Here is a 42,025-nt window from a genome sequence, read left to right as displayed (position 1 = left end):
GGGATCAGGAACTGTTGGTCGCGATCGACGGGTCGATATCCTTTGGCCACCAACAGATTCTACACAAAGCCGCAGGTCGGCCCCGCCGCGTCACGGCGAGACCGACCCGCGATTCTGCAACAGCCCGTCAGATCGACTGAATGTACCGTTCGCTCGGAAAAAAGAGGGGGTCGAAAGAGACCGGCCCGGCTCAGTGGCCGCCGTTCTCCTTCAGCCGCGCGATCGACGCCTCGACCTCGGCCTCGGCCTCGGCCCGACCGACCCAGTCGGCGGCCTCGACGTGCTTGCCCGGCTCGAGATCCTTGTAGTGCACGAAGAAGTGCTTGATCGCATCGAGCTCGAACTGCGCGACGTCGGAGATGTCCTGGATGTGATCCCAGCGCGGATCGCCGGCCGGCACGGCCAGGATCTTGTCGTCGCCACCGGCCTCGTCGACCATCTTGAACATGCCGACGGGGCGGGCCTCGACGATGACACCCGGGAAGACCGACTCGGGGAGCAGCACCATGCAGTCCAGCGGGTCACCGTCCTCGCCGAGGGTGTTCTCGATGTAGCCGTAGTCGGCCGGGTAACCGAACGACGTGTAGAGGTAGCGATCCAGCTTCACGCGGCCGGTCTCGTGATCGACCTCGTACTTGTTGCGCTGTCCCTTGGGGATCTCGATGGTGACGTCGAACTCCACGCCGGTGTCCTCACTTCGTCGGTGATTGGCTGTCGCTCCAACTGCCGCGATCGCGGCGATGGTCCGCAGAGAGGATAACGGGAGCGGGGCTACCCTGGTGGACGCAGGTGCCGGACCCACCCGGGCGGCCACCAGGGCGCGGGAGTCTCGAACGCAGCGGAGGCGTGTTGGCGGGTCAGGATAAGAACAAGAAGCTCGGCGGGCTCGAAGCGCGCCGCCGGCGAAGCCTCCGCATCCTGATCGGCATCTGGGGCACCGGATTCCTCGCGCTCGTCGTCGGCGGCACATTCGCGCTGTCGGAGATCGTGGGCAGCGACGCCGAGGCCGCGATCACTCCGGCGCCCGGCCCGGTCACCGCGACCCCTCAGGTCGCTCCCGTGCCCGCCGACGCTCCGGCGCCCGTCGCCGCCGCGCTCGGCGCGATTCTGGCGCCCACCGTGGCCGATCCCGCGCTCGGCACCCTCACCGGGTCCGTCACCGACACCGCCACCGGCACGGTCCTGTGGGCGCAGGATCCCGACCGCCCGATGATTCCGGCGTCGACCACGAAGGTCCTCACCGCCGCGGCGGCGCTGCTGTCGCTGCCACCCGACCACCGGGTGTCCACGCGGGTCGTCGAGGGCAGCCGTCCCGGCGAGATCGTGCTCGTCGCCGGCGGCGATCCCACGCTCACCGCTCTTCCGGTCGGGCAGGACGGCTTCTACCCGGGCGCGCCGCGCGTCGCGGATCTCGTTCAGCAGATCCAGCGTTCGGGTGCCGTCGTCGACACGGTGCTCGTCGACGTCGGCAGCTACATGGGCGATCCGATGGCCACGGGGTGGATGCCGTCGGACGTCGGGGGCGGCTACATCGCACCGATCGAACCGGTGATGCTCGACGGCGGCCGGTCGATTCCGAACGCGGACGAATCTCCGCGCAGCCCGACGCCCGCGCTCGACGCCGGCCGCGCCCTCGCCGCGGCGCTCGGCGCCGACCCCGCGACCGTCGCGGTCGGGACCGCATCCCCGGGGGCCGCGCCCCTGGCGTCGGTGCAGTCGGCACCTCTGCGCGACCGGCTCCGCCAGATGATGGACCACTCCGACAACGTCCTCGCCGAGACGATCGGCCGCGAGATCGCGATCGCGTCGGGCTCGCCGGCGTCGTTCTCCGGGGCCGTGGACTCCGTGCTCCGCACCCTCACGGCCGCCGGATTCGACGTCGGCGGCGTCACCATGCACGACGTGAGCGGCCTGTCCGTGGACAATCGCATTCCCACGCGGCTGCTCGACGCGGTGATGGCATCCGCCGCCGGCACCGACCAGGACGCGCTGCGCCCGATGCTCGACTACCTGCCGGTCGCGGGGGCCACCGGAACCCTCAGCGCCCGCTACGCATCCGCCAACCGCGACGGCGCCGGCTGGGTGCGCGCGAAGACCGGCACCCTCTCGGAGGCGAGCGGGCTGGTCGGAACCGTCGTCGACGTCGACGGGCGGGTCCTGTCGTTCGCACTGATCGCCAACGGCCGACCGCCCGGCGAGAGCCGGTCTGCACTCGACGCGGTCGCTGCGACTCTCCGGGGGTGCGGATGCCGATGACCGGCCGCGACCACACCATCGGCGACGCGATCGACTGGTCGTTCGCGGCCGGGGTGGGTGCGCGACTGGCCCGGCCGGGTCCGGCGATGTCCCGGTACACCGCCGATGCCGTCGTGGCCGAACTCGCCGACGCCGCCGACCGGGCCGAGCAGCCGGTGCGGGAACTCACCGGTCTCGGTGACGGCCACGACGCTCCGGCGCCCGCCCGGGTCGTGGACCGCAGCGGCTGGGTGCAGGCCGCGGCGGGGTCGATGGCCGACCTCACCGGCGGCGGACAGAACGGCACGTCCTGGATGGGCAAGCCCGCCGGCATGCAGGCCGGCGCGATGCTCGCGTACCTGTCGTCGGCGGTACTCGGCCAGTACGACCCGTTCTCGCGGACCCTGCTCCTCGTCGCACCGAACGTCGTCGCGGTCGAACGCGCGTTGAAGGTCCCGACCGCGGACTTCCGCTTGTGGGTGTGCCTGCACGAGGTCACCCATCGGGTGCAGTTCGCCGAGGCGCCGTGGATGGTCGAGCTGATGCGCACCGCCACCGCCGAACTCGGGGCCGCCGCCGACGAGCCCGTCTCCGAGCTGGTGGGCCGGGTCGTCGCCGTCGTCCGCGACCGCCGCAGCAACGACGAGAAGCAGATGTCCGAGCGCGGTGTCCTCGGTCTGCTGCGGGCCACCCAGTCGGAATCCCAGCAACTCGCCCTCGACCGCATGCTCGCGCTCGGCACCCTCCTCGAAGGCCACGCCGACCACGTCATGGATGCCGTCGGCCCCGGGGTGGTTCCCGCGGTCGGCCGCATCCGCCGGGCGTTCGACAACCGGCGGCGCCGCAGCTCGAACCCCGTTCATCGGGTGATCCGCGCGCTGCTGGGCGTGGACGCGAAGATGGCGCAGTACGTGCACGGCAAGAAGTTCGTCGACGCCGTCGTCGCCCGCGTCGGGATGGCGGAGTTCAACGCCGTGTGGTCCGGCCCGGACGCGATGCCCACGCTCGCCGAGATCGACGACCCGGACGCCTGGATCGCCCGGGTCCTGGGCTGAGCGGCGTGGAACAGGACACGACCGTGGACCGGGACACGGCTGTCGGGAGCCGTCCGTTGCTGCCCGAGACCCCGGCGATCCACGAGGTCCGGCTGGCCGTGCGGGCATGGCTCGGCCGCCACGAGGTGCGGGCGGTGGCGGTGGGTCTTTCCGGCGGCGCGGACTCGGCCGCCCTGACCGCCGCGGCGGTCGCCGAGGCGGATTCGGTGCGGGCGGTCGTCGTCGATCACCGGCTGCAGGCCGGCTCCGATGTCGTCGCGGCGCGGGCCGCGGATTTCGCCCGTGCGCGGGGGTGCACGTCGGTGCAGGTCGTCCCGGTGGAGGTGACCGGGCCCGGTGGGCTCGAGGCTGCGGCTCGGGCCGTGCGGTACCGGGCACTCGACGACAACCGCGCCGACCTGCCGGTGCTGCTCGGGCACACCCTCGACGACCAGGCCGAAACCGTGCTGCTCGGCCTGGGCCGCGGCTCCGGCCTCCGTTCGATCCGCGGCATGGCCGATTTCGACGAACCCTGGGGCCGGCCGCTGCTCGGAGTGCGGCGCTCGGTCACGCGAGCGGCGTGCCGCGAGTTCGGGTACGAGCCCTACGAGGACGCGCACAACAGCGATCCGCGGTTCACCCGCGTGCGGTTGCGCACCGAAGTGCTGCCGCTGCTCGAAGAGGTGCTCGGCGGCGGTGTCGCGCCGGCGCTGGCCCGGACGGCGGCGCAACTACGCGAGGACGGGGAAGTGCTCGACGCGGCCGCGGACGAGGCGCTGGTCTCCGCGGGTGGAGACGGCGCCGGACTCGACGTGGAATCGCTCGAGCCGGTGCACCCCGCGGTGCGGCGGCGCGCGCTGCGGCGCTGGCTCGCCGAAGCCGGTGCGTCGGCGCCCACGGACCGGACGTTGCGGGCCGTCGACGACCTGATCGGCCGCTGGCACGGGCAGGGTCCCGTGGCGGTCGGGCGTGGGCCGCGACCGGGGACCAGGTTGGTCGTGTCGCGTCGGCGTGGCAGGCTGGTCATGGTGTTCGTCGACCAGCAGCGGTGTGCGGACGACTGACGGAAGGGCAGGAACGAACCGGTGTACGAGAGCGACATTGCGTCGGTATTGATCTCCGAAGAGCAGATCAAGGAGCGCACGGCCGAGCTGGCCGAGTCCATTGCCAAGCGTTACCCGGTGGGTGCGCCCGAGGGCGACCTTCTGCTCATCGGCGTGCTCAAGGGTGCGATCTTCTTCATGACCGACTTCGCCCGTGCCATGCCCATCCCCACCCAGATGGAGTTCATGGCGGTCAGCTCGTACGGGTCGTCGACGTCGTCGTCGGGTGTGGTGCGCATTCTCAAGGACCTCGACAAGGACATCGCGGGCCGCAACGTGCTCATCGTCGAGGACATCATCGACTCCGGCCTCACGCTGTCGTGGCTGATCCGCAACCTGTCCTCGCGCAATCCCGCGTCGCTCGAGGTGGTGACGCTGCTGCGCAAGCCCGAAGCCGTCAAGATCGACGTGCACGTCGCCGATGTCGGCTTCGACATCCCGGACGAGTTCGTCGTCGGCTACGGCCTCGACTACGACGAGCGGTATCGCGACCTTCCGTACATCGGCACCCTCGACCCCAAGGTCTACTCGAGCTGACGTCGGCGCCCGGCATGTTTCAGTGCCCCGGTATGTTTCAGTGACGCAGCATGTTTCAGTGACGCAGCATGTTTCAGTGACGCAGCGCGACGGTGCGTCGCAGTGCCTCGAGGTCCTGTTCCATGAGCCGGAACAGCCAGTACACCAGCACGAACGCGGCGATGCTGCCGACGGACAGCACCCGCACCGCGAACAGCACCTGCGGGATCTCGTAGGAGTTCAGGAACGTCACCCCGGCGACCCCGACGAGCGGGACCGCCGCAGCCAGGGCCAGGTAGCGGATGCTGCGGCGGTGCAGACCGTCGAGTTCCCGGGCGTCGGTGGCGTCGGTGGATCCGTGCGGCAGGAACGCCGGATACAGCGACCGCACGACATAGAAGGCGACGAAGAAGAACGGGTAGGCCACGGCGATCGCGCCGCACACCGCCATCGAACTGACGAAGTGCGTGGCGGCGCGCGTGTCGATCTCCCCGGTGATCACGCTCAGTGCCACGGGGAAGATGATGCCGGCCAGGATCCACAGGCTCATCACGACCGCCGCGACCCTGTCGCTGAACAGCAGCGCGTCGTGTCTGGTGCGGGCCAGCGTGACGGCGTCGTAGGTGCGTCCGCGTTGCAATCCGCGCGGCACGGTGATCAGGCGACGGCCCAGGTACACGATCACCAGGGCACCGAGGGGGAACAGGGTCGCGTTCACGATCAGCGACACGACCTCGAAGTTGTGCCTCGCGTCCGGCGGTAGCTTCTCGATGATCAGCGACGAGTTGTGCTGGTAGTTGTAGAGCGCTGCGAGGGCGTTGGGAATCCCGATCGCGGCGACGAGGACCGGCACGACGGGTTTGCGCAACCGGGCTCGCCAGCTGTCCGGTGGGGGATCGACGAGGTCACGGGCGCGGTGGTCGAGGCACAGGTCGAGTTGCTGGGCCAGTTCCGTGCCCGACGACCAGCGGTCCGCCGGATCCGGTTCGAGACACTTCGCGAGTACCCGCCGCAGCGTCTGCGGGCAGTCCGCGGGCAGCTTCGCCATCATTTCGGGGGTCAGGCCGCCGCGCCGGCGCCGCACCATCGTCTCGAGAGCCGGGAGAGTGTTCGTGTCGAGTGCCTCGCCCGGCTCCGGATCCCCCGGGCGGACGCCCGCCAGCAGCTCCCACAGCATCACTCCGAGGGCGTAGATGTCGCTGCGGGTGTCGAGGTCCGCGGCGGATCCCGGCAATCCCGGATGGCACGCCTCGAGCTGTTCCGGCGACATGTAGGCGAGGGAGCCGCCGAGATAGGCGACGGGGGAGCTGCCCCCGACGGACTCGGCGTAGCTGATGTTGAAATCGGCCAGCTTCGGCACACCCTCCGCGGTGAGCAGCACGTTCGCGGGTTTGACGTCGCGGTGCAGCACACCGCGACCGTCGGCGTAGGCGAGCGACTCCGCGAGCCGCCGTCCCAGCCACGCCACGGTTTCCGGCCAGGTCAGCGATTCGAGTTCGCCGCGCACGGTCGATTCCGCCGGGCGGATCTCGCCCTTCTCCGCGAGGGTCGCGTCGATGACGTCGAGCAGCATCGAGCCGGCGCGCTGGTCCGGCGGGGTGCGCCGCACCCGGTGCAGCACGTGCAGCAGTGTCCCGCCCGGGACGTACTGCATGTACAGCAACCGCAGACCCTGATCCGGGAGGATCCGCTGGTCGAACACGCGGACGATGTAGTCGTGGTCGAGCTGCGCGAGGGTCTGCGCTTCGCTGCCCTGGTCGGGAGAGATCTTCACCGCCACGAGTCGCTGCATCGAGAGCTGGCGGGCCAGGAACACCCGGCCGAAGGCGCCGCGGCCGAGGCTGGTGAGCAGGTCGAAGTCGTCGATCCGCCGTCCGGCGCGCAGTTCGTCGACGGTGACGGGGACGCCGGGGGTCATCGGATCGGTCACGGCGTCGGCGGCCCGGGTGACCTCCGCGGTGCGGGTGGCATCGAACCGGCTCGTCTCGGCGCCCGCGACCTCGGTGGTCTCGGCGCTCGGTATCCGAGTCGGTTCGGTACCGGACAAGGCGTGCGGATCCCGCTCGGCCATGCGAAATGATACCCACGCCCACGGCCCCTCCCGCAGGTGAAGTTGCTCCGCCGAACCGGCCGCGGTACGGGAACGCTGCGTCGGTCCGGGTCGTTGAAGCTCGCGAGGGGCGGAATACGCACCGGCGACGACATCTGCACACGCGGTAATCTGGCTGTGGCCGGATCGTCACCGGTCGACGCACGCTCATCGACGATGACCGCACTGATGACCGCACTATCGAAAGGACCGGCCGGCCGGGCCGAACCTGTATGAATCGCAAGACAGTGTTCCGTAATCTGGCGATAGTCGCCGGCATTCTGTTGGTCATCTACGCCTTCAGTTACTTCGGGAACGACACGCGTGGATTCACCAAGGTCGACACCTCGGTGGCACTCGCGCAGCTCGACTCGAAGAACGTCTCCAAGGCCCAGATCGACGACCGCGAACAGCAGGTCCGTTTGTGGCTGAACAACGGAAACGACGCCACCGAGAACCAGACGCAGATCATCGCGAAGTACCCGGCCTCGGCGTCGGAACAGATCTTCGACAAGGTCGCCGCGTCGGGCGCCGGCGAGTTCGACACCGCCGTCACCCAGGAGAGCTGGCTGACGTCGATCCTGCTGTTCGTCGTTCCGATGATCATCCTGCTCGGCGTGTTCTTCTTCATGATGACGCGCATGCAGGGCGGCGGCCGCGGCGGCATGATGGGCTTCGGCAAGTCCCGCGCCAAGCAGCTCTCGAAGGACATGCCGAAGACGACGTTCGCCGACGTCGCCGGCGCCAACGAGGCTGTCGAAGAGCTGTACGAGATCAAGGACTTCCTGCAGAACCCGGCCCGTTACCAGGCGCTCGGCGCGAAGATCCCGAAGGGCGTGCTGCTGTACGGCCCGCCCGGCACCGGCAAGACGCTGCTCGCACGCGCGGTCGCGGGTGAGGCCGGGGTTCCGTTCTTCACCATCTCCGGTTCCGACTTCGTCGAGATGTTCGTCGGTGTCGGCGCATCCCGGGTGCGCGACCTGTTCGAGCAGGCCAAGCAGAACAGCCCCTGCATCATCTTCGTCGACGAGATCGACGCGGTCGGCCGCCAGCGCGGTGCCGGCCTCGGCGGCGGTCACGACGAGCGCGAGCAGACCCTCAACCAGCTGCTCGTCGAGATGGACGGGTTCGGCGACCGGCAGGGCATCATCCTCATCGCCGCGACGAACCGCCCCGACATCCTCGACCCCGCGCTGCTGCGTCCCGGCCGCTTCGACCGCCAGATCCCGGTGACCAACCCGGACCTCGCCGGCCGCCGCGCGATCCTCCAGGTGCATTCCAAGGGCAAGCCGATCGACCAGAACGCCGACCTCGAAGGTCTGGCGAAGCGCACGGTCGGCATGTCCGGCGCCGACCTGGCGAACGTCGTCAACGAGGCCGCGCTGCTCACCGCCCGCGAGAACGGCACGGTGATCACCGAGGCGATCCTCGAGGAATCCGTCGACCGCGTGATCGGCGGTCCGCGCCGCAAGAGCCGCATCATCAGCGAGCACGAGAAGAAGATCACCGCCTACCACGAGGGTGGACACACCCTCGCCGCGTGGGCGATGCCCGACATCGAGCCCGTGTACAAGGTGACGATCCTCGCGCGCGGCCGCACCGGCGGTCACGCCATGACCGTTCCCGAGGACGACAAGGGCCTGATGACCCGATCCGAGATGATCGCGCGTCTCGTCATGGCGATGGGTGGCCGTGCCGCCGAGGAACTCGTGTTCCACGAGCCCACCACCGGCGCGTCGTCCGACATCGACCAGGCCACCAAGATCGCCCGGGCGATGGTCACCGAGTACGGCATGAGCGCCAAGCTCGGCGCGGTGCGCTACGGGCAGGAACAGGGCGACCCGTTCCTCGGCCGGTCCATGGGACAGGCATCGGACTACTCGCACGAGGTGGCCCGCGAGATCGACGAGGAGGTCCGCAACCTCATCGAGGCGGCCCACACCGAAGCGTGGGCGATCCTCAACGAGTACCGCGACGCGCTCGACGCGCTCGCCGGGGAACTGCTCGAACACGAGACGCTCACCCGCAAGGACCTCGAGCGGATCCTCGCGTCCGTGGAGAAGCGTCCACGCATCACCGCGTTCAACGACTTCGGCGAACGCATCCCGTCGGATCGCCCGCCGATCAAGACCCCCGCGGAGCTCGCCGCCGAACGCGGTGAGCCGTGGCCGCCGCAGCCCGCGGTCCCGAACCTCGCGAAGCCGCAGCCGCTGCCCTCACAGCCGGTGACGCAGCAGCAGGCGCCCCAGCAGCCGGTGATGCCGCATCCGGAACCGGCCCAGCAGCCGGAGCCCTCCCGGTCGGCCACCTCGCAGCAGTACCCGCAGGCCGGCGGTCCCGGTGGGTACGGGACTCCGCCGCAGGGCCCGGGCAACGGCTATCCCGCGCCGCAGCCCGTCCCTGCTTCCGAGCCGATGCCCGGTTTCCCGCAGCCCGGCCAGTACTCCGGCGGGCCGCGGCACGCGACCCGGCCCGACTACGGCGCTCCCGCAGGATGGTCGGCGCCTGGGTGGCCGCCGCAGGAGCCCGAACAGCCACGCAGCACGTATCCCGGCTACCCTCAGTGGACTCAGCCTGCGCGTCCCGCCGACGCCGGCGATCGGCAGGACGAGAATCAGCAGGCACCGGAGCCGCCGCCCACGCAGCCCTGGGAGGGGCCGACCGGCCCGCGCTGAGCCGATTTCAACGAGAGTGGAGGACGGTCGGGTGTCGGTGAACCACCTGGATAGCACTGGGACTGCCGTGACGGCGCCGGGCGACGAGGAGCAGCTGAGTCTGGCGACCGGCCGGGCCTTCGATCAGGCCCGGGCCGAAGCCGCGGTCCGCGAACTGCTCATCGCGGTCGGTGAGGACCCCGACCGGGAAGGGCTGCTGGACACCCCGCGCCGCGTCGCGCGCGCATACCGCGAAGTGTTCGCCGGGCTGTACACGGATCCGGACGAGGTGCTCAACACGACGTTCGACGAAGGTCACCAGGAACTCGTCCTCGTCCGCGACATTCCGCTGTACTCCACCTGCGAACACCACCTGGTGTCCTTCCACGGCGTCGCGCACGTCGGCTACATCCCCGGCCCCACCGGGCGGGTCACGGGACTGTCCAAGCTGGCGCGGCTCGTCGATCTCTATGCGAAGCGCCCGCAGGTGCAGGAACGGCTCACCAGCCAGGTCGCCGACGCGATCGTCCGCAAGCTCGATCCGCGCGGCGCGATCGTCGTCGTCGAGGCCGAACACCTGTGCATGGCGATGCGCGGCATCCGGAAGCCCGGCGCCAGCACCACGACGTCGGCGGTGCGCGGGTTGTTCCAGACCAGCTCGGCGTCCCGCGCCGAAGCCCTGGATCTGATCCTGCGCCGGTGAGCGCGCTGCAGAACCTGAGACGCCCGGTCGTCATGGGTGTTCTCAACGTGACCAGCGATTCGTTCTCGGACGGTGGTCGCTACCTGGATCGCGACGCGGCGATCGCACACGGACTGGAACTGCGGGCGCTCGGCGTCGACATCGTCGACGTCGGTGGTGAATCGACCAGGCCGGGCGCGCAGCGCGTCGACGCCGAGGTCGAGGCGGGCCGCGTCGTCCCGGTGATCGAGGCGCTCGCCGCCGAAGGTGTCGTGACCAGCGTCGACACGATGCGCGCGTCGGTCGCCGAAGCGGCGATCGCGGCGGGCGTGACGCTGGTCAACGACGTGTCGGGTGGTCGCGCCGACGCGGACATGGCCTCGGTCGTCGCGTCCGCGGGCGTGCCGTGGATTCTCATGCACTGGCGGCCGGCGGACGGATTCGTTCATGCCGGCGGTTCCACGCACTACGACGACGTCGTGCGCGAGGTGCGCGACGAGCTGCTCACCCAGGTGGATGTGGCGGTCGCTGCCGGGGTGGACCCGCAGGATCTGATCCTCGATCCCGGCCTCGGATTCGTGAAGCAGCCGGACCACAACTGGGAACTGCTGCGGCGGTTGCCGGAGCTGACCGAGCTCGGATTCCCGGTGCTCATCGGCGCATCCCGCAAGCGATTCCTCGGTTCGCTGCTCGCCGACGCCGACGGCAATCCCCGCCCGCCCGCAGGACGCGAGGTCGCGACCGCGGTGGTGTCGGCGCTCGCGGTCACCCACGGCGCGTGGGGGGTGCGCGTGCACGACGTGCGGTCGTCGCTCGACGCGCTCGCGGTCGCAGGGGCCTGGCAGCGGGGTAGTGCGGCAGGAGAGGCGGAATGAGCGATCGGATCGAACTGCGCGGCCTGCGGGTGCGCGGCAACCACGGAGTGTTCGAGCACGAGAAGCGCGACGGTCAGGACTTCCTGATCGACATCGTCGTCTGGACCGACCTCGCGCCGGCCGCGGCGAGCGACGCCCTCGAGGACACGCTCCACTACGGGATCCTCGCCGAACGCGCCGCCGCGATCGTCGCCGGCCCGTCCCGGGACCTGATCGAGACGGTGGCGGGGGAGATCGCCGACGACGTGCTCACCGACCCGCGGGTCGAGCGGGTCGAGGTCACCGTGCACAAGCCGTCCGCCCCCATCCCGCTGACGTTCGGGGACGTCGCGGTCGTTGTCGATCGGACGCGGCAGCCATGAGCCGGGCGGTGCTGTCCATCGGGTCGAACCTGGGGGATCGGCTCGCGCATCTGCGCTCGGTCACCGAGGCGCTGGGCGATCGGATCGTCGCGGTCTCACCCGTGTACACGACGGCACCGTGGGGTGGAGTCGACCAGCAGGATTTTCTCAACGCCGTCGTGGTCGCCGACGACCCGGAGCTCGACAGTCGGGGCTGGTTGCGTCTCGGACAGCAGCTCGAAGCCGCCGCCGACCGGGTGCGGGTGCAGCGGTGGGGGCCGCGCAGTCTCGACGTCGACGTGGTGACGTGCGACGAGATCGTCAGCGACGACCCGGAACTGACGTTGCCGCATCCGCGGGCGCATCAGCGCGCGTTCGTACTGGTGCCGTGGCTCGACGTCGCACCGGACGGCACGCTCACCGTCGACGGTGAACGCAGGCTGCTGACGGACTGGCTCGCCGACCTCGACGACGCCGAACGCGCCGGGGTGCACCGCACGGATCTCCGGCTCGGCTTTCACCCCGAAGACCGGGAACCCGACGAGGGGGAGCGCCGGTGCTGAAAGCGACACGTATCCGCGACCTGCTGGCCTTGGCGCTGCTCGCCGCGGTCGTGTCGTGGTTGCTGGTCCGCGTCCTGTACGGATCGCTGCCGCCGATTCCCGTCTACGCGGGTGCCTCGCTGTACCCGGTGGCAGTGCTCGAAGTGGTGCTGGCCTTCATGATCCGCTCGCGCGTCGGCAAGCGGGAGATCGGCGACGGGCCGCGCCAGCTGCATCCGATCACGGCGGCCCGCGCGGTCGCGCTCGCGAAGGCGTCCGCGCTCGTCGGTTCCGCGGCCTTCGGGGTCTGGGTGGGTTTCCTGCTGTACCTGCTGCCGCAGCGGTCGTTCCTCCAGGCCGCCTCCGAGGACACCGCCGGCGTGGTGGTCGGAGCGATCGGCGCCATCCTGCTCGTCGCGGCGGCCCTGTGGCTCGAGCACTGCTGCAAGACGCCCGAGGACCCCGGCGAGCCCGCGACCTGAGATCCCCGCCATCGAGTCTCGGGGATCGCGCCCGGGACCAGTACCCTTGTCCGCATGGGCAGCTCGGGCCGGGACAGGAACGAACGTCGGCAATGGCGCAGCGCGAGTTCGATGATCGTCGCGGCGCTCCTCGCCCTCGCCATGGTGGCGTCGCTGTTCCTGGTCTTCAGTCAGAGCGTTCAGCTGCTGCGCGTCGGCATCGTCGTCGCACTGTGGGCCGCGACGATCGGGGCGATCGCGATGACGAAATACCGTCGCGAATCCGCCCTCGAGAAGGCCAAGGTCGAGGATCTCAAGACCGTCTACGAACTGCAGCTCGAGCGGGAGATCTCGGCGCGGCGCGAATACGAACTGACCGTGGAGCAGAAGGTCCGTTCGCAGATGAAGGTCGAGGCCGACGAAATGGCCCAGCTGCGTGCCGAACTCGCCGCGCTGCGCCGCAACCTCGAGATGCTGTTCGACGGACGCATGCCGGAGGACCGCACCGCGCTGAACGCCGTCGTGAAGCCTGTTCAGGAGATCGGGACGCGCCCGAATTCGTCACAGGTCAGTGCCCCGCGACCGGCGGGTCCGGCGTTCGCATCCCCGGACGACGAACCGCTCACCGCGGAGACCACCGCGGTGACATCGGACCCGGCCGACCCGCCGCACACGGCCGAACCGCCCAAGCCGACCGGAACGCCGAAGCCGACCGGAACGCCGAAGCCGACCGGAGCGCCGAAGCCGACCGGAGCGCCGAAGCCGCGGGTCGCGCCGTCCGGGCAGGAGAAGGGATCCGGGAAGGATCCGGATTCCCGTCCGGACGGGCCCGCTCCCGAAGGCCTGCACGAAGCGCCCGGTGAGTCCGCCGTCGTCCTGCCGGACGCACCTCCGAACGGGCGTCGAGCCCGCCGGCTCCGGGCCGAGGCGGCCGGTGAGGAGAGCGCGCAGCAGGGCCGCAGCGTCGCCGAGATCCTCGCGTCGCTGTCCACGGAGCGCTGATCGGGGACCTTTTCGACCCCGACCGGGAGTCTCTCCGGGGGTCGCCCGCCCTTGCGGTGAGGCGTAGATCACGCCCGGCACCCGTGGCCGACGCAGATCGCGCCGCGCTATTGTCGGGCAGAACGTCTGGTACCCGCCGAGCGGGACTGGAACGAACGAGAGGACTCCCGTGAATTCCTTCGGGATCACAAACGCGCCTGCCCCCGCACGCCTCACCGTCGGAATCGTCTCCGCCGGTCGTGTGGGCACCGCGATCGGCGCGGCACTCGAGAAGGTCGGCCACGTGGTCGTGGCCTGTTCCGCCGTGTCCGAAGCGTCCAAGCATCGGGCCCGGACCCGCCTGCCCGATTCCGAGATCCTGCCCGTCGACGTCGTCGCGGGCCGCTGCAACCTGCTGATTCTCGCTGTTCCCGACTCCGAACTGGCCGAGCTCGTCACGGGCCTCGCCGCGACCGGAGCGGTACCGCGGGGCACGATCGTCGCCCACACCTCGGGAGCCAACGGCATCGGGGTGCTGGCACCGCTCACCGAGCAGGGTGTGGTGCCGCTCGCGATCCACCCGGCCATGACGTTCACCGGCCACGACGAGGACACGGCCCGGCTGTCCTCCGCGTGCTTCGGGATCACCGCCGCCGACGACATCGGCTACGCGATCGCGCAGTCCCTGGTCCTCGAGATCGGCGGGGAACCGGTCCGGGTACGCGAGGACCTGCGCCCGCTCTACCACGCGGCGCTGGCCCACGGCAGCAACCACCTCGTCACCCTCGTCGTCGACGCCGTCGCGGCACTGCGCGTCGCGCTCGAGGGCCAGGAACTGCTCGGCCAGCAGCTCGTCGACGACGATCCCGGCGGGGTCGCCGAACGGGTGCTGCAGCCGCTGCTCGTCGCCGCTCTCGACAACGCGTTGCGTCGCGGTCCGTCGGCGTTGACCGGCCCGGTCGCGCGCGGTGACGTCGCGGCGGTCGCCACGCATCTGCAGGTGCTCGACGAGGTGGATCCGCGCATCGCCGCGGGCTACCGGGCACTGTCGCTGCGGTCGGCGCAGCGTGCAGGCTCGAAACCGGAGCTGATCGAGCTCCTCGAAGGGAATGATCACGGTGAGTGAAACGGGACGGGGCGGGTACGTGCGCGGTGAACTGACCGTGCATCACGATCCCGCTGCCTTGACGAAGGTGACCAAGGCGCTGCGCGGCGTCGGACGGACGGTCGCGCTGGTGCCGACCATGGGTGCGCTGCACTCCGGTCATCTGGAACTGGTGCGTCAGGCCAAGCTGACCGGCGCCGTCGTGGTCGTCTCGATCTTCGTCAATCCGCTCCAGTTCGGTGAGAACGAGGACCTCGACGCCTACCCCCGCACCCTCGACGCGGATCTCGCGTTGCTGCGCGAGGCCGGGGTCGAGCTGGCGTTCGTGCCGACCGTGTCGGCGATGTACCCGGAGGGGCGTCGCACGATGATCCACCCGGGTCCGCTCGGTGCGGAACTCGAGGGCGGCAGCCGGCCCACGCACTTCGCGGGCATGCTCACGGTGGTGGCGAAGCTGCTGCAGATCGTCGCGCCGAACACCGCGTACTTCGGTGAGAAGGACTATCAGCAGCTCGCGCTGATCCGGCAGATGGTCGCCGATCTGAACTTCGACGTCCGCATCGTCGGTGTACCGACGGTGCGGGAACAGGACGGGCTGGCCCTGTCGTCGCGCAACCGCTACCTCGACGAGACGCAGCGGCAGACCGCGACCGTGCTGTCCGCCGCGCTCGTCGCGGGGGCGCACGCGGCGGCCGGTGGCGCCGAGGCGATCCTCACGGCCGCCCGCGAGGTGCTCGCGTCCGCGCCGGAGATCGAGCTCGACTACCTCGAGTTGCGCGGTGCCGATCTCGGGGAGCCGCCCGAGCGTGGCGACGGCCGTCTGCTGGTGGCCGCGCGGGTCGGGACCACCCGGCTCATCGACAACGTCGGTGTCGCGATCGGCACCGGCTTCCTGGAACGGGCGACCGGACCGGTCGACCCGGCCGTCGACGACCTCCTGAATCGCTGAACGAGCAGAACCAGAACGACAAGAGCTGAGGCAATACATGTTTCGCACCATGATGAAGTCGAAGATCCACCGCGCCACGGTTACTCACGCGGACCTGCACTACGTGGGTTCGGTGACCGTCGACCAGGACCTGATGGATGCCGCCGATCTGCTCGAGGGCGAGCAGGTCTGCATCGTCGACATCGACAACGGCAATCGTCTCGAGACGTACGTCATCGCGGGCGAGCGCGGGTCCGGGATCATCGGGATCAACGGTGCCGCAGCACGTCTGGTGAGCCCCGGCGACCTGGTCATCCTCATCGCCTACGGAGTGATGAACGAGCAGGAGTGCAAGGACTACGCTCCGCGCGTGGTGTTCGTCGACGCCGACAACCGCCAGGTGGAGCTGGGCAGCGATCCGGCACACGCCCCGGAGGGCTCGGGCCTGATCACCCCGCGCATGCTCGCCACCCTCGACTCCGGTTCGTTGGTGTAACGGTGCTGCTCGCCGTCGACGTCCGGAACACCAATATTGTTCTGGGTCTGTTCACCGGCAGCGGTTCGCATGCAAAACTGCTGCAGGACTGGCGAGTTCGCACCGACCCCCGGATGACGGGGGACGAGCTCGCGTTGCTGTTCCGCGGGTTGCTGGGTGAGGACGTCGACCGGATCACCGCGGTGTCCGCGCTGTCGACCGTGCCGTCGGTACTCCGCGAACTGCGCGGCATGCTCGGCCGGTACTGGGCGGAGGTGCCGCACGTGGTCGTCGAACCCGGTGTGCGCACCGGTGTGCCGCTGCTCGTCGACAACCCCAAGGAGGTCGGCGCCGACCGGATCGTCAACAGCCTTGCCGCGCATCACTTCTACGGTGGTCCGTGCATCGTCGTCGATTTCGGTACGTCCACGTGCGTCGACGTGGTTTCCGGCAAGGGTGAGTTCCTCGGCGGTGCAATCGCGCCCGGTGTCGAGATCTCGATGGACGCGCTCGCGTCGCAGGGTGCGGCGCTGCGGAAGGTCGAACTCGCGCGACCGCGCGGGGTGGTCGGGAAGAACACCGTCGAATGCATGCAGTCCGGCGCGGTTTTCGGATTCGCGGGCATGGTCGACGGTCTCGTGCGCCGCGTGCGCGCCGAGGTTCCCGGATTCGACCGTGACGACGTCGCGGTGATCGGCACGGGTGACTGCGCGCCGCTGATCATGCCGGAGGCGACGACGATCGAGCATCACGAGCCGGATCTGACGCTCGAGGGATTGCGCCTGGTGTTCGAGCGGAACCAGGCCCGGCGTTCCGCACGTCACGGTTCTACGGGTTCCCCCACTCGCGAATCTGTGTAAGAATGGTCGCCGTGATCCGCTGCATGAACGCCCAGGAGTGTTGTCGAGGCTGACGTCTGCCTCGACCGATAACACATTCCTGGGAGTTTTCTCATGCGCGCTGCGCTTGCTGTTTCTGCACCTTTCATCGCTTCCCCCGCTTCGGATTCCGTCGGCTTTCTGCCGCTGACCACCGAGCGGACCTACCCCACGGAGCTCGCCGCCGCTGTTGCCCGCGGCGCCGTCGTCGTCGACATCCGCACCTCGGCCGAGCGCACCGTTCAGGGCACGCTTCCGGGTGCACTCGCGATCGACGCCGCGCTTCTGACCCGGCGTCTCGACCCGGCCGCCGGAGCCGAGAGCCTGGCGCTCGCCGTCGACCGCGACGTCGAATGGGTCGTCGTTTCCGCGGACGGCCCCGCCGCACACCGCGCGGTCGCGTCCCTGCAGGAGATCGGATTGCGCCGCGCGACCGGCCTCGTCGGTGGGTACGCCGCGATCAAGACGGCCGGTCTGGTCGACGCTGTCACCCGCGCGCAGCACATCGCGGAGGACGTGGCGCGCGTCACCGCTCACTGACCGCTTCTCTCTTCGGGCACTGACCTCGGGTTCCTCCGAGGAGGTCTGCGAATTCGTGCCTGCGGGTTCCGATAGTCTGGTTACCCGTGAGTGATGCCAGCGTTCAGCAGTCCGACGACACCCCCGAGCAGATCCGGGTCCGCCGCGAGAAGCGCGAACGACTCCTGGCGCAGGGCAAGGACGCGTATCCCGTCGTCGTGCCCCGCACCCACACTCTCGCGGAGATCCGTGCGAAGTACCCCGATCTCGAACCCGACAGCACCACCGGCGAGCAGGTCGGTGTCGCCGGCCGGGTGATGTTCTTCCGCAACACCGGCAAGTTGTGCTTCGCGACCCTGCAGGAGGGTGACGGCACGCAGTTGCAGGTCATGCTGAGCCTGGCCGGCGTCGGCGAGGAGTCGCTGGCCGCCTGGAAGGCCGACGTGGACCTGGGCGACTTCGTGTTCGTGCACGGTGAGGTCATCAGCTCCCGCCGCGGTGAGCTGAGCGTCATGGCCGACACCTGGCAGATGGCCGCGAAGTCGCTGCGCCCGATGCCTGTCGCTCACAAGGAGATGAGCGAGGAGTCGCGAGTCCGGCAGCGGTACGTCGACCTGATCGTGCGCCCGGAGGCGCGGGCGAACGCGCGGATGCGGGTCGCGGTGGTCCGGGAACTGCGCAATGCGCTCGAACGTCGCGGATTCCTCGAGGTCGAGACCCCGATGCTGCAGACGCTGCACGGCGGTGCCGCCGCGCGGCCGTTCGTCACCCATTCGAACGCGCTCGACATCGATCTGTACCTGCGCATCGCACCGGAGTTGTTCCTCAAGCGTTGCGTCGTCGGTGGAATCGACAAGGTCTTCGAGATCAACCGGAATTTCCGCAACGAGGGCGCGGACTCGACGCATTCACCGGAATTTTCGATGCTCGAAACGTACGAGGCATACGGAACGTACGACGATTCGGCGCGCATGATCCGCGAGATCATTCAGGAGGTCGCATTCGCGGTCTTCGGCTCGTACGTGGTAACCCTCGCCGACGGAACCGAGTACGACCTCGGTGGCGAATGGAAGACCCTCGAGATGTATCCGTCGTTGTCCGAGGCGATCGGCACCGATGTGACGCCGGACACCACGGTCGAGGAATTGCTGGAACTTGCGGGGCGGGTGGGGCTCGAGGTCCCGAAGGACAAGGGATACGGCCACGGCAAGCTCGTGGAGGAATTGTGGGAGCACATGTGCGGCGATCAGCTGTACCAGCCCACGTTCGTTCGTGACTTCCCGGTCGAGACGTCACCGCTCACGCGCGATCACCGCAGCATTCCCGGCGTGACCGAGAAGTGGGATCTGTATGTGCGCGGATTCGAACTGGCAACCGGATATTCGGAACTCGTGGACCCGGTGATCCAGCGCGAGCGTTTCGTCGATCAGGCGCGTCTGGCAGCGGCGGGTGACGACGAGGCCATGGTTCTGGACGAAGATTTCCTCGCCGCAATGGAACAGGGTATGCCGCCCACCACCGGTACGGGTATGGGAATCGATCGGTTGCTCATGGCACTCACCGGACTGGGAATCAGGGAAACCATCCTGTTTCCAATTGTTCGTCCGTCCGCTCGCTAATTCCGCACCCCGACCGGAATCGGTATTGCCCTTGTGAAATTCGCATGTACTCTTGTGCCCGTACCCGGGGGGCTGGGCGTTTCATTCGAGAGGATTTGCGGCACATGGCGAAGAAGGTCACCGTCACGCTGATCGACGATGTGGATCAGGATTCGGCGGCAGACGAGACCGTGGAATTCGGGATCGACGGGGTCACCTACGAGATCGATCTGTCCGACGAAAATGCCGCGAAACTGCGCGAGCAATTGGAATTCTGGGTCGAGCACGCCCGGAAGGTCGGCGGCCGGAAGCGTCCGAAGGCGGTTCCGGCAGCACCGGCCGGGCGGAAGTCCTCCCGGACGGCCACCCCGAATCGGGAGAAGAGCGCCGTCATTCGGGAATGGGCCCGCGAGAACGACTACGCAGTTTCGGCACGCGGACGAATCTCCGCGGAAATTGTCGAGGCCTACAACGAAGCCCACGCATAGGCAGCTGTAGGACCGAAGACGGACGAACGAGGCGTCACCCGGAATTACCCGGGTGGCGCCTCGCCGCTTCTGCCGTCCGAATCCGGGTGTGTGCTGGGCGAGCGGAGGCGCTCGTGGGCCCCGCGGGGTTGTTCGCTTCAGGCGTAGAGCTTGCGGAAACGTATCGGCGACGTGCAGCGTTAGCACTCGTGACCGGGTTTCGAAGTTCCGCTCAACCGGGTAGAGGGGGAGCGGGCCGAAACCACGGCAACTAGAGTGTCAAGTGGGGTCGTGGAACCTTCGCCGGTTCGACGACGACTCGAGTGCCGGAGCGAAACGCGGCAGTCGGGTCCGGAACAATCCTCGTACCGGATCCGCAGGCCGGAGAGTGTGAGGGAGTGCGATGTTCGAAAGGTTCACCGATCGCGCGCGGCGCGTCGTCGTCCTGGCTCAGGAAGAGGCCAGGATGCTCAACCACAACTACATCGGCACGGAGCACATCCTCCTCGGCCTCATCCACGAGGGTGAGGGCGTGGCCGCGAAGTCGCTCGAGTCGTTGGGGATCTCGCTGGAAGGTGTGCGCAGCCAGGTCGAGGAGATCATCGGCCAGGGACAGCAGGCTCCGTCCGGGCACATCCCGTTCACGCCCCGTGCCAAGAAGGTCCTGGAGCTGAGCCTGCGTGAGGCGCTGCAGCTCGGGCACAACTACATCGGAACCGAGCACATCCTGCTCGGCCTGATCCGCGAAGGTGAGGGTGTCGCGGCCCAGGTGCTGGTCAAGCTCGGGGCCGACCTCAACCGCGTGCGTCAGCAGGTCATCCAGCTGCTGTCCGGCTACCAGGGCAAGGAACCCCAGGAGACGGGCACGAGCCGCGGCGAGGCCGGCACCCCGTCGACGTCGCTCGTGCTGGATCAGTTCGGCCGCAACCTCACGCAGGCTGCGCTCGAGGGCAAGCTCGATCCGGTCATCGGCCGCGCGAAGGAAATCGAGCGGGTCATGCAGGTCCTGTCCCGCCGCACCAAGAACAACCCGGTGCTCATCGGCGAGCCGGGTGTCGGCAAGACCGCCGTCGTCGAAGGCCTGGCGCAGGCCATCGTCAACGGCGAGGTCCCCGAGACCCTCAAGGACAAGCAGCTCTACACCCTCGACCTCGGTTCGCTGGTCGCCGGTTCCCGCTACCGCGGTGACTTCGAGGAACGCCTGAAGAAGGTCCTCAAGGAGATCAACAGCCGCGGCGACATCATCCTGTTCATCGACGAGCTGCACACGCTGGTCGGTGCGGGTGCCGCCGAGGGCGCGATCGACGCCGCGTCGATCCTCAAGCCGAAGCTGGCCCGCGGTGAGCTGCAGACCATCGGTGCGACCACCCTCGACGAGTACCGCAAGTACATCGAGAAGGACGCCGCCCTGGAGCGTCGTTTCCAGCCGGTGCAGGTCGGTGAGCCCACGGTCGAGCACACCATCGAGATCCTCAAGGGTCTGCGCGACCGGTACGAGGCGCATCACCGCGTCTCGATCACCGACAAGGCGCTCGTTGCCGCCGCGACCCTCGCGGACCGGTACATCAACGACCGCTTCCTGCCGGACAAGGCGATCGACCTGATCGACGAGGCCGGCGCACGGATGCGTATCCGCCGGATGACCGCGCCGCCGGACCTCCGCGAGTTCGACGACCGGATCGCCGACGCCCGTCGGGAGAAGGAATCCGCGATCGACGCGCAGGACTTCGAGAAGGCCGCAAGCCTGCGAGACAAGGAGAAGCAGCTCGTCGCCCAGCGCGCCGAGCGCGAGAAGCAGTGGCGTGCGGGTGACCTCGACGTCATCGCCGAGGTGGACGAAGAGCAGATCGCGGAAGTCCTCGCGAACTGGACCGGTATCCCGGTGTTCAAGCTCACCGAGGAGGAGACCACGCGTCTGCTCCGCATGGAGGACGAGCTGCACAAGCGGATCATCGGCCAGGAGGACGCGGTCCGGGCCGTGGCCCGGGCGATCCGTCGTACCCGTGCCGGCCTGAAGGACCCGAAGCGTCCGTCCGGCTCGTTCATCTTCGCCGGCCCGTCCGGTGTCGGTAAGACCGAGCTGTCCAAGGCGCTCGCGAACTTCCTGTTCGGTGAGGACGACGCGCTCATCCAGATCGACATGGGTGAGTTCCACGACCGCTTCACGGCGTCCCGTCTGTTCGGTGCGCCTCCCGGATACGTGGGCTACGAGGAAGGTGGCCAGCTCACCGAGAAGGTGCGCCGGAAGCCGTTCTCCGTCGTCCTGTTCGACGAGATCGAGAAGGCCCACCAGGAGATCTACAACACGCTCCTGCAGGTCCTCGAGGACGGCCGTCTCACCGACGGTCAGGGTCGCACCGTCGACTTCAAGAACACGGTGCTGATCTTCACCTCGAACCTGGGCACGTCCGACATCTCGAAGGCCGTCGGCCTGGGCTTCTCGGCCGGTTCCGGCGAGGCGTCGAACTACGAGCGGATGAAGAACAAGGTCCACGACGAGCTCAAGAAGCACTTCCGCCCCGAGTTCCTCAACCGCATCGACGACATCATCGTCTTCCACCAGCTGACTCAGGAGCAGATCATCGAGATGGTCGACCTGATGGTCGGCCGGGTCGAGGCGCAGCTGAAGAACAAGGACATGGGCATCGAGCTCACGGAGAAGGCGAAGGCACTGCTCGCCAAGCGGGGCTTCGATCCGGTTCTGGGTGCGCGGCCGCTGCGTCGCACCATCCAGCGCGAGATCGAGGATCAGCTTTCCGAGAAGATCCTGTTCGGCGAGATCGGCCCCGGCCAGATCGTCCTGGTCGATGTCGACGGCTGGGACGGCGAGGGCGCCGGCGAGAACGCGAAGTTCACGTTCACGCCGAGCGAGAAGCCGGCCGAGGTGCCGGACACCCCGGCGGTGGCACTGGCCAAGTCCACCGAGGGTGAGGCGGACGCCGGATAACCGGTTCCGGACACAGGGAGGGGCGGTACCCGTACGGGTACCGCCCCTCTCGTTTGCTCGGAGTCTCAGGTGCGTTCGCGCCGCACCCAGGGCGCGGTGTCGCGTCCGAGCCAGTTCGCGAGGCGTTCGGTGGCCCCGGCGCCCGGGGCGGGCTCGACCGGAGGGCCGAACGGCAGGCCGTCGCGGGGAGACGCCGGCAGGGCGAGTCGCATCACCTCGAGGGCCGCTTCGGCCAGGGGCGGGTCGGCTTCGGCCTCCTGGCCGGTGGCCACGGCGAGATCCCAGCCGTGGACGATCAGCTCGTCGAGTTCGACGAGCACCGCGATCCGGCCGGGGAAGGTGCCCCACGGAGCGGTGACCGGCTTGTAGAGCAGAGCATCGTCGTTCCACACCTGCCAGTAGTGCTCGATGGACCTGTCCAGGAGGGCGGGCCATTCGTCGTCCGCGGCGGTGAGGGATTCCGGGATCGTGCGCGGGTCGCCTCCCGAGCCGACGGCAACGCTGCGTTCGAGCGTCGACGCGAGGTGCCCGAGGAGGGTGCGGACGTCGAACTCGGGGCACGGCGTCGGGGCCGTCATGTGGTCGGGACCGACGTTCTCGACGATCCGGCGCGCCCGATCGGCGGCGGCACGGACGAGCGGGCGGGGGTCCTGTTGTGGCGTGGTCACGCAGCCCATCCTGCGCCCGCGGTTTCCGGTTCGTGATCGGTTCGGCGGACTACCTGCCGATGCCGGGCATGTGGGCGGTCAGCGTCGACAGCGTGCTCGCCACGATCTCGGTGAGTTCGCCGGGCCGGATGTCGAGCGTGCCGTCGAGCCATCCGCGGACGAGTTCGACGGCGCCGGCCATGACGACAACCGCGCACAACTCCGCCTGGCGGGAATCGAGTCGCGTGCCCACCGCATCGCTCTGCTTCGCGAGTTCGTCCGCCGCGGCCCGGATGAAGGCGCTCTTGCGTTCGGCGAGCGGGGGAGCGTCGGAGATGAGGAATCGTCCCTGCTGGGGGTTGCGTTCGACCGCCCCGACGATCGCTCCGACCGCGGCCCGGGCCTTCTCGTGCAGGTCGTCGGGAGCCGAGGCGATCGCGGCGACGGCGCCCGCGAGCAGTTCGGCGCCGAGCTCGTCGTAGGTGGTGGTCACGAGATCGTTCATGTCGGTGAAGCTCTCGTAGAAGAATCGCGGACCGATTCCGGCGGTGGCCGCGACCTTCCGGACCGTGGCGGCCGACCATCCTTCGGCTGCGACCACCTCGATCACCGCGTTCTCGAGGCGTTTGCGGCGTTCGGCGCGCCGGTCGGCCGGTGCGACGCCGCGGTACGCGCGGTGGGTTTCGGGCTCGGACACATCCGCGAGTCTGTCACACGCGACGTTTCCGGAATCTTCAGATTCCGGAATCAAGTGTTTACGAAATTCGGTATTCCTGCGATAGTCGGTGGCCGAATCCGGACGAGGAGAAACCGTGACGATCGAGGCTCCGCTGCCCACCCGCCCGACGAGCATCCGCCTGTCGACGAGCCGCCTGCACGACCGAGCCGATCGGCTCGCACCGAAACCGATCCTGAGCGAGGGCGCTCCCCGGCTGGCGATGTCGCTCCTCGTCGGCGACTCGGTGCGGCCCACCCGTGCGCAGGCCCGGGCGTTCGCCAGGTTCGCGAACACCTGCGATCCGGTGGCGGACGACCTCGTCGCGGCGATGCGCCGCGACCGCACCCGGATCCGTGCGCAGTTCGAGCAGGCACTCGAGCACGGCATCGAGACCGTGGACGATCCCGCTCCCGAGGTGCAGGCGTTCATCGATGCCCTCGACGACGTGCCGTTCTGGGTCGACTACGACAAGCTGGATCTCGCCGCGCAGGCGATCGCACGGATGCCGGTGAGCACCCTCCTGGCGTTCACCACCGCCATCGCCTTCCCCGCCAGCTACGTCTCGCCGCGCGTCAACGACGTGCTGCTGCGCGGCGGCGACCTCGCGAAGCGCGCCGCGGCACGGATCGTGGAGACGGTCTCGTGGTCGATGGACTGCACGGCACCCGGCGGGATGGAGCGATTCGGGGAGGGGACGAAGAACACCGCCCGGGTGCGCGTCGTCCACGCCTACATCCGCGCCGGGATCGACCGCGTCGACGATTGGAACACCGACACCCACGGCAGGCCCGTCAATCAACTGCACTACTGCGTGACGATGATTCCGATCGCCGGCGTCGCCCTGGCCGTCATGGCCGCCGGGCACTGGTACTCGCGACGGGAACGGGACGCGATCGTGCACCTGTACCGGTACGTCGCGCACACCATGGGGGTGACGGCCGAACTCCAGGTCACCTCGCTGGACGAGCTTCTTCGTCTCATCTGGCTCGCGGTCTGGTCGGAGGTGGATCCCGACGACTCGTCGCGGGCGCTGACCGAGGCGGCGCTGAAGGCCGTGCCCCGGATCTACGGTGTCGACGGTCCCGGACCTGCGAACCGCATCAAGAGCTGGGCGCAATACCACTTCCACGCCGACCTGGCCCGCCTGTCACTCGGTTCCGGCTACTCCGACGCCGTGGGAATTCCGCGGCTGAGTCCGATGGCGGCCCTGTATCCGCTGTGGTTCGCGCGCAATCTCGTCCGCGACCGTCTGAGCGTCGCCGTGCCGGGAGGCGCCGCGCGCGCGGCGCGCCGGGGGCACCGCGAGCGCATGCGGGCGATCGGCGAGGTGAAGCAGCGGCTCGACGTCCGGCCGTACGAGCGGGACGGTGCGGTGCACACCGTCGGTGAGCGCGACCGGGAACTGCGAGCGGGCCGGACTCGGTGAACCGTCTGCGGTGAACGCCCCTCGTGAGGCGGGCGAGTCTGCGAGTGTGGTTGGTGAACATGCGACAGCAGAGGCTCGCGAATCCACCACACGAAGGGGAAGATCCTCATGCCCACACGCACCGCACGCACCGCATGGAACGGCGGCCTCCAGGATGGCTCCGGGCAGGTCGAGCTCAGCAGTTCCGGGCGCGGCACGTTCGACGTGTCGTTCCCGAAGCGCGCCGCCGACGACGCCGGCGGCACCACCAGTCCCGAGGAACTCATCGCCGCCGCGCACTCGTCGTGCTACGCGATGCAGTTGTCCGCACTGATCGCCGAGGCCGGGGGAACACCGCAGAGTCTCGAGGTGACCGCCGACGTCTCGCTCGGTCCCGATCCCGCGGGCGGATTCCGGCTCACCGGAATCAATCTGACCGTGCGTGGTGAAGTCGAGGGCCTCGACGCCGCCGGATTCGGCAAGGCCGCCGAGGACGCGAAGGCCGGATGCCCGGTGAGCAAGGCGCTCACTGGAGTCGAGATCACCCTCGACGCGGCGCTGGAGTGAGCCGGCCGAGGGAACATCGCGGCGCCGGTGGCTGTTGCACCGGCACGTGACCTTTGGAGACAACACTGCCCGGATCGAGATCTGGTCCGATATCGCCTGCCCCTGGTGCTACATCGGCAAGCGGCGGTTCGCTGCTGCCCTGAGCGAGTTCGAGCACCGCGACCGCGTGTCGGTGACCTGGCGTTCGTACCAGCTGGCCCCGGACACCCCGACGGGTCTGCGGCGCCCCGAGATCGATGCGCTGGTCGAGATGAAGGGGATGCCGGCCGATCAGGTGCGGCAGATGTTCGCGCACGTCGCGCACGTCGCGGCACAGGACGGCCTCGACATCGACTTCGCCACCGTGATCGCGGCGAACACCTTCGACGCGCATCGGCTGCTGCACCTCGCGGGCGAGCGGCGTGACGCGCTGCTCGAGGCGCTGTTCCGCGCGCACTTCGTCGAGGGCGAGGTGGTCGACGACCGCGACACGCTCGTGCGGATCGCCGCGTCGGCCGGGCTGGACCCGGAGACCGTCCGTGCCGGCCTCGACGGCGACGCAGCTGCCGATGCGGTCCGAGCCGACCTGCTCGAAGCCCGGACGCTGGGCGTGACCGGGGTGCCGTTCTTCGTCGCGAATCGCGCCGTGGCCGTCTCGGGAGCTCAACCGAAGGACGTGTTCCTCGCGCTGTTACAGCGTGCCGTCGACGATGTCGATGCCGCGGAAACGGCCGCCGCCGACGTGACCGGCGCAGCGGGAGACGGCTGCGCAGTGTGAGTCGGGTACGCAGTGTGAGCCGGGCGCCTCACGGTGGACGTTCAGGACGGCACCGTGAGGTCCGCCATCGCCCGGAGGAGTGTCGCGGTCACGGCATCGGCCGGGAAGAACGTCTCGATCGCGATCTCGTCGAGGGTCACGTCGAACGGGGATCCGAACACCGTCGTCGTGTACAGAAGGGACAGGTCCCCGTGCGCGGATGCCACGACGAGGGGCATGGCGAGGTCGTTCGCTGCCGGACCGTCCGCCGCGTCGTGCGCAGGCACGGGGTAGGCGGCCAGTTCGTCGCGCAGCTCGCGTAGCTCCGGTATCGCGGTACGGGACAGCTGGCGGCTCACCCGGCGCACGACGTGGTCGCGCCACCGGGTGAAGTTGCGGATTCTCGGGGCCAGGCCGTCGGGGTGCAGGGTCGCGCGCAGAACGTTGACCGGCGGTTCGAGCAGATGCGGTGCGATGTCCGTGAACATCGACTGCGCGGGCCGATTCGCGGCGAGGAGTTCCCAGCGGACGTCGACCGCCAGCGCCGGGTTGGGTTCGTGTCCGGTGAGAACCGCCTCGACGGCCTCCCGCGCTGCGCCGAGATCGGCGAACGGACGCTCCGGGTACGCCGGGGCGTAGCCGGCGGCGAGGTAGAGCCGGTTCCGCTCGCGAAGCGGAATCTCGAGTTCGTCGGCGAGCTTGTCGAGGACACCCCTCCCGGGTGTCGATCGACCGGTTTCGACGTAGCTGAGATGCCGGGTCGACAGGTCGGCGGCGATCGAGACGTCGAGCTGGGAGCGGCCTCGTCGTTCGCGCCAGGACCGCAGTAGTGGCCCGACCGACTCCGTGCGGATTGCTGACTGTGCGGGCATGACCTCACCCTGCCCGGGTCCGCGCAGCGCTGCAATGACCCCGGAGGTCATCGACGGCCGGCACGGAAGCGGTCCAGGATCGATGATGCCGCACCGAAGCGGCTCGTCACCGAGAGGCAGTGAATGTCATGACCGAAACCACCTCGAAGAGCGAACGATTCGAGCTCTCCGACACGATCGAACGGTACGTCCGATTCTGGAATCCGGGAGCCGACGACGCACTCACCGCCGAAACGCTCGTCGAAGACGTCGAATACTGCGCGCCGGTCGGAGTGCTGACGGGCCCGGCCGCGCTCGTCGACTTCCGCCGGCAGTTCACCGACCACATGGGCAGCTACGAGTTCCGCCGGCGAACCGCACCGGACCTTCACCACGACCGGGCCAGACTGAGCTGGGAACTGGTCACGGCCACGGGGGATTCGTTCGCCGAGGGCACGGATGTGCTCACCATGGCGGACGACGGCCGGGTCCGGGCGGTGACGGTGTTCCTCGATCGACCGCCCGCCGGGTTCCATGCGTGAGGGTGGCCCACGAAAAAGGCAGCCGCGCGCGTGAGGACGCGCGCGGCTGTCGTACTGCTCAGCGGATGTGGGTCAGGACTTCTTGACGTCGAGGACGACCTCGAACTCGAGCAGCGACGCACCGGTAGCGACCGGCTTCTTGGCTTCACCGGCGTGGGCGGCACGGGCATCGCCGTCACGCCACGCGGCGAACGCCTCCTCGGATTCCCACTGCGTCACCACGAAGTAGCGGGTCTCGCCCGCGGTCGGACGCAGCAGCTGGAAACCCAGGAATCCGGGCGACTTGTCCACGGTGCCCGCGCGATTCGCGAATCGCTTCTCCAGTTCGGGGCCTGCGCCCTCCGGGACCTCGATTGCGTTGATCTTCACGACTGCCATGGCGGCGAGCCTACTCCGCTACCTTGTCGGGTGTGTTGCACGACGAAGGTGGTTCCGGACGACCGATCCTGCTGCTGCACGGGCTGATGGGCAGCGCCCGCACATGGCGGCGCCACGTGCCGTGGCTGCGCGACCACGGGCACGTCCACACCTTCGACGCGGCCGCACACGGACGACCCGCCCCGGACGAGCTGACCACCGAAGCGTTCGTGGCCGATCTCGCCCGGCACCTCGACGACGCCGGATTCGACGAACCGCTCGTCGTCATCGGGCATTCGATGGGTGCACTGCACGCCTGGTGCCTGGCCGCCGCACATCCGGACCGGGTGGCGGCTCTCGTTCTCGAGGACATGGCCCCCGACTTCCGTGGCCGCACCGCAGCGGACTGGGCGGCCGTGATCGGCGCCTGGCCGCAGCCGTTTCCGACCGAGGCCGCCGTCCACGACTACTTCGGGCCGGTCGCCGGGCAGTACTTCCTCGACTCGTTCGAACGACGCGACGACGGTTGGTACCTGCACGGCGACGTCGCGACCTTCCGCGACATCTCCGAGGAATGGGGCACCCGGCACTTCTGGGACGAGTGGCGCGCGGTCGAGGCGCCGACGCTGCTCATCGAGGGCGAATACACCATCACGCCCGAAGGTCAGATGCTGCGGATGGCCGACGAACGCCCCGGCACGTCCTACGTGCGCATCGCCGGAGCGGGCCATCTCGTCCACGACGACAAGCCGGAGGACTACCGCGCGGCCGTCGAAGGATTCCTCGCCGCACTCGGCTGACCGTCTGCGCCTTCACCCGCGAGCGCGAAGCGCCCGTCGTCCGTCTGCTCGACGAGTCCGTCGACGAGCAGCGAATGCAACGCGCGGTCGCGCTGGCCCGGGTCGACGAGCCACACGACGTCGAGCGCCGCCCGCTCCACCGGGCCCTCGCTCTCCCGCAGTACCGCCATCAACTTGCCGCGCACCTGGCGGTCGGTCCCGGCGAACTTCTGCACCTTCTTCGGCGGGCCGTCGTGGGCGGGACTGCCGGCCTCGCGCCAGGCGCAACTCGGCAGCGGACAGCGTCCGCATTCGGGGGAGCGGGCGGTGCAGACGGTCGCACCGAGTTCCATCAGTGCCGCAGAGAACGTGGCGGCCCGGGATCGGTTGCGCGGCAACAGGATTTCGACGTCGGCGAGGTCGCGGGTGGTCGACGGATTGCCCGGTTCGGCGCGGCCGTGCACGGCCCGCGCGACGACCCGCCGCACATTGGTGTCGACGACCGGCACCCGCTGCCCGTATGCGAAACACGCGACCGCCCGCGCGGTGTACGCGCCGACGCCGGGCAGGCTCAACAGCGTCTCGACGTCCGCCGGGACCACGTCGCCGTGTTCGGCGGCGAGGACCCCGGCACACTCGTGCAGACGCAGCGCGCGCCGCGGGTAGCCGAGCTTGCCCCACGCCCGCAGCACGTCGGCCTGGCTCGACGCCGCCATCAGCGACGGCACCGGCCAACGCTGCACCCACTGCTCCCAGATCGGCGCGACCCGGGCGACGGGTGTCTGCTGGAGCATCACCTCCGACATGAGGATCTGCCAGCCGGTGACCCCTTCGCGTCGCCACGGAAGATCCCGCGCTTCGGCGGTGTACCAGCGCAGCAGTGCGGACGCGTCGAGGGTCGATCTCACAAGATCTCCTATCGGTGTGTCGGAAGATTGTTTCGCGCCGTTGATCACACCGAACGATCAGCGACATCGGGCCAGGTGAATAATGGCCGCATGCCCAATTCGAATCCCATCTCCGCTTGGAAGGCCCTGACCGAGGGTAACGAGCGGTTCGTGTCCGGTGTCCCGCTGCACCCCAGCCAGAGCATCGACCGCCGCACAGAGCTCGTCGGTGGCCAGAATCCGACGGCAGTGCTGTTCGGTTGCGGCGACTCCCGCGTGGCCGCCGAGATCATCTTCGACCAGGGTCTCGGCGACATGTTCGTCGTCCGGACCGCCGGCCACGTGATCGACAGCGCGGTTCTCGGTTCCATCGAGTACGCCGTCGAGATCCTGAACGTGCCGCTCGTCGTGATCCTCGGACACGACAGCTGCGGTGCCGTGAAGGCCACTGTGTCCGCGTTGGACAAGGGCGACGTCCCTCCGGGATTCATCCGCGACGTCGTCGAGCGGGTCACCCCGTCGGTCCTCATGGGCCGGAGCGAGGGGCTGACCCATCCCGACGAGCTCGAGGCACGCCACGTCGTCGAGACCGCCAAGCTCCTGATGCAGCGGTCCCGGATCATCGCTGATCGCGTCGAGGCCGGTCGTTGCGCCATCGTCGGCGTCACCTACACACTCTCCGACGGTCGCGTCAAGCTCCACAAGCACGTCGGCGACATCGGTGTGACGGTCGACTGACGCGACACGCCGACCTCGGTGTGGCCACGGCCCGAACCTGCACCTACCGTGTGAGTCGTGCTTCAACCGAACGGGCCGCTGCCCCCTGAGATCTACTGGCGCCGCCGCGCACTCGCCGTGGGTGTCGGCTTGGTCGTGCTGGCTCTGGTCGTGTGGCTGGTAATGGCACTGACCGGCGGCGGTGACGACCCCGAGCCGGAGAACACCGCCGCCGAGGTCACGTCGACGACGGCGACCACGACGACGTCCGCCGACGCCACCGCCGAGCCGGCCGCAGCCGGATCCGGCGGTGGGTCGTCGACGGGAACGTCGGCGGGAACGTCGGCGTCCGCCACGACCACCTCGAGCACGACCGCGACGCCGGTCGCCGCGGGGCAGTGCCCCGACCAGTCGCTGGCGGTTCGCGTGACCGCGGATCAGCCGAACTATCGCGTCGGCGACGAACCCGCGTTCACCATCGTCATCACCAACATCGGAACCGAGCAGTGCGAACGCGACCTCGGAGCCGGCCTGCAGCAGGTGCTGGTCTACAGCCTCGACGGGGCGACCCGATTCTGGTCGAACACCGACTGCTTCCCCGAGTCGACCGCGGACGTGCGCACGCTGGCTCCGGGTGACCAGGCGGCGTTCTCGGTGAAGTGGTCCGGCACCACGTCGGCGCCCGGCTGCCAGCAGCCGCGCGAACCGGTCGGTCCGGGCGCATACAGCGTCGTCGGCCAGCTCGGTGGGCTGCGCAGCACCCCGGAGCCGTTCAACGTCGCCTGAGCACAGCGACTCGGTCGCCCGAGGACAGCGTGTTCAGTCGTACGGTCCGTTGATGGACGCCTCCGCGAGACGTGACAGTCCTTCGCGGATGTACCGGGCCCAGAGGGCGCCGATGCCGTCGACGGACTGGATGTCCGCGGCGGTCGCCGCGAGCAGCCCCTGCAGGGTCCCGAACGATCCGACCAGCCGATGGATCTGCGCGGTCTGCAGCCGCGGCACCCGGTGCAGGACCCGGTATCCGCGCGGGCTCATCGCGGTGTCGAGAGCCTCGATCGTCCCCGGATATCCGAAGGCGCGGGCCAGGACCGTCAGGTCCAGCAGGTCGACGTCGGTCAGGTGTTCGAGGACCTCGAGGGTGCGTTCGACATCGGCGGACGACGGTGCCTCGGTTCCGGCGAGGTAGTCGCGGACGATGAGCTGGCGCGCCAGCTGGTTGTCGCCGACCAGTTCCTCGAGCTGCAGTGCCAGCTGCCGGCCGTCCGTGCCGAGTTCGAGCACGTCCTGTTCGATTTCCACCGACACGCGGTGCATCATCTCGAGGCGCTGGGCCACGGTAAGCGCGTCGCGCAGCGTCACGAAGTCCTCGATCTCGACCACGGACAGCTGGCGGGTGACCTCGTCCAGCCGCGCCTTGTATCGCTCGAGGGTCGCGACGGCCTGGTTGGCGCGCGACAGGATCGTCGCGGAATCGTTGATGACGTGCCGGTGGCCGGCCACGTACACACTCACGATGCTCATCGACTGGCTCACCGACACCACCGGATAACCGGTTTCGATCGCGGTGCGCTCGGCCGCGCGGTGCCGGGTCCCGGACTCGACGGTCGGGATGCGATGGTCGGGAACCAGCTGCACGTTGGCGCGCACGATGCGCGTTCCGTCGGTGGAGACGACGACGGCACCGTCCATCTTCGACAGTTCGCGCAGCCGGGTCGGGGCGAACTCGACGTCGAGTTCGAAACCGCCGTCGCACAGGGCCGCGACCCGCTCGTCGAAACCGAGGACGATCAGGCCGCCGGTGCGTCCGCGCAGGATCCGTTCGAGCCCGTCGCGCAGTGCCGTGCCGGGGGCGAGGCGGGCGATCGTGTCGCGCAGCGTCGCGGACGACACGTCGGACATACCTTGCTCCTCCCTCGGACGGCCCATGCGGCGGCAATCACAATTGCACGGTCTACCCGGCGGAGGCAGCCGATCGCGGAACTACATTACTGCGTCATGAGTAGCACCTGGACGTTGCCCGCTGACCTCGTACTTCCGGAGATTCCGGAGAACCATCCGCGGCCGGGTGAGGCACTGCCCCAGCACTGGAGCAAGTGCTTCGGCTGCGGTGACGACCAGCCGGGCGGACTGAAGATGCACTGCACGGTCGGGGAGGGGCTCGAGGTCCTCGGCCGCCTCGACGTCGCCACCTACTACCAGGGCGGACCGGGTTTCATCCACGGTGGCATCCTGACCAGCGCGTTCGACGAAGTTCAGGGCATGGCGTGCATGGTGTTGCAGCGGCCGGTCGTCACCGGTCATCTCCAGGTGGATTTCGCGCGGCCGATCCCGCTCGGTTCGGTGCTCGAGTTCCGCGCCCGGCTGGACGGCACGGTGCGCCGCAAGGTGTACACGAGCGCGGAAGTCCGCATCGTGGAGGGCCCGATGGCCGATCCCGACATCGTGGTCGCGACGTCCCGGGGGCTGTTCCTCACGGTCGGTGCCGAGCACTTCGACAAGGGCAAGGACTACGTCGACGGCGTCCCGGTCTCGCCGTACGGCACCTCGTCGGTGTAGCGCTACCTCGTCGGGCCGGCCCGGCTCAGTCCGGCAGGAGCGGCACGCCGGGGCGGTGATCGTGGCCGAGGAGCGTCGCGGACGTCAGGGACCCGGATCCGAAGCGGTTGTGCACGTCGTCGAGCACGGCGTCCAGGGCATGCCGGTCGATCGGCCGGTGTGTGACGACCTCGCCCGCGGCGTTGCCCCCTTGTTCGACGACGTCGTCGAACGGCAGTTCCAGCTGTTCGGTGTCCTCGTCGTCGAGATTGGTGACCGCGACACCCACGAGCGTCAGCCCGCGATCGGCGACGAGCGGCCACGCGGCATGCAGCAGGTCCAGGGCGGTGTCGCGGACGGTGTCGGTGCGCGCGGTCGCGACCGGCAGCGTGTGCGACCGGGTGATGCGCGTGTAGTCGGCGAAGCGCAGTCGCAGCACGACCGTGCGGCCGAGCCGATCGGCCGCCCGCATCCGCCGGGTCACCTTGTCGACGAGCAGCATGAGGGTCGCAGCCACGGAGTCCGGATCGTGGTAGCCGCGTCCGAGCGCGTGCTGGGCTCCCATCGAGCGGCGTCGTCGCCGGGTGCGGACGGTCCGGGGATCGACGCCGTTGGCCAGTGCGTGCAGGTGGCGGCCGGTGGCCTTCCCGAGCAGCGCCACCAGGTCGCTCTCACTGTGGCTCGCGACGTCGGCGACGCGGCGGATGCCGTGGGCGTGCAGCGTGGCGGCGGTGACCTTGCCGACGCCCCAGAGGCGTTCGACGGGCAGCGGATGCAGGAACTGCAGTTCGCCGTCCGGTGGCACGAGCAGCAGTCCGTCCGGTTTCGCGACGCCACTGGCGACCTTCGCGAGGAACTTCGTGCGCGCGACCCCGACGGTGATCGGCAGCCCGACCTGCTCGGCGACATCGCGGCGCAGCCTTGTCGCGATCTCCAGGGGCGTGCCCGCGATCCGGCGCAGCCCGCCCACGTCGAGGAACGCCTCGTCGATGGAGATGCCCTCCACGATCGGGCTCGTCCGGTCGAAGACGGCGAACACGTCGCGGCTCGCGCGGGTGTAGGCGTCCATGCGCGGCGGTACCGAGATCAGGCCTGGGCACAGCGCGCGGGCGGCCCGTCCGGACATCGCCGTCTTGATCCCGTACGCCTTCGCCTCGTAGCTCGCGGCGAGCACGACCCCGCCGCCCACGACTACCGGCCGGCCCCGCAGCCACGGATCGTCGCGCTGCTCCACCGACGCGTAGAACGCGTCGAGGTCGGCGTGCAGGATCGTCGCATCGGACACGAACATATGTTCGCATCCGGCACCGACTAGCTCCGCAGCGCCGCCAGCGCCTGTCCGACGTTGCCCACCTCGGTCGCCTTCACCGACTTGGGCACGCCCTCGGTGCCGGGCGGGACCAGCGCGCGGGTGAAGCCGAGCCGGCCGGCCTCTGCGAGTCGCCGGCCCACGCCGGACACGCGCCGGACCTCACCGGCGAGCCCGACCTCGCCGAGCAGCACCGTGCCCGCCGGCAGCGGTTTCTCGCGCACCGCCGACGCGACCGCGAGTGCCAGGGCGAGGTCCGCGGACGGATCGGTGATCCGCATGCCGCCGACCGTCGACGCATAGACGTCGCACTTGCCCAGCGGGATCCTGCAGCGACGTTCCAGCACAGCGAGGACCATCGCGACCCGGGCGGAGTCGAGCCCGCTCACCGCCCGCCGCGGCGACGGGTTGTGGGTGGGCACCACCAGCGCCTGCAACTCACCGAGCATCGGACGCTTGCCGTCCATGGTCACGGTGATCGCGGTTCCGGCGACCTCCTCGGTGCGGTGCTGCAGGAACAGCCCGGACGGGTCGCTGACTCCGGCGATGCCGTCCTCGGACAGTTCGAAGCAGCCGACCTCGTCGGCGGCCCCGAAACGGTTCTTCACGCCGCGCACCATGCGCAGCGTCGAATGCTTGTCTCCTTCGAAGTGCAGCACGACGTCGACGAGATGCTCGAGCGATCGTGGCCCGGCGACCGCGCCGTCCTTGGTGACGTGACCGATGAGCAGCACCGGGACGCCGCTGGCCTTGGCGAGCGAGGTCAGCGCGCTGGTGACGGCCCGCACCTGGGTGACACCGCCGGAGACGCCTTCGACGTCGGCGGCGAGCATCGTCTGCACGGAGTCGACGACGAGCAGCGTCGGCTTCACCTGTTCGACGTGACCGAAGATCGTCGCGAGATCGGATTCGGCGGCGAGGAAGACCCGTTCGTGCACCGAACCGGTGCGATCGGCGCGCAGCCGCACCTGACCGGCGGATTCCTCGCCGGTGACGTAGAGCGAGCGGTCGTCGGGGCTGCGCTGTGCCCAGCGATGCACGACCTCGAGGAGCAGCGTGGATTTGCCGACGCCCGGTTCGCCGGCGAGCAGAACGACCGACCCCGGCACCACCCCGCCGCCGAGCACCCTGTCGAGTTCGGAGATGCCGGTCGGTTTGGCGTGCGTGGCCTTGCCGTCGACGAGCGTCAGCGGCGTCGCGGGTGTGGTCGGCAGGATCGCGGCGGCACCGGCGCGCGCCAGTGATGTTCCCGGGCGTGCGGCGACCGCGGCGGGAACGGCCGCTGTCTCGTCCATCGACCCCCACGTGCCGCACTCGGGGCAGCGCCCCACCCATTTCGCGACGGTGTGCGCGCAGTCGCTGCAACGGTAGATCGATTTCGTCTTGGCCACGGACTGCACGATAGAGGCGCGGACCGACACCGGACCTCCACCGAAACGAGGGCGGGGCCGGACGAGCAATGCTCGTCCGGCCCCGCCCTCGTGAGATCGGGTCAGTGGCTCTCGCCGACCACCGGAGACTTGTCGGACTCGTGCCGCTCCAGCTTCGGGCCCGCGTCGACGGGAACGCTGACGGTCACGTCGCCGGCCTCGGCGAACGTGAAGGTGACCGGGATGGTCAGGCCGGGGCGGACGCCCTCCTTCAGGCCGGTCAGCTCGACGGCGACGGGCACCGCGGTGTCGGGCTCCTCCTCGTCACCGGCCGGCTTCGGCGACTCGTCGACGACGAGTCCCTCGGCCTCGGCGGCCTGGGCAGGCGGAAGACCTGCGACGACGGAGCGTCCCGGCGGAATCTCGAGGTCGCCGACACCGGTCGCGGCGGCCGCGAAATCGGTGGAGATGCCGGTCAGCTTGTCCGGGGTGTACGGATCGAGGTTGACGATGCTGAAGCCGAGGGCGGCCTTGCCGCCGGGCTCGAGGGAGTACTCCTCGGAATCGGGGTAGATCACGTGCACATTGCGCAGTGCTATCTGGCCGACGTTGCCGCTGTTGCCGTTGATGGCCGCGACCTGGGTGGCGGTCTGGCTGATCTGGCCGGCGCCGCAAGCGGACAGAGTGAGCGCTGCCCCGGCGGCCAGGGCGAGAGCAGTCGCGACTCGGCGAGTCGGCGCGTTCAGAGCAGTCACGGGTTGTCCTCCACTCGAGTAAGGCTCGCAATCCACTAGGCAGAGTAGTAGTTGCCGGCGGCGCAGTCTTCCCCGGGGCCGTTCCGGCGGCACACCGACTGCACGGCGACGCGTACGCGCGCCCTGCGAATCATGATATTGGGCGGCCTGTGTCGGAAGTCACGAGATGCACGGAACCGGTTGCATGTCAAGCCCTACGCGCACGCGTCGGTGCCCCTGACCTGCGCCGTTGATGAGGGGCGAATGTGGTCGCGTGTTAAACTCGAAGAATCGAAAGGGGCACGGGACACATGATTTTCAAGGTCGGAGACACCGTCGTATACCCCCATCACGGTGCGGCGCTGATCGAAGCAATCGAAACACGCACCATCAAGGGTGAGCAGAAGGAATATCTGGTTCTGAAAGTCGCGCAGGGCGACCTGACCGTACGGGTACCTGCTGAAAACGCGGAATACGTCGGTGTTCGCGACGTCGTCGGGCAAGAAGGCCTCGACAAGGTTTTCCAGGTTCTGCGCGCACCACACACCGAAGAGCCGACCAACTGGTCGCGCCGATACAAGGCCAACCTCGAGAAGCTCGCATCCGGCGACGTGAACAAGGTCGCGGAAGTTGTGCGCGACCTGTGGCGTCGTGAGCAGGATCGCGGACTTTCCGCAGGTGAGAAGCGGATGCTCGCCAAGGCTCGGCAGATCCTCGTCGGTGAGCTCGCGCTCGCCGAGGGAACGGACGACGTCAAGGCGGAGACGCTGCTCGACGAGGTGCTCGCCGCCGCGTCCTGAGGCGTGGCAGCAGCGAACATCGAAAAACAGCAGTTGAACGATCGCAGCGGGCCGGTCGTCGGAATCATTCCGGCGGCCGGCCGCGGCGTACGTCTGGGGGAATCGCTTCCCAAGGCGTTCGTCGAACTCGGAGGCCGCACGATGCTCGACCGTGCGGTGCACACCATGATCGACTCCGGCGCGGTCGACCGCGTCGTGATCGTCGTGCCCGCCGAACTGGCCGGGACACCCGTCGACGAGCTCGTCGGGGCCGTCCCGGACGGACGCATCACGGTGGTCGCCGGTGGCGCGGAGCGCGCCGACTCGGTGCGGGCCGGCCTCGACGCCGCGGGCGACGCCCGATTCGTGCTCGTGCACGACGCGGCGCGGGCCCTGACCCCGCCGGACCTGTGCGTGCGGGTCGCGGGGGAACTGCGCGAGGGCAAGGACGCGGTGATTCCGGTCCTGCCGGTCGCCGACACCGTCAAGAGCATCGACACCGACGGGTGGGTCACCGGCACACCGGACCGGTCCACCCTGCGTGCGGTGCAGACTCCTCAGGGATTCGACATCGCGTTGCTGCGCCGGGCGAACGACGACGCCGGTGACGCCACCGACGACGCGGGCCTCGTCGAACGGCTCGGTGAGCGGGTGCACACCGTCGCCGGCGACCCTCTGGCCTTCAAGATAACGACGCCGTTGGACCTGGTCCTGGCCCGAGCGCTGCTCGAGTCGGAGACCGGAGCCCGGGAATCGGCCGAACGAGAACAGGAGCGTTAGCACCGTGCGAGTCGGTATCGGATCCGACGTCCATCCTGTCGAGGCAGGGAAACCGTGCTGGATGGCGGGGCTGCTGTTCGAGGGTGTCGACGGGTGCTCGGGCCATTCGGACGGTGATGTCGCAGCTCACGCGCTGTGCGATGCGTTGCTCTCCGCCGCGGGTCTCGGCGATCTCGGTTCCGTGTTCGGCACGGATCGGCCGGAGATGGCCGGGGCGAGCGGTGCGTCGATGCTCGCCGAGGTCCGGCGACTGCTCGACGCGAACGGTTTCACGATCGGGAACGCCGCGGTCCAGGTCATCGGGAATCGCCCGAAGATCGGGCCGCGTCGCGACGAGGCGCAGAGGGTCCTGTCCGACGTGCTCGGCGCCCCGGTATCGGTCTCGGCGACCACCACCGACGGGCTCGGCCTCACCGGCCGCGGCGAGGGTGTGGCGGCGATCGCGACTGCTCTGGTCCTGCCCCTCGAGACGGAACGGTAGGATCGCTGGTCGTGACCTTGCGCCTTTACGACACCGAAACGCGGGCCGTGCGGGATTTCGTCCCGCTGGTCCCCGGCCATGCCTCGGTGTACCTGTGTGGCGCCACCGTGCAGGGCGAACCCCATATCGGTCATGTGCGCAGTGGCGTCGCGTTCGACGTACTGCGTCGGTGGCTGTCCGCGCAAGGCCTGGACGTCGCTTTTGTGAGAAATGTCACAGATATCGACGACAAGATCCTCCGGAAGGCCGCCGAGGCCGGCCGCCCGTGGTGGGAGTGGAAGTCGACGTACGAGCGCGCCTTCAACCGCGCCTACGACGCCCTCGGAGTGCTGCCGCCGTCCGTGGAGCCCCGCGCGACCGGCCACATCACCCAGATGGTCGAACTGATGCAGCGGCTCATCGACGCGGGCCACGCCTACGCGGCCGACGGCAACGTCTACTTCGACGTGCTCAGCTACCCGGAGTACGGATCCCTGTCCGGGCACAAGCTCGAAGACGTCCACCAGGGCGAGAGCGCGGGCCAGGGCAAGCGCGACCCCCGCGACTTCACGATGTGGAAGGCCGAGAAGCCCGGTGAACCGTCCTGGCCGACCCCGTGGGGTCGCGGACGGCCGGGCTGGCACCTCGAGTGCTCGGCGATGGCCGGCTACTACCTGGGCGGGACCTTCGACATCCACTGCGGCGGCATGGACCTGGTGTTCCCGCACCACGAGAACGAGATCGCGCAGGCCAAGGCCGCGGGCGACGGTTTCGCGCGGTACTGGCTGCACAACGGCTGGGTCACCATGGGCGGCGAGAAGATGTCCAAGTCGCTCGGCAACGTGCTGTCGATCCCGAACGTGCTCGAGCACGTCCGTCCGCAGGAACTGCGGTACTACCTGGGCAGTGCTCACTACCGTTCGATGCTCGAGTACTCCGATGCGGCACTGCAGGAGGCGGCCGCCGCCTACCGGGGCCTCGAATCGTTCGTGCTCAAGACCCGCGACCGCGCGGGCGACGTCCCTCTCGGGACCTGGACCGAGGCGTTCGCCGCGGCTCTCGACGACGACCTGGGTGTGCCGAAGGCGCTCGCCGAGATCCACGGCCGGCGCAGCGAGGGCAACAAGGCGCTCGACGCGGGCGACCTCGACGCCGCCGTGCACATCGCGGGCCAGGTCCGCGCGATGCTCGGCGTCCTCGGTCTCGACCCGCTCGATCCGCACTGGCTGGAGCAGTCCCGCGACGAATCCGCGGCGCTCGCTGCACTCGATGTGCTCGTCGCCGCCGAACTCGAGCGGCGTCAGATCGCGCGCGCGGAGAAGAACTGGGCGGTCGCCGACGAAGTGCGCGCCCGGATGGCGAAGGCGGGCATCGAAGTGACCGATACGCCGAACGGACCCGAGTGGTCCTTGAAAGCAGGGCAGTGATGGCTGGCAATTCTCAGCGCCGCGGAGCAGTCCGCAAGGGCGGAAGCAAGAAGGGGCAGGTCGTCGGCTCCGGCGGTCAGCGACGCCGTGGTCTCGAGGGTCGCGGCGCGACCCCGAAGGCCGAGGACCGGCCGTACCATCCCGCTGCCCGGCGTGCGCGTGCCGCCGCGAAGAACGCCGACCAGCGCGGCGGTGGCGGAGGTCGCCGACCGGCCGGCCGGAAGGCCGAGGACGGTCCGGAAATGGTGCTCGGCCGTAACCCGGTCGTCGAGTGCCTACGGGCCGGTGTGCCCGCGACCGCGCTGTACGTCGCGATCGGCGCCGAGTCCGACGAGCGGCTCAAGGAAGCCGTCCAGCGCGCCGCCGAGACGGGGATCTCGATCCTCGAGGTGCAGCGCAGCGAGCTCGACCGGCTCACCGCGAACGGCATGCACCAGGGCATCGGTCTCCAGGTGCCGCCGTACCGGTACGCGCACCCGGACGATCTGATCGCGGCTGCCCGCGACAACCACGAGCGGCCGCTGCTGGTGGCGCTCGACAACATCTCCGACCCGCGCAACCTCGGTGCCGTCATCCGCTCGGTCGCCGCATTCGGTGGGCACGGCGTGGTCATCCCGCAGCGCCGCAGCGCGTCGGTGACGGCCGTCGCGTGGCGTACCAGCGCCGGTGCCGCGGCGCGGCTTCCCGTCGCGCGGGCCACGAACCTGACGCGGACCCTCAAGGACTGGCAGTCCCAGGGTGTGCGGGTCGTGGGTCTCGACGCGGGTGGCGACACGAGCCTCGACGACTTCGACGGCACCGATCCGGTCGTGGTCGTCGTCGGTTCCGAGGGCAAGGGCCTGTCGCGCCTCGTCCGCGAGACGTGCGATTCGATCCTGTCGATCCCGATGGCCGGCGACGTCGAGTCGCTCAATGCGTCGGTCGCGGCGGGCGTCGTCCTCGCCGACATCGCGCGTCAGCGCCGCAAGTGACACGGCGACGGTGACGGGTTCGCCCCGTCACCGTGCGCGATGGAACCGGATGTGGTGTCCCGGCCGCAGTTGCGCCGCGATGTGCACGTCCTCGGGCACGACGACAGCGATCACCGGATAGTCGCCGACGGCGGGATGGTCCGCGAGCAGCAGGATGGGATGCCCGTCCCGGGGAACCTGGATCGCTCCCGCGACCGTCGGCTCGCCGGCGAACCTGTCCCGACCGGCCCGGTGCAGGGGCCCCGGTCCGTGCAGGCGGATTCCGCGGCGATCGAGTTCCGGTGTGACCGACCAGATCTCCCTGGTCAGTGCTTCGACCGCTCCGGGTGTGAACCAGTGTTCCTGGGGTCCGCGACGGACCCGCAGCACGGCCGGTTCGGGCGTCTCGGCGGGCGGCGGAATCTGCACTTCCGTCGGCAGCTCCGCGGCGAGTCCCCCCACGAGCAGGCGGTCCCCGGCGCGCACGGGCGCCGGGCCGACCCCGGACAGCGTGTCGGTGGCGCGGCTGCCGAGCACCTCCGGCACGTCGATGCCGCCGCGCACCCCCACATACGTGCGTAATCCCTCCGACGGGGCGCCGAGTGTGAGGACATCACCGTCGTTCAGGCGCAGCATCGCGTAGTCGCCCTTCGGCCGGCCGTTCACCGCGACCGCGACCCGGGCGCCGGTGACCGCGACGATCGTCGGCCCGATACTGCGGATCTCGAGCCCGCCGACGGTCACCTCGAGGGTTGCGGCAACCGGGTCGTTGCCGACGAGGCGGTTCGCTGCGTCGTGCGAGGTGAGGTCCGCCGCACCGGATTCGGAGATCCCGGCCTCGGCGTCCCCGGCGCGTCCACGATCCTGGATCGTGGTCAGAGCTCCGCTGCGAACGATCTCGAGCCAAGCCATACCGGCTCTTCGCAGTTAGCAGTGGCATTGGCGCCGGCTGGATGCGACCCGACGTGACCGTCGAGTGCAGGCCCACCGTACCCGGCGGCGTTGGTTCTCCGGGGTACGGAACCCGAACGCGATACGGCCG

The 42,025-nt window shown here is 69.3% G+C and carries 44 protein-coding genes; 32 read left to right on the top strand and 12 right to left on the bottom strand.

The features are described 5' to 3' along the window. Positions 1-190 precede the first annotated feature (190 nt). Positions 191-682, bottom strand: coding sequence for an inorganic diphosphatase (locus tag M1M07_RS24375; protein WP_197251352.1), 492 nt, complete (start codon positions 680-682; stop codon positions 191-193). 164 nt (positions 683-846) lie between these two features. Between M1M07_RS24375 and dacB the strand changes: the two genes are divergently transcribed. Genes dacB through hpt form a run of 4 tightly spaced genes read left to right on the top strand, consistent with a single transcriptional unit; the run spans position 847 to position 4,909 of the window. Next, positions 847-2,256, top strand: coding sequence for a D-alanyl-D-alanine carboxypeptidase/D-alanyl-D-alanine-endopeptidase (dacB, locus tag M1M07_RS24370; RefSeq protein ID WP_197251351.1), 1,410 nt, complete (start codon positions 847-849; stop codon positions 2,254-2,256). Next, the gene (locus M1M07_RS24365) at positions 2,247-3,290 is read left to right on the top strand and encodes a zinc-dependent metalloprotease (RefSeq protein WP_197251370.1); all 1,044 of its coding nucleotides are present in this window, start codon (positions 2,247-2,249) and stop codon (positions 3,288-3,290) included. Before dacB ends, M1M07_RS24365 begins: the two co-directional genes overlap by 10 nt. A 5-nt stretch (positions 3,291-3,295) precedes the next feature. After that, positions 3,296-4,333 (top strand): tRNA lysidine(34) synthetase TilS, encoded by a 1,038-nt coding sequence (tilS, locus tag M1M07_RS24360; RefSeq protein ID WP_248675816.1) that lies wholly within the window; start codon positions 3,296-3,298, stop codon positions 4,331-4,333. 21 nt (positions 4,334-4,354) lie between these two features. Beyond that, positions 4,355-4,909, top strand: coding sequence for a hypoxanthine phosphoribosyltransferase (hpt, locus tag M1M07_RS24355; protein ID WP_197251350.1), 555 nt, complete (start codon positions 4,355-4,357; stop codon positions 4,907-4,909). A 73-nt stretch (positions 4,910-4,982) separates the two neighbouring features. Here hpt and M1M07_RS24350 read toward each other — a convergent pair whose 3' ends face one another. Then, positions 4,983-6,959 (bottom strand): serine/threonine-protein kinase, encoded by a 1,977-nt coding sequence (locus M1M07_RS24350; RefSeq protein ID WP_248675815.1) that lies wholly within the window; start codon positions 6,957-6,959, stop codon positions 4,983-4,985. Between the two features lie 251 nt (positions 6,960-7,210). On the opposite strand from M1M07_RS24350, the gene ftsH reads away from it, so the two are divergent. From ftsH to M1M07_RS24275, 15 genes are all read left to right on the top strand, one after another. After that, a complete protein-coding gene (gene ftsH / locus M1M07_RS24345; RefSeq protein WP_197251348.1) occupies positions 7,211-9,652 on the top strand; it encodes an ATP-dependent zinc metalloprotease FtsH in 2,442 nt (813 codons plus the stop codon). A 67-nt stretch (positions 9,653-9,719) separates the two neighbouring features. Further along, entirely contained in the window at positions 9,720-10,334 is a 615-nt protein-coding gene (gene folE / locus M1M07_RS24340; RefSeq protein WP_248675814.1) for a GTP cyclohydrolase I FolE, read from the top strand. Between the two features lie 32 nt (positions 10,335-10,366). Further along, a complete protein-coding gene (gene folP, locus M1M07_RS24335) occupies positions 10,367-11,188 on the top strand; it encodes a dihydropteroate synthase (RefSeq protein WP_248675817.1) in 822 nt (273 codons plus the stop codon). Beyond that, positions 11,185-11,550 carry a dihydroneopterin aldolase gene (gene folB / locus M1M07_RS24330; RefSeq protein WP_197254530.1) on the top strand — a complete coding sequence of 122 codons (366 nt, stop codon included), beginning with the start codon at positions 11,185-11,187 and terminating at the stop codon, positions 11,548-11,550. The genes folP and folB overlap by 4 nt, the downstream gene beginning before the upstream one ends. After that, positions 11,547-12,092: a 2-amino-4-hydroxy-6-hydroxymethyldihydropteridine diphosphokinase gene (folK, locus tag M1M07_RS24325; RefSeq protein ID WP_248675813.1), complete on the top strand. Its 546-nt coding sequence runs from the start codon at positions 11,547-11,549 to the stop codon at positions 12,090-12,092. Before folB ends, folK begins: the two co-directional genes overlap by 4 nt. Beyond that, complete coding sequence (locus tag M1M07_RS24320; RefSeq protein ID WP_248675812.1) at positions 12,086-12,553, top strand: DUF3180 domain-containing protein; 468 nt, start codon at positions 12,086-12,088, stop codon at positions 12,551-12,553. The genes folK and M1M07_RS24320 overlap by 7 nt, the downstream gene beginning before the upstream one ends. Before the next feature lie 54 nt (positions 12,554-12,607). Next, positions 12,608-13,534 carry a DUF6779 domain-containing protein gene (locus M1M07_RS24315; protein ID WP_248675811.1) on the top strand — a complete coding sequence of 309 codons (927 nt, stop codon included), beginning with the start codon at positions 12,608-12,610 and terminating at the stop codon, positions 13,532-13,534. Positions 13,535-13,703: 169 nt separating this feature from the next. After that, a complete protein-coding gene (locus M1M07_RS24310) occupies positions 13,704-14,639 on the top strand; it encodes a Rossmann-like and DUF2520 domain-containing protein (protein WP_197254525.1) in 936 nt (311 codons plus the stop codon). After that, positions 14,632-15,567, top strand: a complete 936-nt coding sequence (panC, locus tag M1M07_RS24305; RefSeq protein ID WP_197254524.1) for a pantoate--beta-alanine ligase — start codon at positions 14,632-14,634, stop codon at positions 15,565-15,567. The genes M1M07_RS24310 and panC overlap by 8 nt, the downstream gene beginning before the upstream one ends. Positions 15,568-15,604: 37 nt before the next feature. Next, a complete protein-coding gene (gene panD / locus M1M07_RS24300) occupies positions 15,605-16,042 on the top strand; it encodes an aspartate 1-decarboxylase (RefSeq protein ID WP_197254523.1) in 438 nt (145 codons plus the stop codon). 2 nt (positions 16,043-16,044) lie between these two features. Beyond that, positions 16,045-16,881, top strand: coding sequence for a type III pantothenate kinase (locus tag M1M07_RS24295; protein WP_248675810.1), 837 nt, complete (start codon positions 16,045-16,047; stop codon positions 16,879-16,881). A 93-nt stretch (positions 16,882-16,974) separates the two neighbouring features. Then, the gene (locus tag M1M07_RS24290) at positions 16,975-17,439 is read left to right on the top strand and encodes a rhodanese-like domain-containing protein (RefSeq protein WP_248675809.1); all 465 of its coding nucleotides are present in this window, start codon (positions 16,975-16,977) and stop codon (positions 17,437-17,439) included. Positions 17,440-17,525: 86 nt separating this feature from the next. Continuing rightward, positions 17,526-19,037, top strand: a complete 1,512-nt coding sequence (gene lysS, locus M1M07_RS24285) for a lysine--tRNA ligase (protein ID WP_248675808.1) — start codon at positions 17,526-17,528, stop codon at positions 19,035-19,037. Between the two features lie 104 nt (positions 19,038-19,141). Then, the gene (locus M1M07_RS24280; protein WP_248675807.1) at positions 19,142-19,504 is read left to right on the top strand and encodes an Lsr2 family protein; all 363 of its coding nucleotides are present in this window, start codon (positions 19,142-19,144) and stop codon (positions 19,502-19,504) included. Positions 19,505-19,886: 382 nt separating this feature from the next. Then, positions 19,887-22,430, top strand: coding sequence for an ATP-dependent Clp protease ATP-binding subunit (locus M1M07_RS24275; protein WP_197252311.1), 2,544 nt, complete (start codon positions 19,887-19,889; stop codon positions 22,428-22,430). Between the two features lie 65 nt (positions 22,431-22,495). Here M1M07_RS24275 and M1M07_RS24270 read toward each other — a convergent pair whose 3' ends face one another. Both M1M07_RS24270 and M1M07_RS24265 read right to left on the bottom strand, forming a co-directional pair. Continuing rightward, positions 22,496-23,107: a TIGR03086 family metal-binding protein gene (locus tag M1M07_RS24270; protein ID WP_248675806.1), complete on the bottom strand. Its 612-nt coding sequence runs from the start codon at positions 23,105-23,107 to the stop codon at positions 22,496-22,498. Positions 23,108-23,147: 40 nt separating this feature from the next. Next, positions 23,148-23,774 carry a TetR family transcriptional regulator gene (locus M1M07_RS24265; RefSeq protein ID WP_197252309.1) on the bottom strand — a complete coding sequence of 209 codons (627 nt, stop codon included), beginning with the start codon at positions 23,772-23,774 and terminating at the stop codon, positions 23,148-23,150. Positions 23,775-23,889: 115 nt separating this feature from the next. Here M1M07_RS24265 and M1M07_RS24260 point away from each other — a divergent pair, with 115 nt between their 5' ends. The 3 genes from M1M07_RS24260 to M1M07_RS24250 all read left to right on the top strand — a co-directional run bounded on the left by M1M07_RS24260 (position 23,890) and on the right by M1M07_RS24250 (position 26,524). Continuing rightward, a complete protein-coding gene (locus M1M07_RS24260; RefSeq protein ID WP_248675805.1) occupies positions 23,890-25,221 on the top strand; it encodes an oxygenase MpaB family protein in 1,332 nt (443 codons plus the stop codon). A gap of 108 nt (positions 25,222-25,329) precedes the next feature. Then, a complete protein-coding gene (locus M1M07_RS24255; protein WP_197252308.1) occupies positions 25,330-25,767 on the top strand; it encodes an OsmC family protein in 438 nt (145 codons plus the stop codon). Between the two features lie 46 nt (positions 25,768-25,813). Further along, entirely contained in the window at positions 25,814-26,524 is a 711-nt protein-coding gene (locus M1M07_RS24250; protein WP_248675804.1) for a DsbA family oxidoreductase, read from the top strand. Positions 26,525-26,565: 41 nt separating this feature from the next. Here M1M07_RS24250 and M1M07_RS24245 read toward each other — a convergent pair whose 3' ends face one another. After that, on the bottom strand, positions 26,566-27,375 hold the full coding sequence (locus M1M07_RS24245) for a helix-turn-helix domain-containing protein (protein ID WP_248675803.1): 810 nt from the start codon (positions 27,373-27,375) through the stop codon (positions 26,566-26,568). Between the two features lie 128 nt (positions 27,376-27,503). Here M1M07_RS24245 and M1M07_RS24240 point away from each other — a divergent pair, with 128 nt between their 5' ends. Beyond that, the gene (locus tag M1M07_RS24240; RefSeq protein WP_248675802.1) at positions 27,504-27,896 is read left to right on the top strand and encodes a nuclear transport factor 2 family protein; all 393 of its coding nucleotides are present in this window, start codon (positions 27,504-27,506) and stop codon (positions 27,894-27,896) included. A gap of 72 nt (positions 27,897-27,968) precedes the next feature. On the opposite strand, the gene M1M07_RS24235 is transcribed toward M1M07_RS24240, so the two are convergent. Further along, complete coding sequence (locus M1M07_RS24235; protein WP_197252304.1) at positions 27,969-28,274, bottom strand: antibiotic biosynthesis monooxygenase; 306 nt, start codon at positions 28,272-28,274, stop codon at positions 27,969-27,971. Between the two features lie 32 nt (positions 28,275-28,306). Here M1M07_RS24235 and M1M07_RS24230 point away from each other — a divergent pair, with 32 nt between their 5' ends. Beyond that, the gene (locus tag M1M07_RS24230) at positions 28,307-29,053 is read left to right on the top strand and encodes an alpha/beta fold hydrolase (RefSeq protein ID WP_248675801.1); all 747 of its coding nucleotides are present in this window, start codon (positions 28,307-28,309) and stop codon (positions 29,051-29,053) included. Here M1M07_RS24230 and M1M07_RS24225 read toward each other — a convergent pair. Then, positions 29,011-29,940: an A/G-specific adenine glycosylase gene (locus M1M07_RS24225; RefSeq protein WP_248675800.1), complete on the bottom strand. Its 930-nt coding sequence runs from the start codon at positions 29,938-29,940 to the stop codon at positions 29,011-29,013. The genes M1M07_RS24230 and M1M07_RS24225 overlap by 43 nt on opposite strands. 90 nt (positions 29,941-30,030) lie before the next feature. Between M1M07_RS24225 and M1M07_RS24220 the strand changes: the two genes are divergently transcribed. Beyond that, on the top strand, positions 30,031-30,657 hold the full coding sequence (locus M1M07_RS24220; protein ID WP_197252302.1) for a carbonic anhydrase: 627 nt from the start codon (positions 30,031-30,033) through the stop codon (positions 30,655-30,657). 57 nt (positions 30,658-30,714) lie between these two features. After that, on the top strand, positions 30,715-31,422 hold the full coding sequence (locus M1M07_RS24215; protein ID WP_197252301.1) for a hypothetical protein: 708 nt from the start codon (positions 30,715-30,717) through the stop codon (positions 31,420-31,422). A gap of 33 nt (positions 31,423-31,455) precedes the next feature. On the opposite strand, the gene disA is transcribed toward M1M07_RS24215, so the two are convergent. Next, a complete protein-coding gene (gene disA / locus M1M07_RS24210) occupies positions 31,456-32,538 on the bottom strand; it encodes a DNA integrity scanning diadenylate cyclase DisA (protein ID WP_197252300.1) in 1,083 nt (360 codons plus the stop codon). 96 nt (positions 32,539-32,634) lie between these two features. On the opposite strand from disA, the gene M1M07_RS24205 reads away from it, so the two are divergent. Then, positions 32,635-33,195, top strand: a complete 561-nt coding sequence (locus tag M1M07_RS24205; protein ID WP_248675799.1) for a PaaI family thioesterase — start codon at positions 32,635-32,637, stop codon at positions 33,193-33,195. 25 nt (positions 33,196-33,220) lie between these two features. On the opposite strand, the gene dinB is transcribed toward M1M07_RS24205, so the two are convergent. The 3 genes from dinB to M1M07_RS24190 all read right to left on the bottom strand — a co-directional run bounded on the left by dinB (position 33,221) and on the right by M1M07_RS24190 (position 36,608). Then, positions 33,221-34,465: a DNA polymerase IV gene (dinB, locus tag M1M07_RS24200; RefSeq protein WP_248675798.1), complete on the bottom strand. Its 1,245-nt coding sequence runs from the start codon at positions 34,463-34,465 to the stop codon at positions 33,221-33,223. 20 nt (positions 34,466-34,485) lie between these two features. After that, positions 34,486-35,874 (bottom strand): DNA repair protein RadA, encoded by a 1,389-nt coding sequence (gene radA / locus M1M07_RS24195; RefSeq protein ID WP_248675797.1) that lies wholly within the window; start codon positions 35,872-35,874, stop codon positions 34,486-34,488. A 101-nt stretch (positions 35,875-35,975) separates the two neighbouring features. Beyond that, positions 35,976-36,608, bottom strand: a complete 633-nt coding sequence (locus M1M07_RS24190) for a hypothetical protein (RefSeq protein ID WP_197250926.1) — start codon at positions 36,606-36,608, stop codon at positions 35,976-35,978. A 290-nt stretch (positions 36,609-36,898) separates the two neighbouring features. Here M1M07_RS24190 and carD point away from each other — a divergent pair, with 290 nt between their 5' ends. The 5 genes from carD to rlmB are packed head-to-tail and all read left to right on the top strand — an operon-like array spanning position 36,899 to position 41,004. After that, entirely contained in the window at positions 36,899-37,387 is a 489-nt protein-coding gene (carD, locus tag M1M07_RS24185) for an RNA polymerase-binding transcription factor CarD (RefSeq protein ID WP_068155544.1), read from the top strand. 33 nt (positions 37,388-37,420) lie between these two features. Then, on the top strand, positions 37,421-38,146 hold the full coding sequence (gene ispD, locus M1M07_RS24180; protein ID WP_197250937.1) for a 2-C-methyl-D-erythritol 4-phosphate cytidylyltransferase: 726 nt from the start codon (positions 37,421-37,423) through the stop codon (positions 38,144-38,146). 4 nt (positions 38,147-38,150) lie between these two features. Further along, positions 38,151-38,627 (top strand): 2-C-methyl-D-erythritol 2,4-cyclodiphosphate synthase, encoded by a 477-nt coding sequence (gene ispF / locus M1M07_RS24175; protein ID WP_248675796.1) that lies wholly within the window; start codon positions 38,151-38,153, stop codon positions 38,625-38,627. A gap of 11 nt (positions 38,628-38,638) precedes the next feature. After that, complete coding sequence (cysS, locus tag M1M07_RS24170) at positions 38,639-40,033, top strand: cysteine--tRNA ligase (RefSeq protein WP_248675795.1); 1,395 nt, start codon at positions 38,639-38,641, stop codon at positions 40,031-40,033. Further along, on the top strand, positions 40,033-41,004 hold the full coding sequence (rlmB, locus tag M1M07_RS24165) for a 23S rRNA (guanosine(2251)-2'-O)-methyltransferase RlmB (protein WP_197250929.1): 972 nt from the start codon (positions 40,033-40,035) through the stop codon (positions 41,002-41,004). The genes cysS and rlmB overlap by 1 nt, the downstream gene beginning before the upstream one ends. 27 nt (positions 41,005-41,031) lie before the next feature. On the opposite strand, the gene M1M07_RS24160 is transcribed toward rlmB, so the two are convergent. Continuing rightward, on the bottom strand, positions 41,032-41,895 hold the full coding sequence (locus M1M07_RS24160; protein WP_248675794.1) for a biotin-dependent carboxyltransferase family protein: 864 nt from the start codon (positions 41,893-41,895) through the stop codon (positions 41,032-41,034). Positions 41,896-42,025 lie beyond the last annotated feature (130 nt).

The organism is Rhodococcus sp. HM1 (assembly GCF_023218075.1).
GTDB lineage: Bacteria > Actinomycetota > Actinomycetes > Mycobacteriales > Mycobacteriaceae > Rhodococcus.
Note: the sequence above shows the minus strand (reverse complement) of the source record. Positions and strands in the feature narration are given on the sequence as shown.

Bases quoted from the DNA above. Each gene is read 5' to 3' on its own strand.
- M1M07_RS24365 (WP_197251370.1), top strand. From the start codon at position 2,247: ATGCCGATGACCGGCCGCGACCACACCATCGGCGACGCGATCGACTGG.
- M1M07_RS24350 (WP_248675815.1), bottom strand. From the start codon at position 6,959: ATGGCCGAGCGGGATCCGCACGCCTTGTCCGGTACCGAACCGACTCGG.
- ftsH (WP_197251348.1), top strand. From the start codon at position 7,211: ATGAATCGCAAGACAGTGTTCCGTAATCTGGCGATAGTCGCCGGCATT.
- folP (WP_248675817.1), top strand. From the start codon at position 10,367: ATGGGTGTTCTCAACGTGACCAGCGATTCGTTCTCGGACGGTGGTCGC.
- folB (WP_197254530.1), top strand. From the start codon at position 11,185: ATGAGCGATCGGATCGAACTGCGCGGCCTGCGGGTGCGCGGCAACCAC.
- folK (WP_248675813.1), top strand. From the start codon at position 11,547: ATGAGCCGGGCGGTGCTGTCCATCGGGTCGAACCTGGGGGATCGGCTC.
- M1M07_RS24315 (WP_248675811.1), top strand. From the start codon at position 12,608: ATGGGCAGCTCGGGCCGGGACAGGAACGAACGTCGGCAATGGCGCAGC.
- panD (WP_197254523.1), top strand. From the start codon at position 15,605: ATGTTTCGCACCATGATGAAGTCGAAGATCCACCGCGCCACGGTTACT.
- M1M07_RS24290 (WP_248675809.1), top strand. From the start codon at position 16,975: ATGCGCGCTGCGCTTGCTGTTTCTGCACCTTTCATCGCTTCCCCCGCT.
- M1M07_RS24280 (WP_248675807.1), top strand. From the start codon at position 19,142: ATGGCGAAGAAGGTCACCGTCACGCTGATCGACGATGTGGATCAGGAT.
- M1M07_RS24275 (WP_197252311.1), top strand. From the start codon at position 19,887: ATGTTCGAAAGGTTCACCGATCGCGCGCGGCGCGTCGTCGTCCTGGCT.
- M1M07_RS24270 (WP_248675806.1), bottom strand. From the start codon at position 23,107: ATGGGCTGCGTGACCACGCCACAACAGGACCCCCGCCCGCTCGTCCGT.
- M1M07_RS24255 (WP_197252308.1), top strand. From the start codon at position 25,330: ATGCCCACACGCACCGCACGCACCGCATGGAACGGCGGCCTCCAGGAT.
- M1M07_RS24245 (WP_248675803.1), bottom strand. From the start codon at position 27,375: ATGCCCGCACAGTCAGCAATCCGCACGGAGTCGGTCGGGCCACTACTG.
- M1M07_RS24240 (WP_248675802.1), top strand. From the start codon at position 27,504: ATGACCGAAACCACCTCGAAGAGCGAACGATTCGAGCTCTCCGACACG.
- M1M07_RS24235 (WP_197252304.1), bottom strand. From the start codon at position 28,274: ATGGCAGTCGTGAAGATCAACGCAATCGAGGTCCCGGAGGGCGCAGGC.
- M1M07_RS24220 (WP_197252302.1), top strand. From the start codon at position 30,031: ATGCCCAATTCGAATCCCATCTCCGCTTGGAAGGCCCTGACCGAGGGT.
- disA (WP_197252300.1), bottom strand. From the start codon at position 32,538: ATGTCCGACGTGTCGTCCGCGACGCTGCGCGACACGATCGCCCGCCTC.
- M1M07_RS24205 (WP_248675799.1), top strand. From the start codon at position 32,635: ATGAGTAGCACCTGGACGTTGCCCGCTGACCTCGTACTTCCGGAGATT.
- dinB (WP_248675798.1), bottom strand. From the start codon at position 34,465: ATGTTCGTGTCCGATGCGACGATCCTGCACGCCGACCTCGACGCGTTC.
- carD (WP_068155544.1), top strand. From the start codon at position 36,899: ATGATTTTCAAGGTCGGAGACACCGTCGTATACCCCCATCACGGTGCG.
- rlmB (WP_197250929.1), top strand. From the start codon at position 40,033: ATGGCTGGCAATTCTCAGCGCCGCGGAGCAGTCCGCAAGGGCGGAAGC.
- M1M07_RS24160 (WP_248675794.1), bottom strand. From the start codon at position 41,895: ATGGCTTGGCTCGAGATCGTTCGCAGCGGAGCTCTGACCACGATCCAG.